This window comes from Azospirillum baldaniorum, assembly GCF_003119195.2.
GTDB lineage: Bacteria > Pseudomonadota > Alphaproteobacteria > Azospirillales > Azospirillaceae > Azospirillum > Azospirillum baldaniorum.
Map to the genome: position 1 here is coordinate 1308327 of NZ_CP022253.1, position 55971 is coordinate 1364297.

Annotated in this window: 53 protein-coding genes and 2 tRNA genes (2 of these 55 running past the window's edge); 33 read left to right on the plus strand and 22 right to left on the minus strand. The window is 68.6% G+C overall.

From position 1 onward, the window contains the following. A protein-coding gene (locus tag Sp245p_RS06135) for an NlpC/P60 family protein (RefSeq protein WP_109138407.1) crosses the window boundary here: on the minus strand, positions 1-103 show its 5' end (the start). 593 nt of this gene lie to the left of the window's left edge; the window shows 103 of its 696 coding nt (coding positions 1-103); it begins with the start codon at positions 101-103; the stop codon falls past the left edge of the window. 641 nt (positions 104-744) lie between these two features. Here Sp245p_RS06135 and Sp245p_RS06140 point away from each other — a divergent pair. From Sp245p_RS06140 to Sp245p_RS06150, 3 genes are all read left to right on the plus strand, one after another. Then, complete coding sequence (locus Sp245p_RS06140) at positions 745-1647, plus strand: pyridoxal-phosphate dependent enzyme (protein WP_244947632.1); 903 nt, start codon at positions 745-747, stop codon at positions 1645-1647. Positions 1648-1747: 100 nt separating this feature from the next. Continuing rightward, positions 1748-2098: a hypothetical protein gene (locus tag Sp245p_RS06145; RefSeq protein WP_082188168.1), complete on the plus strand. Its 351-nt coding sequence runs from the start codon at positions 1748-1750 to the stop codon at positions 2096-2098. A 99-nt stretch (positions 2099-2197) separates the two neighbouring features. Then, on the plus strand, positions 2198-2695 hold the full coding sequence (locus Sp245p_RS06150; protein WP_014240955.1) for a DUF6803 family protein: 498 nt from the start codon (positions 2198-2200) through the stop codon (positions 2693-2695). Positions 2696-2738: 43 nt separating this feature from the next. Here the strand turns inward: Sp245p_RS06150 and ccoG are convergent, their stop codons facing one another. Next, on the minus strand, positions 2739-4205 hold the full coding sequence (gene ccoG / locus Sp245p_RS06155) for a cytochrome c oxidase accessory protein CcoG (RefSeq protein WP_014240954.1): 1467 nt from the start codon (positions 4203-4205) through the stop codon (positions 2739-2741). 108 nt (positions 4206-4313) lie between these two features. Further along, entirely contained in the window at positions 4314-4865 is a 552-nt protein-coding gene (locus Sp245p_RS06160) for an HD domain-containing protein (protein ID WP_014240953.1), read from the minus strand. 67 nt (positions 4866-4932) lie between these two features. Between Sp245p_RS06160 and Sp245p_RS06165 the strand changes: the two genes are divergently transcribed. The 4 genes from Sp245p_RS06165 to hmuQ all read left to right on the plus strand — a co-directional run bounded on the left by Sp245p_RS06165 (position 4933) and on the right by hmuQ (position 9576). Next, entirely contained in the window at positions 4933-6126 is a 1194-nt protein-coding gene (locus tag Sp245p_RS06165) for a vWA domain-containing protein (RefSeq protein ID WP_014240952.1), read from the plus strand. Positions 6127-6605: 479 nt separating this feature from the next. Continuing rightward, positions 6606-8297, plus strand: a complete 1692-nt coding sequence (locus Sp245p_RS06170; RefSeq protein ID WP_109138409.1) for a methyl-accepting chemotaxis protein — start codon at positions 6606-6608, stop codon at positions 8295-8297. 129 nt (positions 8298-8426) lie between these two features. Beyond that, positions 8427-9131, plus strand: a complete 705-nt coding sequence (locus tag Sp245p_RS06175) for a regulator of G-protein signaling domain-containing protein (RefSeq protein ID WP_014240948.1) — start codon at positions 8427-8429, stop codon at positions 9129-9131. A 124-nt stretch (positions 9132-9255) separates the two neighbouring features. Further along, positions 9256-9576 carry a heme-degrading protein HmuQ gene (hmuQ, locus tag Sp245p_RS06180; RefSeq protein WP_014240947.1) on the plus strand — a complete coding sequence of 107 codons (321 nt, stop codon included), beginning with the start codon at positions 9256-9258 and terminating at the stop codon, positions 9574-9576. Between the two features lie 14 nt (positions 9577-9590). Here hmuQ and Sp245p_RS06185 read toward each other — a convergent pair whose 3' ends face one another. Continuing rightward, positions 9591-10070: a phosphate-starvation-inducible PsiE family protein gene (locus Sp245p_RS06185; RefSeq protein WP_014240946.1), complete on the minus strand. Its 480-nt coding sequence runs from the start codon at positions 10068-10070 to the stop codon at positions 9591-9593. Positions 10071-10320: 250 nt separating this feature from the next. Between Sp245p_RS06185 and Sp245p_RS06190 the strand changes: the two genes are divergently transcribed. The 4 genes from Sp245p_RS06190 (at position 10321) to Sp245p_RS06205 (ending at position 13773) form a co-directional block, all read left to right on the plus strand. Beyond that, positions 10321-11766 carry an NADP-dependent isocitrate dehydrogenase gene (locus tag Sp245p_RS06190; RefSeq protein WP_014240945.1) on the plus strand — a complete coding sequence of 482 codons (1446 nt, stop codon included), beginning with the start codon at positions 10321-10323 and terminating at the stop codon, positions 11764-11766. 78 nt (positions 11767-11844) lie between these two features. Continuing rightward, positions 11845-12423: an RNA polymerase sigma factor gene (locus Sp245p_RS06195; protein ID WP_082188167.1), complete on the plus strand. Its 579-nt coding sequence runs from the start codon at positions 11845-11847 to the stop codon at positions 12421-12423. Next, positions 12423-13214 (plus strand): anti-sigma factor family protein, encoded by a 792-nt coding sequence (locus Sp245p_RS06200; RefSeq protein ID WP_014240943.1) that lies wholly within the window; start codon positions 12423-12425, stop codon positions 13212-13214. The genes Sp245p_RS06195 and Sp245p_RS06200 overlap by 1 nt, the downstream gene beginning before the upstream one ends. Before the next feature lie 175 nt (positions 13215-13389). Then, entirely contained in the window at positions 13390-13773 is a 384-nt protein-coding gene (locus Sp245p_RS06205) for a GcrA family cell cycle regulator (protein ID WP_014240942.1), read from the plus strand. 103 nt (positions 13774-13876) lie between these two features. On the opposite strand, the gene Sp245p_RS06210 is transcribed toward Sp245p_RS06205, so the two are convergent. From Sp245p_RS06210 to Sp245p_RS06225, 4 genes are all read right to left on the minus strand, one after another. Then, positions 13877-14485, minus strand: coding sequence for an exopolysaccharide biosynthesis protein (locus Sp245p_RS06210; protein WP_014240941.1), 609 nt, complete (start codon positions 14483-14485; stop codon positions 13877-13879). A 91-nt stretch (positions 14486-14576) separates the two neighbouring features. Then, positions 14577-14957, minus strand: coding sequence for an oxidoreductase (locus Sp245p_RS06215; RefSeq protein WP_014240940.1), 381 nt, complete (start codon positions 14955-14957; stop codon positions 14577-14579). A gap of 157 nt (positions 14958-15114) precedes the next feature. Continuing rightward, positions 15115-16338, minus strand: coding sequence for an NADP-dependent isocitrate dehydrogenase (locus Sp245p_RS06220; protein ID WP_014240939.1), 1224 nt, complete (start codon positions 16336-16338; stop codon positions 15115-15117). A 240-nt stretch (positions 16339-16578) separates the two neighbouring features. Beyond that, complete coding sequence (locus tag Sp245p_RS06225; protein WP_041811148.1) at positions 16579-17163, minus strand: LOG family protein; 585 nt, start codon at positions 17161-17163, stop codon at positions 16579-16581. A 142-nt stretch (positions 17164-17305) separates the two neighbouring features. Between Sp245p_RS06225 and Sp245p_RS06230 the strand changes: the two genes are divergently transcribed. Together Sp245p_RS06230 and Sp245p_RS06235 are read left to right on the plus strand one after the other, a co-directional pair. After that, the gene (locus Sp245p_RS06230; RefSeq protein WP_014240937.1) at positions 17306-17530 is read left to right on the plus strand and encodes a hypothetical protein; all 225 of its coding nucleotides are present in this window, start codon (positions 17306-17308) and stop codon (positions 17528-17530) included. A gap of 167 nt (positions 17531-17697) precedes the next feature. Continuing rightward, complete coding sequence (locus Sp245p_RS06235; RefSeq protein ID WP_014240936.1) at positions 17698-18777, plus strand: LysM peptidoglycan-binding domain-containing protein; 1080 nt, start codon at positions 17698-17700, stop codon at positions 18775-18777. A 17-nt stretch (positions 18778-18794) separates the two neighbouring features. On the opposite strand, the gene Sp245p_RS06240 is transcribed toward Sp245p_RS06235, so the two are convergent. Then, positions 18795-19259 carry a hypothetical protein gene (locus Sp245p_RS06240; RefSeq protein WP_014240935.1) on the minus strand — a complete coding sequence of 155 codons (465 nt, stop codon included), beginning with the start codon at positions 19257-19259 and terminating at the stop codon, positions 18795-18797. A gap of 127 nt (positions 19260-19386) precedes the next feature. Between Sp245p_RS06240 and Sp245p_RS06245 the strand changes: the two genes are divergently transcribed. After that, a complete protein-coding gene (locus Sp245p_RS06245) occupies positions 19387-20085 on the plus strand; it encodes a phosphatidylserine decarboxylase (RefSeq protein WP_014240934.1) in 699 nt (232 codons plus the stop codon). After that, positions 20082-20990, plus strand: a complete 909-nt coding sequence (pssA, locus tag Sp245p_RS06250; protein WP_014240933.1) for a CDP-diacylglycerol--serine O-phosphatidyltransferase — start codon at positions 20082-20084, stop codon at positions 20988-20990. The genes Sp245p_RS06245 and pssA overlap by 4 nt, the downstream gene beginning before the upstream one ends. A gap of 22 nt (positions 20991-21012) precedes the next feature. Here the strand turns inward: pssA and Sp245p_RS06255 are convergent, their stop codons facing one another. Then, a complete protein-coding gene (locus Sp245p_RS06255) occupies positions 21013-21351 on the minus strand; it encodes a hypothetical protein (protein ID WP_014240932.1) in 339 nt (112 codons plus the stop codon). A 360-nt stretch (positions 21352-21711) separates the two neighbouring features. On the opposite strand from Sp245p_RS06255, the gene Sp245p_RS06260 reads away from it, so the two are divergent. Then, on the plus strand, positions 21712-22302 hold the full coding sequence (locus tag Sp245p_RS06260) for a GNAT family N-acetyltransferase (protein ID WP_014240930.1): 591 nt from the start codon (positions 21712-21714) through the stop codon (positions 22300-22302). Positions 22303-22314: 12 nt separating this feature from the next. On the opposite strand, the gene prmB is transcribed toward Sp245p_RS06260, so the two are convergent. Together prmB and arsC are read right to left on the minus strand one after the other, a co-directional pair. Beyond that, the gene (gene prmB / locus Sp245p_RS06265; RefSeq protein WP_014240929.1) at positions 22315-23256 is read right to left on the minus strand and encodes a 50S ribosomal protein L3 N(5)-glutamine methyltransferase; all 942 of its coding nucleotides are present in this window, start codon (positions 23254-23256) and stop codon (positions 22315-22317) included. Beyond that, entirely contained in the window at positions 23257-23598 is a 342-nt protein-coding gene (gene arsC / locus Sp245p_RS06270; protein WP_014240928.1) for an arsenate reductase (glutaredoxin), read from the minus strand. Between the two features lie 208 nt (positions 23599-23806). On the opposite strand from arsC, the gene serA reads away from it, so the two are divergent. Then, a complete protein-coding gene (gene serA / locus Sp245p_RS06275) occupies positions 23807-25054 on the plus strand; it encodes a phosphoglycerate dehydrogenase (RefSeq protein WP_014240926.1) in 1248 nt (415 codons plus the stop codon). A gap of 173 nt (positions 25055-25227) precedes the next feature. Then, entirely contained in the window at positions 25228-25872 is a 645-nt protein-coding gene (locus Sp245p_RS06280; RefSeq protein WP_052584279.1) for a hypothetical protein, read from the plus strand. Positions 25873-26087: 215 nt separating this feature from the next. Here Sp245p_RS06280 and Sp245p_RS06285 read toward each other — a convergent pair whose 3' ends face one another. The 3 genes from Sp245p_RS06285 to carA all read right to left on the minus strand — a co-directional run bounded on the left by Sp245p_RS06285 (position 26088) and on the right by carA (position 30927). Continuing rightward, a complete protein-coding gene (locus tag Sp245p_RS06285; protein WP_052584278.1) occupies positions 26088-26393 on the minus strand; it encodes a restriction endonuclease in 306 nt (101 codons plus the stop codon). A 25-nt stretch (positions 26394-26418) separates the two neighbouring features. Then, the gene (locus tag Sp245p_RS06290; RefSeq protein WP_246119776.1) at positions 26419-29487 is read right to left on the minus strand and encodes a response regulator; all 3069 of its coding nucleotides are present in this window, start codon (positions 29485-29487) and stop codon (positions 26419-26421) included. A 264-nt stretch (positions 29488-29751) separates the two neighbouring features. Continuing rightward, a complete protein-coding gene (carA, locus tag Sp245p_RS06295) occupies positions 29752-30927 on the minus strand; it encodes a glutamine-hydrolyzing carbamoyl-phosphate synthase small subunit (protein WP_014240921.1) in 1176 nt (391 codons plus the stop codon). Positions 30928-31393: 466 nt separating this feature from the next. Between carA and Sp245p_RS06300 the strand changes: the two genes are divergently transcribed. The 4 genes from Sp245p_RS06300 to Sp245p_RS06315 all read left to right on the plus strand — a co-directional run bounded on the left by Sp245p_RS06300 (position 31394) and on the right by Sp245p_RS06315 (position 36196). After that, positions 31394-31855: a GatB/YqeY domain-containing protein gene (locus Sp245p_RS06300; protein ID WP_014240919.1), complete on the plus strand. Its 462-nt coding sequence runs from the start codon at positions 31394-31396 to the stop codon at positions 31853-31855. Between the two features lie 38 nt (positions 31856-31893). Continuing rightward, entirely contained in the window at positions 31894-33828 is a 1935-nt protein-coding gene (gene dnaG, locus Sp245p_RS06305) for a DNA primase (RefSeq protein ID WP_014240918.1), read from the plus strand. A gap of 185 nt (positions 33829-34013) precedes the next feature. Then, positions 34014-35975 (plus strand): RNA polymerase sigma factor RpoD, encoded by a 1962-nt coding sequence (rpoD, locus tag Sp245p_RS06310; protein WP_014240917.1) that lies wholly within the window; start codon positions 34014-34016, stop codon positions 35973-35975. 145 nt (positions 35976-36120) lie between these two features. Continuing rightward, a tRNA-Ile gene (locus Sp245p_RS06315) sits at positions 36121-36196 on the plus strand. Between the two features lie 5 nt (positions 36197-36201). Here Sp245p_RS06315 and arsN2 read toward each other — a convergent pair. Together arsN2 and Sp245p_RS06325 are read right to left on the minus strand one after the other, a co-directional pair. Further along, a complete protein-coding gene (gene arsN2 / locus Sp245p_RS06320; RefSeq protein ID WP_014240916.1) occupies positions 36202-36681 on the minus strand; it encodes an arsenic resistance N-acetyltransferase ArsN2 in 480 nt (159 codons plus the stop codon). A 134-nt stretch (positions 36682-36815) separates the two neighbouring features. Next, positions 36816-36892 (minus strand) — tRNA-Arg (locus tag Sp245p_RS06325). A gap of 211 nt (positions 36893-37103) precedes the next feature. Here Sp245p_RS06325 and Sp245p_RS34825 point away from each other — a divergent pair. From Sp245p_RS34825 to Sp245p_RS06345, 5 genes are all read left to right on the plus strand, one after another. Beyond that, complete coding sequence (locus Sp245p_RS34825; protein WP_014240915.1) at positions 37104-37610, plus strand: hypothetical protein; 507 nt, start codon at positions 37104-37106, stop codon at positions 37608-37610. Positions 37611-37633: 23 nt separating this feature from the next. Further along, positions 37634-38287, plus strand: coding sequence for a phosphatase PAP2 family protein (locus Sp245p_RS06330; RefSeq protein WP_014240914.1), 654 nt, complete (start codon positions 37634-37636; stop codon positions 38285-38287). 187 nt (positions 38288-38474) lie between these two features. Continuing rightward, a complete protein-coding gene (locus Sp245p_RS06335; protein ID WP_109138410.1) occupies positions 38475-41870 on the plus strand; it encodes a DEAD/DEAH box helicase in 3396 nt (1131 codons plus the stop codon). A 108-nt stretch (positions 41871-41978) separates the two neighbouring features. Next, a complete protein-coding gene (locus Sp245p_RS06340; protein ID WP_014240913.1) occupies positions 41979-42518 on the plus strand; it encodes a hypothetical protein in 540 nt (179 codons plus the stop codon). After that, on the plus strand, positions 42515-43282 hold the full coding sequence (locus Sp245p_RS06345; RefSeq protein WP_246119772.1) for an endonuclease III domain-containing protein: 768 nt from the start codon (positions 42515-42517) through the stop codon (positions 43280-43282). Before Sp245p_RS06340 ends, Sp245p_RS06345 begins: the two co-directional genes overlap by 4 nt. Before the next feature lie 112 nt (positions 43283-43394). Here Sp245p_RS06345 and Sp245p_RS06350 read toward each other — a convergent pair whose 3' ends face one another. Continuing rightward, entirely contained in the window at positions 43395-43658 is a 264-nt protein-coding gene (locus tag Sp245p_RS06350; RefSeq protein WP_014240910.1) for a hypothetical protein, read from the minus strand. A gap of 191 nt (positions 43659-43849) precedes the next feature. On the opposite strand from Sp245p_RS06350, the gene Sp245p_RS06355 reads away from it, so the two are divergent. Next, a complete protein-coding gene (locus tag Sp245p_RS06355; RefSeq protein WP_014240909.1) occupies positions 43850-46501 on the plus strand; it encodes a glycosyltransferase in 2652 nt (883 codons plus the stop codon). A 71-nt stretch (positions 46502-46572) separates the two neighbouring features. Here Sp245p_RS06355 and Sp245p_RS06360 read toward each other — a convergent pair whose 3' ends face one another. From Sp245p_RS06360 to Sp245p_RS06375, 4 genes are all read right to left on the minus strand, one after another. Continuing rightward, entirely contained in the window at positions 46573-47436 is an 864-nt protein-coding gene (locus Sp245p_RS06360) for a hypothetical protein (RefSeq protein WP_014240908.1), read from the minus strand. 87 nt (positions 47437-47523) lie between these two features. Then, positions 47524-47874, minus strand: coding sequence for a hypothetical protein (locus tag Sp245p_RS06365; protein ID WP_014240907.1), 351 nt, complete (start codon positions 47872-47874; stop codon positions 47524-47526). An 87-nt stretch (positions 47875-47961) separates the two neighbouring features. Continuing rightward, positions 47962-48411, minus strand: a complete 450-nt coding sequence (locus Sp245p_RS06370) for a hypothetical protein (RefSeq protein WP_014240906.1) — start codon at positions 48409-48411, stop codon at positions 47962-47964. A gap of 247 nt (positions 48412-48658) precedes the next feature. Then, entirely contained in the window at positions 48659-50890 is a 2232-nt protein-coding gene (locus Sp245p_RS06375; protein WP_041811868.1) for a type IA DNA topoisomerase, read from the minus strand. A 45-nt stretch (positions 50891-50935) separates the two neighbouring features. Between Sp245p_RS06375 and Sp245p_RS06380 the strand changes: the two genes are divergently transcribed. The 5 genes from Sp245p_RS06380 to Sp245p_RS06400 form a co-directional block, all read left to right on the plus strand. Beyond that, on the plus strand, positions 50936-51721 hold the full coding sequence (locus Sp245p_RS06380) for a trypsin-like serine peptidase (RefSeq protein ID WP_246119773.1): 786 nt from the start codon (positions 50936-50938) through the stop codon (positions 51719-51721). Between the two features lie 112 nt (positions 51722-51833). Beyond that, positions 51834-52181, plus strand: coding sequence for a RidA family protein (locus Sp245p_RS06385; RefSeq protein WP_014240903.1), 348 nt, complete (start codon positions 51834-51836; stop codon positions 52179-52181). A gap of 229 nt (positions 52182-52410) precedes the next feature. After that, the gene (gene fusA, locus Sp245p_RS06390; RefSeq protein ID WP_109138411.1) at positions 52411-54552 is read left to right on the plus strand and encodes an elongation factor G; all 2142 of its coding nucleotides are present in this window, start codon (positions 52411-52413) and stop codon (positions 54550-54552) included. 196 nt (positions 54553-54748) lie between these two features. Continuing rightward, a complete protein-coding gene (locus tag Sp245p_RS06395) occupies positions 54749-55297 on the plus strand; it encodes a tetratricopeptide repeat protein (RefSeq protein ID WP_244439307.1) in 549 nt (182 codons plus the stop codon). Between the two features lie 122 nt (positions 55298-55419). Next, positions 55420-55971 carry the start of a DegQ family serine endoprotease gene (locus Sp245p_RS06400; RefSeq protein WP_109138412.1) on the plus strand. Its footprint extends 1005 nt past the window's final position, so the window shows 552 of its 1557 coding nt (coding positions 1-552); the start codon lies at positions 55420-55422; its stop codon lies beyond the right edge, outside the window.

Genomic DNA, 55971 nt, shown 5'->3' on the forward strand with positions numbered 1-55971 from the left:
ACGCGATGACCGCCGCGATGGTCTTGCGGCCCCAAACTCCATCCAGGGACCCGGGATCGAATCCCTGGGCCTGAAGCGCCGTCTGAACCGCGAGAACGTTCATCCCTTCCCTCCATGATTACTTTTGTGTGCAGATATCCTGGCGACCCCGTCGCGGGTGATGATGTTTAGCGGGGGAAATCAATTATCAGTCAGGCAAACTTACTTTGCCAAACGTGAAATTGACCCAAATGGTTGTAGTCATCGTCCTTCTTGACGAGGGAATCGCAGCCACTGAGCTTTCGGTTGTGGGCCGATCGCTGCCATCAGGCGGGAAGGTGGGGCGGAAGGGCTTGACTGCGGTCGCCCTTCTGGGGCAGCCTCGACGCATGCAATCGACCCCGCACCTGAACCGAATGCGAATTACCGCCCCGGCGCTCTGACAGAGGGCGCCGGACCGCGAGCGTTCGTTTTCGCAATCTGGTGTGGAGTGTGGCGTGTCCGTGCGCCCTGGGTCTTCCGGAACCCGCAATCCGGTTCATCACCGTTCCCTGATCCGTTGCTTCACGCGTGCGTTGCGCCAGCCGGCGGAGCGAATGCGGGGCTCCGCGCGAATTATCGTCCCGGTCCGCTGACGCGGGCCGGGTTTCGCGCCTTCCTTTTCCGCCCCCCGTTCGTTCCCTCCGCCCGAGGACTCCCGCGATGCCGTCCGCGCACGCCACCCGTCTGCCTGCCGTTTCCTGTCGCCGCGACACCGAAGACCGTTTGCCGTCCTGGCTCCCCCTCTCCGCCATCGAGGACGCCGCCGAGCGTTTGAGCGGGCGGATCGTCCGCACGCCGCTGCTGCCGGCTCCGGTGCTGGGGCGTGACGTCTGGCTGAAGGCGGAGACCTTCCAGGCGACCGGCGCCTTCAAGGAGCGCGGCGCCCTGAACCGCCTGCTGCGTCTGACGGCGCTGGAGCGCGCGGCGGGCGTCGTCGCCATGTCGGCGGGCAACCACGCCGCCGGACTGGCGCTGCACGCCCAGCGGCTCGGGGTGGCGGCGACCATCGTCATGCCGGTCACCGCTCCGCGCTGCAAGGTGGAGCGGACGGAGGCGCTGGGTGCCGAGGTCGTGCTGTCCGGGGCCAACGTGGGGGAGGCGAAGTCCCGCGCGCTGCAACTGGCGGCGGAGCGGCGGCTGACCTTCGTGCACCCCTACGACGATCCGGACGTGATCGCCGGGCAGGGCACGGTGGGGCTGGAGGTGCTGGCTGACCGCCCGGACCTCGACCGGCTGGTGGTGCCGGTGGGCGGCGGCGGTTTGCTGGCCGGGATGGCGGCGGCGGTGAAGGCGCGCAAGCCCTCCGTCACCGTGGTCGGGGTGCGGCTGGCGCGCCGGCGGGGGCCGACCTTGGCCGACGGGATCGCGGTGGACGCGCTGGGCAAGCTGCCGCAGGCCCTGCTGGCCGGCTTCGTGGACGCCCTGGTCGAGGTGGAGGAGGCGGAGGTCGCGGCGGCGATGCGGACCCTGCACGGCTCCTTCGGCATGGTGGCGGAAGGCGCCGGGGCCGCCGCGGTGGCGGCGCTGTTGGCCGGGAAGGTTCCGGCGGAGGGGCGGACCGTCGCCGTGCTGTCCGGCCGCAACGTGGATTCCGACACGCTGGTGCGGACGCTCGCCGCGGCTTGATCGACATCAAAGACCGCGGGGCCGGGACAGGCCCAGGATCATCCTGCGGGCACACCGTCCGGAAGACGGTGGCCTCGCAGGCAAAAGGCCGGTTGTCCCCGTGGCTCGTCTGGTGTCCCTCCTCGCGCTTGTGGTTCTGGCCGTCGGGCTTCTCGGCGGTGCCGCACCCATGCGCATGGCGGACCTCCCGGCGCCGCACTGCGAGTCCACCGCGGTGCAGGACGCCGCGGACTGCGACATCCACCACTCGACGGACAGTCCGCTTCCGGGAAAGACCCATGCACACGGCACCGCCGGGTGCCTGTGCCTGAGCGGGGCCTGCGACCTGACCGGCCTGCCGGCCCGGATCGGTGTGCCCTTCGGCCATCGCCTCGCGACCCTGCTTCCTGGTACGGACACCGAACCCGCCGCCACCGTCCACGCGCCGCCGCTGCCACCGCCGCGCGCCTGACTCCCGCCGTTCCGTCGCCTTTTCCCCGACCTGCGGACGTACCCGGTCTTACGCCGATCGAGGCACCGGCGCGCCCGCCGAACACGCGCGAGTCACCCCATGACCATGACCCACTACATGGAACTGCTGGCCGTCAACCAGCCCTGGAACCTGCTGATCTTCATGGCGATTCCCGTCATCCTGGCCGAGACGGTGGCGATCAGCGAACTGTACCTGCTCTACACCCGTGACTATGACGGCCCGGTGCGGCGGCTGAACCGCTGGGCCGGCATCACTGTCGGCGTCTATTTCACGGGCGTCTTCATCCATCTGATTCAGAACGCCGTCGTTCCGCTGACCGTATCCGGCGGCTGGCGCGGGCCGGCGGACGTGCTGGCGGTGGGCTTCTACCTCGCCGGCATCGTCCCGCTCGGCGGCATCGCGCTCCTGGACCTTGGGCTGATCGGCCGGGGCCGCGGCGAGCAGGGCCGCATGGCGATCCACGCGGCCCTGGTCGGGCTATTCCTGATCGTCGCCCACATCGCCATGATCTTCGGAATGCTGGACCCGACGCTGCTCACCGGTGCCGCCGCGGCTGGCGGGCACACGATGCACTGAGCGGATGCGGACCGTCCCTCTCCCACCCCGGGAGAGGGACTTTTCAGGGCGCCATGAACACGCTGCGGTGCCGGCCGATCTCGCCGCTGGTCAGGTCGCGCGCCAGCACCGTCACGTCGGTGGACCCCGGCGTCGCGGCGCCCCGCGGCACGCGGACGAAGATGCGGTAGGTCGCCACCGAATCCGCTTCCGCAGCGAGCGTCAGCGAACTTCCCGACTGGGCGTCCACGCTGGCGACCGACAAGTCGGCGTTCGCCAAACCCTCCACCGACAGGCGGTAGGTCCGTGCTTCGTGGGTCTTGTTCAGAATCTTGATGGTGTAGGCGTTCTGCACGTCGCCGTTCGACTGCTGCACGTAGAGCGGCGCCCGGTCGCGCAGCACGCTGACGTCCAGCGTCGGGCGCAGCGCCAGGGAGATCGCCATGGCGCCGGCCACCACCAGAATGATGAGCGCGTAGATCACCGTGCGCGGGCGCAGCAGCCGCACCGGGGCGGCCTGACCGTCGGCCCTGGCGACTTGGTTGGAGCGGGTGTCGAACAGGATCAGGTCGCCGGGGCGCCCGACCTGGGCCATCACGTCGTTGCAGGCATCCACGCACAGGCCACAGCCGATGCAGGAGATCTGCTGGCCCTTGCGGATGTCGGTGCCGGTCGGGCAGACATGGACGCACAGCTTGCAGTCGATGCAGTCGCCCAGCCCCTCCGCCGTCCGCTCCTCCCAGCTCTGCGTCTTGCGCAGCGGCGCGCGCCCTTCGCCGCGCCAGTCCTGGTAGGTGACGACGTAGGTGTCCTCATCGACCATCGCCGCCTGGAAGCTGCGCCACGGGCAGACGTAGATGCAGATCTGCTCGCGCGCCCAGCCGGCGAAGAAATAGGTGGTGGCGGTAAACAGCCCGGCGAAGGCCAGGACCTTCCACGACACCTCGCCCGTCGCGATCTCGCGCAGCAGGGTCGGGGCGTCGTTGAAGTAGAAGATCCAGGCGCCGCCGGTGACCAGGGAAATCATTAGCCAGATGGCGTGCTTCGACGCCTTCAGCCCCAGCTTGCGCGCCGACAGCGGTGCCTTGTCGAGCCGGATGCGCTCGGTGCGCGGGCCTTCCAGCTTGCGCTCCACCCACATGAACAGGTCGGTCCAGACCGTCTGCGGGCAGGCGTAGCCGCACCAGATGCGGCCGAGCAGGGTGGTGGCGAAGAAGATGCCGAAGGCGCCGATGATGAGCAGGCCAGTCAGGTAATAGACCTCCTGCGGCCAGATCTCGATCCAGAAGAAGTAGGCGCGCCGGCCCACCATATCGACCAGCACCGCCTGATCGGGAATTCCCGGCCCGCGATCCCAGCGCAGCCAGGGCGTGACGTAATAGACGCCGAGCAGGACCGCCAGCGCCAGCCATTTCAGCCGGCGGAAGCGGCCGTGGACATCGGCGGCGTAGACCTTGGGGCGATGCACGAACCAGCGCTCGCGCGGCTGGTCGGCGTCGTGGGCGGCGGGGGCCGGAGAGGAGAGGGACATGGCGTGCGACCTTGCTTTGACGCGGCGGTCAACCTAGCCCCTCTTTTATAAGCCTTCCGTGATGTAGTCACACTGCGGTAAATCAGCCACCGCGGCGGCGAAAAGGGTCTAGACCGCCTCGCCGCGCAACTCGGCCAAGCCGTCCTCATAGGCGCGGTCGAACAGGGATTCCAGCCGTGCGTCGGTGCCGCGCAGGCCGGCGACGACCGCGTGCGCCCATTCGAAATACTCGATCTTGCGCTCCAGCGGCCAGTCGGCGGGCGGGCTGTGCGCCATGGAGCGCAGGTTGGACACCTTGTCGGCCAGCTTCACCAGCTTGGCGCGCGAGGAGGCGGTGGGGGCGGCGTCGATCTGCCGTTGCTTGCGCTCCGCCTTGCGCAGGCGCTTGTCGTCGGTGGTCTCGGCCACGACGCCGGCGACCTCCGCCCCGAAATGCTGCTCGATCTCCTCGTAGGAGGCGTCGGTGTCCTCCAGCGTGTCGTGGAGCAGTGCGGCGATGACCACCACCGGGTCATTGCCCGCCGTCGCCTCGGCACAGAGGAACGCCACCTCCGACAGGTGGTTGAGGTAGGGCTCGGCGCGCACGCCCTTGCGGCGCTGGTCGATGTGCTTGTGCGCGGCGAACTCCAGCGCGCGGGCGAAGTCGAGAAGGGCTGTCATGGCGTTCCTGGCGGGTCGGCGCTACGATGAGGGCGGATGGGGACGAAACCCCACGGGGGGAAGCGGCATGTTCACGGGATTCTTCTTCGAACTGCGCAAGGCGGGCGTGCCGGTCTCGCTGAATGAGTACCTGACGCTCATGGAGGCCATGAAGCGCGGCGTCGCCGACTTCCGCGTCGAAGACTTCTATTACCTCAGCCGGGCCTGTCTGGTGAAGGACGAGCGCAATCTCGACCGCTTCGATCGCGTGTTCGGGCAGGTCTTCAAGGGGCTGGAAGGGGCGGAGGGCGCCGGGGGCGACGAAATTCCTGTGGTCGATCTGCCGGAGGAATGGCTGCGCAAGCTCGCCGAACGCTTCCTGACCGACGAGGAGAAGGCGCAGATACAAGCCCTGGGCGGCTGGCAGAAACTCATGGAGACGCTGGCGGAGCGGCTGGCCGAACAGAAGGGGCGGCATCAGGGCGGCTCCAAATGGATCGGCACCGCCGGAACCTCGCCCTTCGGCGCCTACGGCTACAACCCGGAGGGCGTGCGCATCGGCCAGAAGGAATCCCGGCACCGCCGCGCCGTGAAGGTGTGGGACAAGCGGGAGTTCAAGAATCTGGACGATCAGGTCGAGATCGGCACCCGCAACATCAAGGTGGCGCTGCGCCGCCTGCGCAAGTTCGCCCGCACCGGGGCGGCCAGCGAGTTGGACCTGCCCGGCACCATCCGCGCCACCGCCAGCAACGCCGGCTGGCTGGACCTGAAGATGGTGCCGGAGCGGCACAACACGGTGAAGGTGCTGCTCTTCCTCGACATCGGCGGTTCGATGGACGACCACATCCGGCTGGTCGAGGAGCTGTTCTCCGCCGCGCGGGGCGAGTTCAAGCATCTGGAGCACTTCTACTTCCACAACTGCGTCTATGAGAGCGTGTGGCGCGACAACAAGCGCCGCCATGACGAGCGCACCCCGACCTGGGACGTGCTGCACACCTATCCCGCCGACTACAAGCTGGTCTTCGTCGGCGACGCGGCGATGAGCCCCTATGAGATCGCCTATGCCGGCGGCAGCGTCGAGCATTGGAACGAGGAGCCGGGGCAGGTCTGGCTGCAGCGGATGCTGTCCGTCTACAGCCGCGCCGTCTGGCTCAACCCCACGCCGGAATCGCGCTGGGGCTACACCGAGAGCACCCGCATGCTGCAGCGGCTTCTGGACGGGCGCATGTACCCTCTGACCTTGCAGGGACTGGACGCCGCGATGCGCGAGCTGGTGCGGTAACGGCGCTGTCCGGCACCGTCTTCGACAGTCGATTGGGTCGCGTGGAAACGGACGGTGCGAAGCAGCGTCCGCCGACGCGATGCGTCACGCCAGTGATCGCTCTGTCGGGCAAAACGCCGAAGGGGGCAGCAGGCGGCTCCAGATTAATTTGCAATTTTTGGCTGAGACTGTGTTGCGCGGATGCGCGTCTTCTTGCTGGACTGTCTCAGTAATTGAACGAATTTCTTTGCATTCCAGAAAACAAGATGCCCGAGTCGCAAAGTTAAGTATCTGAATAATCCTCCAATCGGTATCTCTATACGATACAAATGCGGTCAGGCTTTCGTTTGTTTTAAACATTGATCGTCATTTTTGCGGCTTTCCGGCAACATTGAGCAGCAAACGGATATTGCGAATCATTCTACCTTGAATGCATACGATTGCATTCATGAACATGAATTTTCTTGTTCACAGCATGCAGTCGGTGAGGGTCAGGGAAAATGGAGGGTCTTCTTGCGCGCATCAGCATCAGCGGCAAAATCTACAGCGTTGTCGCGATTCTGGGTGTGGTGGCTGCCATCATTGGTGGCGTCGGCTCGTTTGGAATGCAGACCTACGACGACAAGTTCGACCAGATTCAGAACTGGTCCCGGCGCGCCCTGATCAACGAACAGATCAACAGCCTAATTTACAAGGTCGTCATGGACAGCCGCGGCATCTACGCCGCGGATGGGACGGCGGACGCCACGCCCTACGCCAAGAACATCGTCGGCGCCACCGGCGAACTGGAAAAGCTCGTGGCCAAGCTCGAAACCCTGCTGCCTCCGGATAGCAAGGCCGCCTTCGGCGAGACGCAGCAAACGGCGCGCGCCTTTGTCCTGCACCGCAACGAGGTTGCCCGCCTTGGAATGGAGGTTGGCCCGGACAAGGCGCGTGAGCACGGCGACACCCCCGAGGCTCGCGCCCTGCGCAGCAAGCTGGGCCAGTTCCTGGAGAAGGCCTCCGAACGCAACATGCAGGGCATCGACAAGGCCAACGAGGAACTGACCGCCGTGAACAGCCTGATGACGACGCTCATGATGGTCGTCGGCATCGGCGGTGGCCTCGGTGCGCTGGCGTTGAGCGTCCTGGTCGCGCGCATCGGCATCTCCCGCCCGATCGCCGGGATCACCGACGTCATGGCCCGTCTGGCGACCGGCGACACCTCGGTGACGGTGCCGGGCCTCAGCCGTGGCGACGAGATCGGCGGCATGGCCAAGGCGGTGGCGGTCTTCAAGGACAACGCCGTGGACCGCGAGCGCATGAGGGTCGCCGAGGAGGCGGAGCGCCGGGCCAAGGAACGGCGCACCCACGCCGTCGAGGAACTGGTGCAGTCCTTTGACCGGAACGTCTCCGGCATCCTGCGCACCGTCGCCTCCGCCGCGACGGAACTGGAGGCCACGGCACAGAGCATGCTGACGACCGCCGACCAGACCAAGGGGCAGGCGGCCAGCACGGCGGCCGCGGCCGAACAGGCCTCGGTCAACGTGCAGACCGTCGCCGCGGCGACCAACGAGCTGAGCGCGTCGATCAACGAGATCAGCGGTCAGGTGACCCGCTCCACCAACATCGCCAGCCACGCGGTGGGCGAGGCGCAGCAGACCAACGAGCGCGTCCAGGGCCTCGTCGCGCAGGCGCAGCGGATCGGCGACGTGGTGAAGCTGATCACCGACATCGCCAGCCAGACCAACCTGCTGGCGCTGAACGCGACGATCGAGGCGGCGCGCGCCGGGGAGGCCGGCAAGGGCTTCGCCGTCGTGGCGTCGGAGGTGAAGAACCTCGCCAACCAGACCGCCAAGGCGACGGAGGAGATCGCCTCCCAGATCGCCTCCATGCAGGAGGCCACCGGCGGGGCGGCGGCGGCCATCAACGGGATCGGCGACACCATCGGCACGATCAGCGAGATCGCCACGATCATCGCCTCGGCGGTGGAGGAGCAGGGATCGGCGACCGGCGAGATCGCCCGCAACGTGCAGCAGGCCGCTCAGGGCACCCATCTGGTGACCACCAACATCACCGAGGTCAGCGACGGCGCCACCCAGACCGGCTCCGCCGCCACCCAGGTGCTGGGCGCCGCCGGGGAGCTGTCCCGCCAGTCGGAGGTCCTGCGGACGGAGGTTGAGCGCTTCCTGGCCGGCATCCGCGCCGCGTAAGGATGGTTCGGGGGTGTGCGAGGAAGCGCACCCCCGCCCATTCTCATCCTGAACGGACCGAACGGCGTTTGCCGGACCGAAATCCCGTTTTTATCGTCACGGCCATTCGCGTTCGAATGGAGGGGTACCGTGGCGAAATCCTATCTGGCGTCCTGGAAGAAGGCGAAGGACCGCTTCGAGAAGACGACGGGCAAGAAGAAGCCCGATCCCAAGAGCCGTTTTGGCAAGCTGTTCAGCAAGATCAGCTCGACCGGCCTGGAAGGCGCGCTGAAGAGCTACGACGCCGCCACGACCGTGCAGGATGCGCAAAAGCACGCCCGTGCCTTCCAATCCGCGGCAGGCGGCTACATCCCCACGCTCGACGCGGCGGGCAAGGCGGCCAAACAGGACGGCGACGCGGTCTACGCCGAAGCCTGCGCCGACATGGTGGCGTCGTTGAACAAGATCGCCGGCAGCGTCGTGACGGATTTGGAACGGTTCGACGGCCTGCCGAAGACCATCGAAGGCTATTTCAAGTCGCCATACTGGTTCAAGCTTCTGCACAAGGTCGCCAAGCAGGAAATGTCGCTCGAAAATGTCGAGCTGTACGACAAGATCCTGAAAGGCAAGCTGTCGAAGGCGGAGCCTGCGGAAGAGGCATACAAGGAATACGTGGCCGTCCGCTCACCCAAGGAAGTGAACATCGGGTCGGGAACCCGGAGCGCCTGCAAGAAGTGCGCGGATCAGGGCGCTTGGACCGCTATGCCTTGGGACAAGGTGGCGAAGGACCTGGGCGTCAATCTGGCCGACACCATCGGACGCCTGCACAGCGCGCTGGCCAAGGGCGAGATCTGACGGCGGGAGGCTGGTTGACGCGGTCAGGTTGATGCGGTCAAGTTGACTGGGTGGGCCTCCGCCGTCACTTTGAGGATCAGCCCTTCAGGGGCGGCCCTTCAAAATGGTCTCGGGAGGCTCCGCCATGTACATCGCCATGAACCGTTTCCGCGTGCGTCCGGACTCGGAGCAGGACTTCGAGGAGGTCTGGCTGAACCGCGAGGTCCATCTGAACACGGTTCCGGGCTTTGTGGAGTTCCACATGCTGCGCGGCCCGCGTTACGAGGACCACCGCCTCTATTCCTCCCACACCGTCTGGGAGTCGGAGGCGCATTTCCAGGCCTGGACCCGCTCGGAGGAGTTCCGCGCCGCCCATCGCGGGGCGGGAGACCGCAAGCCGCTCTATCTCGGCCCGCCGCAGTTCGAGGGCTTCGAGGTCATCCAGACCGTGGGGCGCGAGGGCTGAGCTGCCAGAGGCGCTCAGCCTTTCAGAGCATCTTCGTCGCCGATCAGGCGGTGGGCGATGGCGACGGTGATGAGGCCGGCGAGGAGAAGGCCGTACTGCCACAGGCTGGACCAGTCGCCGGTCTGCACGTCGCCCGCCACCGCCTGGACCGGGCGCACGATCAGTTGCCGCAGCAGCGTGATCATCGCCACCTCCAGGAAGACCCGCAGGTGGAAGCGGTTGGTCCGGACGTAGTCGACCTCCGCGGAGATCAGCGCGGACAGCGTCCAGACGATGAACAGCACGCCGAGCGCGTGCAGGAAGCCGTGCGCCAGCTGGTCCTTCTGGAAGGCCGCCCAGGCCTCCACGAAGAACTCCCAGACCACCATGGCGCTCGCCGCGACCAGGGCGATCGCCAGGACGACGTGCAGCAGCCCGTTGAAGGACTTCAGGGCGCGGATCAGGCCCTGTTCGAGAAGCGAGTTGGACGGGGCGCGGGGGAGCGATTGCAGCATCGTGGCGTGTCGCAAGGTCGAAGGGTGCGGGAAGATAGAAGCCCAACCCGGCGGACGCCCCCGCCGTTTTGCCATTGCCGCCATGGGGAAAACGCAAGCATTGCAGATCAGCGTCAAGTCGCCGCATCAATGGTCCCGGCTTTGCAGGTGGAAAAAAGCACCGGCCATTGAACTCCGGGCCTGATTTCGTCTAGGGTCGCCGCGGTCCCTCCGGCGTCGTTCCTTCGAGGGTTCCCCCAGGAGTGAATGGATGCGCGAAACCACCCCCATCACGGTCGCCCGCGGCGACGGCATCGGTCCGGAGATCACCGACGCGGTGCTTCACGTGATGGAGGCCGCCGGCGCCCGCCTGAAGGTGGAGGAGGTGCCGGCGGGCGAGCAGGTCTACCGCCGCGGCCATCTGGGCGGGCTGGACGCCGCCGGCTGGGGGTCGATCCGCCGCACCCGCGTCTTCCTGAAGGGGCCGATCACCACGCCCCAGGGCTATGGCAACAAGTCGCTGAACGTCACCGCGCGGACCACGCTGGGGCTGTTCGCCAACGTGCGGCCCTGCGTGTCGCACCATCCCTACGTCCGCACGCGGCACCCGCGCATGGACGTGGTCATCATCCGCGAGAACGAGGAGGACCTCTACGCCGGGATCGAGCACCGCCAGACCGACGACGTGATCCAGTCGGTCAAGCTGATCTCCCGGCCGGGGTCGGAGCGCATCGTGCGCTACGCCTTCGACTACGCCCGCGCCAACCATCGGCGCAAGGTGACGGCCTTCGTCAAGGACAACGTCATGAAGATGACGGACGGGCTGTTCCTGAAGATCTTCAACGAGATCGCCGCCGAATATCCGGAGATCAAGGCCGACCATCTGATCGTCGACATCGGCGCCGCCCGTCTGGCCGACCAGCCGGAACGCTTCGACGTGATCGTGACGCTGAACCTGTACGGCGACATCGTGTCGGACATCGCCGCCCAGATCACCGGCTCGGTCGGGCTGGCCGGCTCCGCCAACATCGGCGACGCCTGCGCCATGTTCGAGGCGATCCACGGCTCGGCGCCGATGATCGCGGGGCAGGGGATCGCCAACCCGTCGGGCCTGCTGATGGCCGCGGTGATGATGCTGGTCCACATCGGGCAGGGCGACGTGGCGGCGCGCATCCACAACGCCTGGCTCAAGACCATCGAGGACGGCGTCCACACCGTGGACATCTTCAACCGCGGAGTCAGCCGCCAGCGCGTCGGCACCCACGCCTTCGCCGATGCGGTGGTGGAGCGGCTGGGCCAGATGCCGGTGACCCTGCCCACCGTCGGCTACGCCGTCACCGCGCGGCCCGCCTATGAGTCCGGGGTGCGGCTGTCGCCCCGCCGCAAGGCGGTGAAGGAACTGGTCGGGGTGGACGTGTTCCTGCATTGGCCGGGCGGCAACCCGGACGAGCTGGCCGGGCTGGTCCTGCCGGTGGCCACTCCGGCGCTGCGGCTGTCGAGCATCTCCAACCGCTCGCAGAAGGTCTGGCCGGAGGGCAACATCGGCGTCTTCTGCACCGACCACTGGCGCTGCCGATTCCTGGCGCCGGAGGGCGTGGCAGTCGGCCACCCCGACATCGTCGAGCTTCTGTCGGGCCTTGCCCGCGCCGGGCTGGACTTCACCCAGACCGAGAATCTGTGCAACTTCGACGGCAAATCCGGCTTCTCGGCCACGTAAGCCGCGACGCGGGGGAATAATCCTCTCCGGCCGGGCGTCCAGACGGGCAGGACATCCTTCCAAGGGGAGCGCCGCCGCATGCCTCTGCCAAAGCCGCCTCCCGACCCTCCTCCAGCGAACGGCCCAGCCAGTGGCCCCTCTGCCAATAGCCCGGTGGACGAGCGGGCCATCGCCGCGCAGGTGCCGCGGCTGCGCCGCTACGCCGCAGCGCTGGCCGGCAACCTGTCCGACGCCGACGACCTCGTGCAGGACTGCATCGAGAAGGCGCTGGCCAACCGGCACACGTTGCGGGACGTCACCCGGCTCGGCGGCTGGCTGCTGTCGATCCTGCACAACCTGCACGTTTCCGGCCTGCGCTGGCGCCGCCGCCGCGGGCCGGAGGTGCCGGTGGAGGATCTCGCCAACGATCTGGCGCTCAGCGCCGCCCCCGCCGACCGGGCGGAGGTGCGGGATTTCGTGCGCGCCTTCAACCAGCTGTCGGAGGAGCACCGGGCCGTGCTTCTGCTGACCGGGCTGGAGGGGCTGTCCTACCGCGAGGCGGCGGAAGTGCTGGGGGTTCCGGTGGGAACCGTCATGTCGCGGCTGGCCCGCGCCCGGGAACGGCTGCGCGTCCTGCTGGACGGCGGGACGGAGCAGGCGGTGAGGAGGATCAAGTGATGGACACCGAACCGGACGCTCCGGTGACCGAGGCCGAGTTGCACGCCTGGATGGACGGCGAATTGCCGGAGGAACGGCGCGGCGAGGTCGAGCGCCATCTGGCGGGCAACCCCGATCTGGCCCGCCGCTTCGACCGCTACCGCGCCCAGCGGACCATGCTCCAGGGAACCTTTGGCCCGCTGATCGACCGGCCGTTGCCGGAGGCCCTGGTGCCGCCCTACGGCCGGGCGCCGGGCCGGCCGGCGGTGCGTCCGCGCCGATGGCTTCCGGCGCTGGCCGCGGCGGCGACCCTGCTGGTCTTCGTCGTCGGCGGGGCGGGGGGCTGGTGGCTGCGCGGCTGGTCGGGCGGGGTGGGTGGCGGTGGCGCGGCCTTCGTCGCCGATGCGGTGGCCGCGCATCGGGTCTTCGCGGTGGAGGTCCGCCATCCCGTCGAGGTCGGCGCCGACCAGGAAGCGCATCTCGTGGGTTGGCTGTCGAAGCGCCTGGGCAAGCCGCTGCAGGCGCCGCGGCTGGCCGACAAGGGCTATGATCTGGTGGGCGGGCGGTTGCTGTCCGACGCCCGGGGGCCGGCGGCCCAGCTCATGTACCAGGATGCGGCCGGTCGCCGCATCACCCTGTACATCCGTCCGGCCTCCGACGCGCCGGACACCTCCTTCCGGTTTGCCCAGGACGGCAACGTCCAGGCTTTCTACTGGCGGGACAACGGTTTGGCGTGGGCGGTAACGGGTGACCTCGACCGAGTGACCCTTTCGGCCATAGCCGAGGAGGTGTACGGCGCGTTGAACTCATAACACCCACAGACTTATGCACAGGAATGTTGTTCGAGCCCCCTATCCCTCTATCCGGCCATCTGGTAGGTTGGCCGGCGTTGGGCACAAAATATTGCGCCTTATGGAAAACGGCCGTCTGGTCGGAAGGTATATTGGTTAACCAAGTCACCGGTTACCGGACCACGGGAGACAGGGGATGAGTTGGACGGACGAACGGGTTCAGCAGCTTAAGGACCTCTGGGCCCAGGGGCTGAGCGCGAGTGAAATCGCGGACATCCTGGGCGACATCACCCGCAACGCGGTGATCGGAAAGGCGCACCGCCTCGGCTTGTCGGGACGCCCGTCGCCGATCAAGAAGAAGCCGACCCGCGGCGCGACGATCCTCGCTTTGACCGAGCGCATGTGCAAATGGCCGGTCGGCGACCCGAAGCACCAGGACTTCCATTTCTGCGGCAAGCCCTCACTGCCCGGCCTGCCGTATTGCGCCGAGCACGCGGCGGTGGCCTACCAGCCGGCGTCCTCCGGCAAAAAGCGCGACGAGGACCGCAACACCGGTGAGCGCAACGTCGGCGCCGCCTAGACTCCGCCGGACTTCTCCGCCGGATTTCCGGATTTCGGGCGCTCTTCACGCGGGCGCCCGCCCGACACGGCGACCGGATCGGCAGCCGTAAGAGGAGCGCCGGTCAGATCGGCGCCGCGGTGATCGCCCACCAGCTTCCGGCGATCAGCATCGCCGAGACACCCGCCGCCGCCACGCCCAGACCCAGACCGGCGGCGACCGCCAGACCGTCCTTCACGATCAGCCCCAGCGCGATCACCAGCACCGCCAGACCGGGCAGGGTGTTGCCGAACGGGATGGGCAGGGCGATCAGAACACCCATCGCCAGCAGGAAAACACCCAGCGGCCGCAGCGCGCTCTGACGGGTCAGCGACGGCCAGCGCGTGCGCAGCCGGGCTTCCAGCCGCTCGACCAGCGGTGTTCCCTTCTCCACGATCTTTTCAAGCGTGGTCCGCGCCACACGGCGGCGCCCGATCCAGCCCGGCACCTCCAGCCGGTCGCGTCCGACGATCATCTGGATCGCCACCAGCGCCAGCACCGTGCCGAAGATCAGGCCCGCCGGCAGCCCCGGCGTCGGCACCACGGCCGGGATCGCCAGCGCCAACAGCAGAAAACCCGGCGCGCGGTCGCCGAGATGGCCCAGCACCTCTCCCAGCGTCGGCTTGTCGCCGGTCATGCGCCCGTGCAGCTTTTTGAGCAGCGCGGACGCCCGTGCCGGGTCCTTCGTGTCCATGACCTGTCCCAAACCCCCTGTTCCATCGTCGCCGGGTGGATGTGGTGGCGCGGCGGCTCACCGGAAAGGGGGTGCGGGACAAAGGCGGGGGTCAGTACTCCTCGACCTCGTGCTTCAACTGCACCAGACGGCCGCTCAGCAGCGACAGCATCAGTTGCACCACCATCTCGTGGACGATCAGCGTGTGGGTGTTGCCGCTGTCCTGCATGTGCTGGCGCAGCGCCTCGCGCACCTTCGGCACGCCGGTCACGTCGATCAGCACGTCCACCGCCTCGCCGAGCCGGGCGAGGTCCATGAAATCGGTCGTGGTGGCGACGCCGCGCGCGCGGGCAAGCCGCATGCCGGGCGCCTCGGCGTCCAGGTCGGCGACGCCGAGGATCTCGACGAAGGGAGCGTCCAGAAGCTGCGTCAGCAGGGGCGTTCCGGTTTCGCCGGCGCCGATCACGGCGATGCGGAAGATGTCCTTGGCCATGGGAAAAGTCTCGAATTCCGGTTCGTCAGGTCCGCGCCGGCATCGCGCCGCGCGGGCAAGAAAAAAGCGGGGAGCCGAAACTCCCCGCCGCAACCTTACATCGACCCGGCGTCCCGTTTGACCGGGACGCGTCGTCGCACCTGACGCGGAATGCGCGTTACGCCCAGGCGGCCATCTTCTTCTGCAGGTTCTCGTCCAGCTTGTCGAGGAACTGCTTGGTGGTTAGCCAGGGCTGATCCGGACCGATGAGGATCGCCAGATCCTTGGTCATGAAGCCCGACTCGACGGTCTCGACGCAGACGCGCTCCAGCGTCTCGGCGAACTTCACGACGTCCGGCGTGTTGTCGAACTTGCCGCGGTAGGCCAGACCCTGCGTCCAGGCGTAGATCGAGGCGATCGGGTTGGTGGAGGTCTCCTTGCCCTTCTGGTGCTCGCGGTAGTGGCGGGTCACCGTGCCGTGGGCGGCCTCCGCCTCAACGGTCTTGCCGTCCGGCGTGATCAGCACCGAGGTCATCAGGCCCAGCGAGCCAAAGCCCTGCGCCACGATGTCCGACTGAACGTCGCCGTCGTAGTTCTTGCAGGCCCACACGAAGCCGCCTTCCCACTTCAGGGCCGAGGCGACCATGTCGTCGATCAGGCGGTGCTCGTAGACGAGGCCCTTGGCCTTGAACTGGGCGGCGTAATGCTCGTCGAACACCTTCTGGAAGATGTCCTTGAAGCGCCCGTCATAGGCCTTGAGGATCGTGTTCTTGGTGGACAGATAGACCGGGTAGCCGCGCTCCAGGCCGTACATGAAGCTGGAGTGGGCGAAGCCCTCGATCGATTCGTCCAGGTTGTACATGCCCATGGCGACGCCGGAGGCGGGGAAGTCGTACACCTCCTGCTCGATCGGCTCGCCGCCGCCTTCCGGCACCCACTTGATCGTCAGCTTGCCCTTGCCGGGAACGACGAAGTCGGTGGCCTTGTACTGGTCGCCGAAGGCGTGACGGCCGATGATGATCGGCTTGGTCCAGCCCGGAACGTAACGCGGAACGTTGGAGCAGACGATCGGCTCGCGGAAGACGGTGCCGCCCAGGATGTTGCGGATCGTGCCGTTCGGCGACTTCCACATCTTCTTGAGATTGAACTCCGTCACCCGCGCCTCGTCCGGGGTGATGGTCGCGCACTTGACGCCGACGCCGTACTGCTTGATCGCGTTGGCCGATTCGACGGTCACGCGGTCGTCGGTCTTGTCGCGGTTCTCGACGCTGAGATCGTAGTATTTCAGGTCGACGTCGAGGTACGGCAGGATCAGCTTGTCCTTGATGAACTGCCAGATGATTCGCGTCATCTCGTCGCCGTCGAGTTCGACGACCGGATTGGCTACCTTGATCTTCGTCATGGGTGCGAGTTCTCCCCGAACGGGTAGGGGTTGTCTTATGCTTGGACGCCGGGCGCGCTGTGCGAGGGCACGGGCCGGGGCGTCCATCCGAAGACGGGCCCCGGTTCCCCGGACGGAAACGGATGGCGGTTATATAGCACCGGGGCACTGCCGAAAGAAAGGACCGCGGGGCATCAAAACAGACGATATCGCGCTGAAAACGGCGCAATTTGCGCGATCTGGTCCTACCACTTGGCCTTTTCAGAGCTTTTGTGTGGGAATCTTCAACGCGGGCTCCGGTTCATAGGCCAACGCGGCAAACACGTCGTCCACGTCATCGACGACGGTGTACAGCGCGCGGTGCGCCGGCTGGGTGAAACCCTGCGCCACCGTATGGTCGATCAGGCCGAGCAAGGGGCGCCAATAGCCGTCCACATCCGCGATCACCACCGGCTTGTCGTGCAGGCCCAGCTGCTTCCAGGTCAGGATCTCGAACGCCTCGTCGAGCGTGCCGAGACCGCCCGGCAGCACCACGAAGGCGTCGGCGCGGTCGACCATCATGCGCTTGCGGGTGTGCATGCTGTCGACGACGTGCAGTTCGGTCAGGCCGGTGTGCTCGATCTCGGCGGCCTGGATGTGCTCCGGGATGATGCCGACGACCTGCCCCCCGGCGGCCAGCGCCGCGTCGGCGGCGATGCCCATCAGCCCGACGCGCCCACCGCCGTAGATGAGCTGGATGCCCCGCCGGGCGAGCCCGTCGCCCAACATATGGGCGGCCTCTTTGTGGACAGCGGCGACGCGGCTGGATGAGCCGCAATAGACGCAGACGGAATTCGGGGCTCTCATCGCTCACCCTTTCTCGCCGGTTGGGTACACGTTCCGGTGACTGTTCCGGTGCGCCCGGCGGGGTCACCTAAAGCAAGGGAATAGCAAAGCCGGGGCGACGTCTACCCGGACATCGGACTTCAGCCCATCGGGAGGGATCATTATGGATTCGCGCGTCGTCAACGCCCTGGCCGCCATCTCGGTGGCCACGTTCCTGTTCCTCGGCTTCGGCGGCGGGATCGGCTTTCTGACCGGCGGGGGCAAGGCGAACGCGGGCGGCGCCACGACGGTTCAGGCCACGGAAACCAGCGTCTCCGCGGCCAATATTTCTCCAGGGGGCCTTTCCTCCGGCCGCCATTCCGAGACGGTCGCCAAGTTGGAGAAGTGAGCCGGGAGGCGTGAGCATGGTCCGCACCACCCGGCGGCGCGAAGGCGGTGTGCGGGTCCCGATGCGGCTATGCGCCTGCTCCATCGGCGGTGTTCAGTTCCACCGCCGCAATCTGCTATCCTGCCGCAGGCCGGCGTGTCCGCCGGCAATGATGCGGCGGTGCTCCGGTGAAGCAAGCTCTCCTGTTCGGCGGTGCGGCGACGGTCGCCGCGGCCGCCGTTGTCGCGTATCTGGCCTTCGATCCGTCGCCCGCGCCGGGCTCCCGCGCCGGAACGGCCGGGTCCGGAACGACCGTCGCGCTGGGCAGCGTGTCCCCGGCCAAGCCGCCGGCCAACGCGCCCGCCCCGGCGAAAGCCGCGGAGGAGCCCGCCGGTCCGCGCTTCGACATCGTGCGCGTCGCCCCGGACGGCGCCACCGTGATGGCCGGCCGCGCCACGCCGGGCTCGTCGGTGACCGTCCATGACGGGGAGCGCGCGCTCGGTTCCGTCAACGCCGACGCGCGCGGCGAGTGGGTTCTGCTTCCCGACCAGCCCTTGGCCCCCGGCGCCCGCGAACTGAGCCTGTCGGAGAGGGCGACCCCCGCCGCCGAACCGACCCCGTCGGAGCGCGTCGTGGTGGTCGTGGTGCCCGACCCGCCGCCGGCCACCGGCGGGGCGTCCTCGGAAACCCCCACAGGTCCGCTGGCCGTCGCCATGCCGCGCGATGGGCTGGGCGACGGGCGGGGCGGCAGCACGATCCTGCAGGCGCCGAAGGGGCCGGCCGCTCCGGCGACCCGCGGCGTGGCGGCCCCGCCGCCGCCGGGGGGCGTGTCGCTGGAAAGCATGGATTACGACGCCTCGGGGCGGGTCGCCATGGGCGGCCGGGCGCAGCCGGGAAGCGCCGTGCAGCTCTATCTCGACAATCTTCTGGTCGGCAGCGCCCACACCGACCCGAACGGCCAGTGGCGGCTGCGTCCGGAACGGGCCGTGCCGCCGGGCGTCTACACGCTGCGCGCCGATCAGGTCACCGACTCGGGCAAGGTCACCGCCCGCGTCGAACTTCCGGTTCAGGTGTCGGAGGTTCCGGCCAACCTGCCGGACGGCCGGTCGATGGTCGTCCAGCCCGGCAACAGCCTGTGGCGGATCGCCCGCTCCACCTACGGGCACGGCGTGCAGTACACGCTGATCTACGAGGCCAACCGCGGCCAGATCCGCGATCCGGACCTGATCTATCCCGGCCAGATCTTCGCGCTGCCGGTCTCGAACTGAGCTTTTTCGAACTGACTTTACAGGTAAGGGGCGAGCAGGCGCAGGAAGGGGCGCGCCTGCTGGAGCGCGACCACCGTCTGGTGGATCAGATCCTCCGGCGTCGCCTGCCCCTCGAACTCGGCTTCGGAGAACAGCAGGATCTTCTGGCCCTCCTGGACGAGGAAGCGGGTTCCCCGGCGGTCCTGGATGCCGCGCAGGATCGCCAGGAGCTGGCGCCGCCGCTCCGGCGACTGGGCGGTGTAGGGGATGTGGCCGATCTCCGCCCACACCTGCGAGCGCGACTTTTCCCCGTCGAAGCCGACGGCGATGCTGAAGGGCAGCCCGTCGGCCATGAAGTGCAGCCGCGCCGGGCGCGGCGGCTGGGCGATGCCCAGCACGCCCTCGGGAGTCATCACGAAGGTGTCGGGGCTGAAGGGCAGGGCGGTCTGCGAGACCTGCGCGAGCGACGGCATGGCCTGAAGGCGGGCGGCGGGAACGGACACGGGGGCTCGCTCATTCCTGTGGTGTCGGTGGCGTCACTCTCCACCTTCCCTGCTAAAATTCTGTAAAGGGCGGGGGATGCTGTCTAGAATGCGCCGCTCCAACGATCCGAGGCTGAAGTAACCGGCGATGTCCGCCCTCAATACCGTAGTCGTTCCGATCCACCGCGCCGGCTGGCCCTTCATCGCCGCCTTCGCCGTGGTCTCCCTGATTCTCGGGCTTGCCGTGGCGAAGCCGCTGGGCTGGCTGGGTCTCGTGCTCACCCTGTGGTGCGTGTATTTCTTCCGCGATCCCGATCGCGTGACGCCGACGCGCCCCGGCCTGCTGGTCAGCCCCGCCGACGGGCGCGTGACCATGATCGTTCCCGCGGTTCCGCCGCCGGAGCTGGGCATGGGCGACAAGCCGCTAACCCGCGTCAGCATCTTCCTCAACGTCTTCAACGTGCACGTCAACCGCGTGCCGGCGGACGGCACGGTGGTCGCGGCGGAGTATCACAAGGGCACCTTCGTGAACGCCGCGCTGGACAAGGCCAGCGAGGAGAACGAGCGCGCCGCCTTCCGCCACCGTCTTCCCGACGGGCGTGAGATTGCCTATGTGCAGATCGCCGGCCTCGTCGCCCGCCGCATCCTCTACTGGGTGAAGGCCGGCCAGGAGGTCAAGGCGGGCGAGCGGTTCGGCCTGATCCGATTCGGCAGCCGCACCGACGTCTATCTGCCGGACGGCGTGGTTCCGCTGGTCTGCGTCGGGCAGACGGCGATCGGCGGCGAGACCGTGCTGGCCGACCTGACCGCCACCGAACCGCAACGGCAGGGGGATGTCCGCCGATGAAGCGACCGGTCTTCAAGCCGGCAGTGTTCCGCAAGCGCCGGGCGCGCCGCCCGCATCCGCGGCTGAAGGGGTTGTCGATCAACCATCTTCTGCCCAACGTGCTGACGGTGCTGGCGCTGTGCTCCGGCCTGACGGCCATCCGCTTCGCCATGCACGAGCGGTGGGAGCAGGCGGTCGTCTGCATCGTCATCGCGGCGATCTTCGACGCGCTGGACGGGCGGATCGCCCGCCTGCTGAACGGGCAGAGCAAGTTCGGCGCGGAGCTGGACAGCCTGTCCGACGTCATCAGCTTCGGCGTGGCCCCCGCCTTCATGATGTATCTGTGGGCGCTGAACGGCGCCGGCAGCCTGGGCTGGATCGCCGCCATGGCTTACGCGGTCTGCGCGGCGCTGCGGCTGGCCCGCTTCAACTCCCGCCTGGACGTCGACCTGCCGCCCTGGGCCTTCAACTACTTCACCGGCGTTCCCGCCCCGGCGGGCGCCGGTCTGGCCATCCTGCCCATGGTCATCGGCTTCGAGGCCGGGCCGGACATCGCCGGCCACCCGGCCGTCGTCGTGCCCTGGACGCTGGCGATGGGCGGGCTGATGGTCAGCACGCTGCCGACCTTCTCCTTCAAGGGCATGCGGGTGCCGACCCAGTATGTGGTGCCGGGTCTGGTCGGCGTCGGCCTGCTCGCCGCCTCGCTGGTCAGCCAGCCCTGGTGGACGCTGGCCTTCCTCGGGCTGGCCTATCTGGCGAGCCTGCCCTTCTCGGTGGCGCAGTTCCGCAAGCTGCAGCAGGCCGCCCAGCTGATGAAGGAGACGGAGGAGCCCCCGGCGGAGGAGGCTGTCGTCGCCGCTTCGGACGCGCCGCCCCCGTCGCCTGAAATGGTGTCTGAAAAGACCAGGACGCCCTCGTCCGACTGACGCCGGACGCCCGCCGTCTCCGTCACTCGGCGGCGGCGGGCAGATCCAACGGCACGGTCCGTTCGGTCACGGCGACCGTGAGGACCATCGGGATCTGGCGCAGGCAATTGCCGACATGGTTCGACTCCGCGGCCACCATGCCGGTCATTTCGACCTCAACGGTCAGCGTCTCGCCCAGCAGGCGGCTGTTCAGCGACAGGGGGACGAGGCCGCGCTTGGCGAACAGCTCCAGCACGCGGGGCAGGGTGCCGGGATCGGCGTCGGCCTGCACGGCGAAGCGGACAAGACGGTTCGGATCGGTCGGGCGGGATTCGGCGGCGGGTGCCGCCAGCGTGACGGTGGGCAACGTGACGGTGGACATGGGTCGCTCTTACCTTGGTCTTGAGTCGATGAGTGCAGGGTCAGACCTGCAGACGTGCGAAAACCCCGGCTCTCACGCGAGAACCGGGCTGCTAATTCGCAGACCCAGGGTAAGGCGACGGTCCATCATGGGCGTCAGGATAGGGCGACGGGCGGCCATGGTCAATGGAGTCGGGGAGTGAAGCTCATTAACCCTCTCCCCTCTGGGGAGAGGGTGGCCCGAAGGGCCGGTGAGGGGGGTGCGCGTTTCCGGCACGTCCGGCAAAAGCGCAACCCCCTCACCCTAGCCCTCTCCCCAGAGGGGAGAGGGGATATAGGCGGCGGCAACCAATAAATTCCATCCGACAGGACACGCGAAGCCATGAACGACAACGGCATCCACATCCGCCCCGCCGAGCCGGACGACGCGCCGGAACTGGCGCGGCTCATCGACATGGCCGGCGGCGGCATCTACGAGTTCCTGCTCGACGGGCTGGTGCCGGGCCAGACGGCGGCGGAGATGCTGGTGCCGGGGCTGGCGGGCACGTCGGGGTCCTTCTCCCACCGCCATTCGGGTGTGGCGGAGGTGGCGGGGAGGATCGTCGGGGTCGCCCACGCCTATCCCGTGGATTGGATCAAGACCCAGGACTACACCGGACTGCCCGTCGACCGGCTGGCTCATATGGAGGATTTCAGCCGGGTGCACGACTGGGGCAGCTACTTCCTGTCGGCGCTGGCCGTCGATCCGGCGTGGCGCCGCCGCGGCATCGCCGCCCGGCTTCTCGCCTGGGTCTATGAACGGGCGCGCCGCGGCCGGTTCGACCGGGTGACGCTGCACGTCTGGGCCGACAACGCCGACGCCCGCCAACTCTACGCCAAAGAGGGTTTCGCCGAGATCGGCCGCGCCGACATCCCCTGGCACGAGCGGCTGCCGCACCAGGGGGGAAGCGTGCTGCTCCGGCGCACGGTCTGATCAACGGTCCGGTTACTTGCCCGGCTTCAGCTGGTCGCGGGTCAGCCAGAAGACCTCGCCGAAGCTGTTGGCGGTCTCGACCCAGAAGAAGTCGAGGTCCGGGTACTCGGCCTCCAGGATCTCGCGGCCCGTGCCGAACTCGCAGAGCAGGCCGCCCTCCGCCGTCAGGTGCTTGGGCGCCTCCTTGAGGATGCGGCGCACGATGTCCAGCCCGTCCTCGCCCGACGCCAGGGCCATTTCCGGCTCGTGCCGGAATTCCGGCGGCAGGGCGGCCATCGCCTCGGCGTCCACATAGGGCGGGTTGGTGATGATGACGTCGTACTTGCGGTTCTTCAGCGGCGCGAACAGGTCGCCGTGGTGCAGGGCGATGCGGTCCTCGAACCCGCTGTCGGCGACGTTGCGCTTGGCCACCTCAAGAGCGTCGGCGGACAGGTCCACCGCGTCCACCTGGGCCTCCGGGAAGATCTGCGCGGCCAGGATGGCGAGGCAGCCGGAACCGGTGCAGAGGTCGAGAACCCGCTCGACCTCCGTCGGGTCCTCCACCAGCGTGAAGTCGTCGCCGCCGATCAGGTCGGAGAACAGGATCTCCCCGATGTAGGAGCGCGGGACGATCACCCGCTCGTCCACATAGAAGGGGATGCCCTGGATGTAGGCCTTGTTCAGCAGGTAGGAGGCCGGCTTGCGCGTTTCCACGCGGGCGTGCAGCAGATCGGCGACCTTGCGGCGCTCCGCCAGGGTCAGCCGGGCGTCCACATAGGGGTCGAGCTGGTCGATGGGCAGGCTCAGCCCTTCCAGCACCATGAACACCGCCTCGTCATGGGCGTTGGTGGTGCCGTGGCCGTAGTCGAGGTCGGCCTCGTTGAAGCGGCTGACGCCGTAGCGGATCAGGTCGCGGACGGTGCGCAGCTCGGTCGCCGCGTCGGCGGGGGTGAGGTCCAGGGAGGGCTTGGTCACTTACAGGATCTCCAGAACGCTTTCCGGCGGACGGCCCACGCGGGCCTTGTCGCCCGTGACGACGATGGGCCGCTCGATGGCGGCGGGGTTGGCGGACAATGCGTCGATCAGGGCGTCGCCGTCGAGATCCTTGGCGATCCCGGCCTCCGCCGCCTCCTTGGCGCGCAGGATGTCGCGGGGGCCCTTGCCCAGCTTGGCCAGGATGGCCTTCAGCTCCGCCGGGCCGGGCGGGGTCTTCAGATACTCGACGACGGTGGGCTCGACGCCCCTGGACCTCAGAAGCTCCAGCGTCTGGCGCGACTTGGTGCAGCGCGGGTTGTGGTAGATGGTGACGTCGCTCATCCCGGTGTTTCCCTCGCTCTTCCCAGCCATGGCTTTGTCGGTGGCACGAATACACCCGCTCCGCGTGCGGCGCCAACCCGCCATGCGGAATGGCGGCGGCGGCGCAACATCCCTCGCGTGACAAGGCCGGCGCTTGGCATTACCTTGCGCGCTCGCATTATTGGCGGCCCGCCGCGTGCGGGGCCATTCATTTCGACGGATTCCGGCCGTGACGAAGCTCTCGCTCTCCAAGGACAAGATCAACATCCTGCTGCTCGAAGGCGTTCACGACAACGCCATCAACGAGTTGGCGCATGGCGGCTACGCCACCGTGGAGCGTCTGCCGCACGCGCTGGACGAATCGGAGCTGCTGGAGCGCATCGGGTCCGTCCACATGCTGGGCATCCGCTCGCGCACCCATCTGACCGCCAAGGTGCTGGAGGCCGCGAGCCGCCTGTTCAGCGTCGGCTGCTTCTGCATCGGCACGAATCAGGTCGATCTGAAGGCCGCGCGCCGACTCGGCATCCCGGTCTTCAACGCGCCTTATTCGAACACCCGGTCGGTGGCGGAGCTGGTGATCGGCGAGATCATCATGCTGATGCGCGGCATCTTCTCGAAGTCGAACCTCGTGCATGGTGGCGGCTGGATGAAGTCGGCCAAGGACAGCTACGAGATCCGCGGCAAGACGCTGGGCATCGTCGGCTACGGCCACATCGGCACCCAGGTGTCGATCATGGCCGAATCGATGGGCATGAAGGTCCGCTACTACGACGTCGTGAACAAGCTGGCGCTCGGCAACGCGCAGCCCTGCCACTCGCTGGAGGAGCTGCTGGCGGTGTCCGACGTGGTGACCCTGCACGTTCCCGACACGCCGCAGACCCGCGACATGATCGGCGAGGCGCAGATCCGCGCCATGAAGAAGGGCGCCCACCTGATCAACGCCGCCCGCGGCAAGGTCGTGGTGATCGAGGCGCTGGCCGCCGCCCTGAGGGACAAGCATCTGCTGGGTGCGGCCATCGACGTGTTCCCCAAGGAACCGGGCGGCGACAAGGAGGTGTTCGAGAGCGCGCTGCGCGGGCTCGACAACGCCATCCTGACCCCGCACATCGGCGGCTCGACGATGGAGGCGCAGGCCAACATCGGCACCGAGGTGTCGCAGAAGCTGATCGAGTATTCGGACAACGGCTCGACCATGGGCGCCGTGAACTTCCCGCAGGTCGGCCTGCCGGTCGTCCACGCCGGCAGCACCCGCTTCCTGCACGTCCATGAGAACCGTCCGGGCGTGCTGCGCAAGATCAACGAGGTCTTCTCGGGCCGCAACCTGAACATCGCCGCTCAGTATCTCCAGACCGATCCGGAGCTGGGCTACGTCGTGGTGGATGTCGACGGCGACGTGGACGAGAACGAGGTGGCGAGCGACCTGCGCGCCATCGAGGGCACGCTGAAGGCCCGCTTCCTCTACCCGGGCAAGCGCTGAGGTCCGGCGTCGCGGCCCTTGCCGTCGGCGGGGGCCGCACCGACATAGGCGGAATGAACCTCCGCCCGTTTCGACCGCGTCTGCGCGCCGGCCTTCTGACGCTCCTGTGCCTGGGTGGGGGAGGGCTCGGCGTTTCCGAGCCCGCGGCAGCGCAAACCGCGACGGCCCAAACCGTGATTGCCCAAGGCGGGGTCGCCGCCTGTCCGGACTTCGCGCCGGCCCGCGTGGTCCTCGATCTGCAGATCGCCCCGCTGCGCACCGATTACAGCCAGTCGATCCGCCAGCTGGCCCAGAAGCCGGGGCGGCGGCCCGTCGCGGGGCGGACCGCCAATTCCCACACGCTGGGGCTGGCGGCCATTCAGTACAATCAGCAATGGCAGGCCGGCGTCATGACGGCGTCGCTGGGGCAGGGCCGCTACTGCGGCGCGGCCCAGACCTTGACCGTCACCTTCGGCTACGACGAGCGGACCGTCTATGTCGCCCGCGAGCTGCCGCAGGGCAGCTGCATCCATGGCGAGGTGCTGGCCCACGAGATGCGCCACGTCACGGTGGACGAGCAGCTTCTGCGCGAATATGTGCCGGTCCTGAAGCGCCGGCTGGAGGATGTGGTCGGCCGCGCCCGCCCGGCCCAGGGCCGCTCCGAGCGGCAAGTCATGGCGGCGATCGAGCAGCCGATCAAGGCGGCGATGCGCCAGCTGATGGAGGAGTTCGGGCGCGAGCGGAACGCGCGCCAAGCCCGCATCGACACCCCGGCCGAGTACGAGCGCATCAGCCAATCCTGCAACGGCGAGATCAACCGCTACCTCGGGCGCGTGTAAAGACTCCCCTCTCCCGTCCCGGGAGAGGGAGGGCCCACCGCGAAGCGGTGGGAGGGTGAGGGTACTGCCAAGAATCCGCGCTCTGATCCTTGGACGACCCTCACCCGGCTCTCAGCGGATGCCATCGGCATCCGCCTGACGCCGTCAGCGCTGGCCTTCGGCCAGTGCGAGAGGCCCTTCGGGCCACCCTCTCCCGAGGCGGGAGAGGGATTTCGTCACCGCCGCCGGCCGCGTCCCGAGGCGTGGCGGTCGATGAACTCCGGCGGCTTGCGGGACACCCAGCGCAGGAAAGCGGCGATGTCCGGGTGGGCGCGCAGGCTGGCGATGGTGTGGTAATGGTCGCGCAGTTCCGCCTCGCTCAGCACCGCGTGGATTTTGGCGTGGCAGACGCGGTGCATGGTCACCGTGTCCCGTCCGCCGTAGGTGCGCGGGATCAGGTGGTGCTCGTTCAGGCTGGGGCCGGGCACCATCGGGCGTCCGCAGAGCGGGCAAGGCGGATGGGACGGGTCGGGCGGCGGCATGAAGCGTCCGAGTGGGCGGCGGCCGTCAGCCGGGAGGCGCCGCAGGCAGGGCGGCGCGGATGCGCGCGACCAGCTCGTCGGCCTGATAGGGCTTTTGCAGGATGGGCAGCCCGTCCAGCGCCGAGGCCCGCTGGATCTCCGCATAGCCGGTGACCATCAGGACCGGCAGGCCGGGGCGCCGGGCGCGCAACTCCCGCACCAGTTCCAACCCCGTCATGCCGGGCATCGCGTAATCGGTCAGCACGAGGTCCACCTCCGGTTCGCGGGCGAAGGCGTCCAGCGCGTCGGGGCCGCTGGACGCCTCCATGATGCGGAAACCGGCGTGTTCCAGAACCGTCGCGGTCGCCATGCGAACCAGCGCCTCGTCCTCCACCAGCAGGATGGTGGCGGGGCGGGGCGGGGACTGGACGGCGGCGGGAAGCGCGGCGTCCGGGGCGGCGTCCTCCTCGGCGTCGGCCCGCGGCAGATAGAGCGTCACCGTCGTGCCGGCGCCCAGACGGGTGGTCAGGACCACCGTCCCGCCGGACTGCGCGGCCAGACCGTGCACCATCGACAGGCCCAAGCCGGTGCCGTGCCCGACGCCCTTCGTCGTGAAGAAGGGCTCGAAGGCGCGGGCCGCCGTCTCCTCGCTCATCCCGCTGCCGGTGTCGGCGACGGCGATGGACACGCAGTCCCCGGCGGCGAGGTCGAGCGGCCGTCCCTCCATGTCGTCCGGGCAATTGCCGGTGCGGATGGTCAGGGTGCCGCCCGCCGTCATGGCGTCCCGCGCGTTGATGGCGAGGTTGAGGATGGCCATTTCGAGCTGGTTCGGGTCGACCCGCGCCGGCCACAGGCTGGGGTCCGTCTCCGTCACGATGCGCGTGGTGCCGCCCAGCGTGCGTTCCAGAAGCCCCCCCATGCCGGTGACCAGGGCGCCGACGTCGACCGTCTTCGGCTCCAGCCGCTGCCGGCGGGAGAAGGCCAGGAGATGCTGGGTCAGGGTGGCGCCGCGCTCCACCGCCTTCTCCGCCATGTCGAGGGCCTGAGGATGGCTGGCTCCGCCGCTTTCCCCCGCGGCGCGCAGCAGATAGAGCGAGGTGCCGATGGCCTGGAGCAGGTTGTTGAAGTCGTGGGCGATGCCGCCGGTGAGCTGGCCGATGGCCTCCATCTTGCGGGCTTGGTGCAGCGTCTCCTCGATCTCGCGCAGGGCTTGGCCGGTGCGCTCCCGCTCCTCGACGTCGCGGGCGACGTGATAGGCGCCGATGCGCCGCCCGCTGGAATCCAGGATGGTGCCGAAGGCCAGCTCGTAGCGCTTGCGCTGCAACGTGGGGTCGCCCAGCTCCTCCACGATGGTGAAGCGCTCTCCGCCCAGCGCGCGGCTCCACAGGGATTCCGTGGTGACCTGCGCGGTGGGCAGATGCTCCATCATCTCCAGCAGGCGCTGGCCGATGGCCGGGCGGTGGCCGTACAGCGCCTCGACCTCCCGCTGGTAGGCGCCGTTGAACAGGATGTAGCGAAGCTCCTGATCCACCGCGACGATCAGGTCGGTGGAGCTTTCGATGATCGCGGCGAACAGGCGGCGGTCGGAGGCGTGGCGGTCCACCAGCTCGCCCAGCTGCATCTCATGGGCGCGCCGCCGCTCCGTCACGTCCTCCAGAATGCCGACGGCGCGGGTGGTGCCGTCCGGGTCGGTCAGGCAGGACCCGCGCATGGCCAGCCAGCGCACCTGCCCGTCGGGCGACCCGACGGGGAATTCCGCCTCCAACTCGCCCTTCGACGGGTCGTCGCGGAAGAGGGCGGCGCGGATGGCGTTGCGGTGATCCGCCGCGACGTTGCGAATCCAGGATTCGACCGAGGCGCCGTCGAGCACCGGCACGCCCAGGAGAGCCGCGGTGTGGTCCGAGCCGTGGAACCGGCGGCTGCGCATGTCGAAGCGCCAGACGCCCAGCCCGACCACCTCCATGACCAGCCGCTGCTGCGCCTCGCTGTCGCGCAGGCGGCGGGCCGCCCGGTTCAGCGCGCCGGCCACCGCGTTGACCTCGCGGATCGGCGCGGGGGCGGTCATCATCAGCGCGGCGTGCGGGCCGTCCCGCCCCAGCGCCAGGGCGGAGCCGGCCAGCGCGGCGACCGGATCGGCGATGCGCCGCCCGACCACCAGCGCCATCGCCAGGCTGACGAGCAGCAGGATGCCGCCGCCGCATAACACCAGCGTGACCGAGCGGCGCATGGGCTCGGCGATCAGCGCCTGCGGGACCCCGACGGCGACGGTCCAGCCCGACAGCTCCGACCGGGCGAAGGCGTTGAACAGCGGCGTGCCGTCCCGCGCCACGATGTCGAAGGAGCCGAAACTGGTCGAGGCGGTCCGGCGGAACACGTCCGCCGAAATCGGCGTGCCGGTGAAGGTGTCGTGCGAGGCGGTGCGGGTGATGACGACGCCCTGCCGGTCCCACAGGGCGGCGATCCAGCCCTCCGGGAGGCCCTGCTGGCGCAGCACCTCGATGAACGTCTCGGTCGGGATGCTCATGGTCAGCACGCGCTCCGAAGGTCCGTTCCGCGTGATCGGCAGCGCGACGGCGACCAGGGGGCGCTGGGCGACGGCGCCCGTGAAGATTTCGGAGATCTGGGTCTGGCCGCTGTCCGCCGTCCGCCGGATCAGGCCGGTCACCGCGGCACGGGGAAGCGGTTCGCCGAACGGGCGGCGCGTGTTGATCAGTTGTTGGCCCTGGGCGTTGCTCAGCACGATGTGGACGCCCTCGCGCCGGCTGCCCTTGTGCTGAAGCACCTCGGTCGCCTGCCGGTGGAAGGCGGCGAGATCGCCCTTTTCCAGGTGGGGGGAGGTGGTCAGAACCTGGAGCGCCGTCTCCATCGCCATGAGTTCGCGGTCCACGGCGACGGCCAGCGTCCGCGCCAGATCCCGGCCGGATCGCTCAATCGCGGCGCTCTGCGTCTCGGCCATGCGGAAGACCGTCCAGCCGGCGAAGCCCAGCATCGGCAGCAGCGCCGCCATGACCAGCAGCACCAGCCCGGTGCGGAGCGACAGGCCGCTGGCTTGGGGCTGATCATCGCCCGCCACGCCGTCGTTCACGGCGGGTGCGTTGTCATCCTGAGCGTGCACAGGCAAGGGATGTCATGCTCCGGTATGCATAGCAATGGACGCGCCCGTAACCATCGCAGAGTCCGGCAGCAAAGGACACACCTTTGACGGAGCAGGGTTTTTATCGAAGGGGGTGGAAATCCGGCTAATTCATTCGATCGATTGGGGCTGGCGCCGGCGAAGAGGGCAGGGAGGGCGAAGGTCCCGCGCGGATGGCGTGCATGAAAAGAAAAAGGAGCCGCAAGCGGCTCCCTTTCCGTCATCGGTCGGTGCGTCCGTCGGGCGTCAGGCCGGCTGCTTGCCGTCCATCAGCGCCACGAAGCGGTCGAACAGATAGTGGCTGTCCTGCGGGCCGGGCGAGGCTTCCGGGTGGTACTGCACCGAGAAGACCGGCTTGTTCTTCAGCCGGATGCCCTCGTTGGTGCCATCGAACAGGCTGACGTGGGTCACCTCGGCGTCGGCGGGCAGGGTCTCCTCCATCACCACGAAGCCGTGGTTCTGGCTGGTGATCTCCACCCGGCCGGAGGCCAGATCCTTCACCGGATGGTTGGCGCCGCGATGACCCAGCGGCATCTTCTTCGTCTTGGCGCCCAGCGCCAGCGACAGCATCTGGTGGCCCAGGCAGATGCCGAACATCGGCAGGCCGGTGTCCAGCAGGCCCTTGATCGTCGGCACGGCGTATTCGCCGGTGGCCGCGGGGTCGCCGGGGCCGTTCGACAGGAAGACGCCGTCCGGCTTGTGGCGCATCACGTCCTCGACGGTGGCGGTGCCCGGAACCACGGTCACCTTGCAGCCGGCCGCGGCGAGGCAGCGCAGGATGTTGCGCTTGGCGCCGAAATCGATCGCCACGACGTGGAAGCGCGGGCTCTCCTGCGTGGCGTAGCCGGCGCCGAGCGTCCAGGCGCCCTCATCCCAGCCGTAGGTCTGGCGGCAGGAGACATCCTTGGCGAGGTCCATGCCCTCCAGCCCCGGCCAGCCCTTGGCCTTGGCAACCAGCGCGTCGAGGTCGAACTTGCCGTCCGGCGCGTGGGCGACGACGCCGTTCGGCGCGCCCAGGTCGCGGATGCGGCGGGTCAGGCGGCGGGTGTCCACCCCGGCCAGACCGACCAGCCCGTAGCTCTTCAGCCAGTCGTCGAGATGGCGGGTGGCGCGCCAGTTCGACGGGTCGGTGACATCGGCGCGCAGGATCAGGCCGCGCGCGGCGGGGGTCACCGTCTCGATGTCCTCCGGGTTGGCGCCGGTGTTGCCGATGTGGGGGAAGGTGAAGGTGATGATCTGCCCGGCGTAGCTGGGGTCGGTCAGGATTTCCTGATAGCCGGTCATCGAGGTGTTGAAGCACACCTCGCCCACCGAATCCCCCACCGCACCGATGCCTCGGCCCTTGAAGACGGTGCCGTCGGCCAGAACCAGGACACCGGTGTAAGCGCCGGCATCGCCCGCCGGGAGAGTCGATTGAGCCATCCTTCAGACCTTATCAAGAGCCGCCGCGGGCCACATATTCCTGCTTCGCGGAACGTCGGCGCCGCGTCCCGCCCCGCTGGGCGCACGCGTCGTCGTCGGTCCGTGCCCCGCCATCCCGGTTCCTTGCGGTTCGGGTGTCTGAGCCTGGATCGATTAGTCGGGACGGGTGAGCCGGTCAACCGTATATGACGATTGGTACCCCGATTTCCAGCGGCGCGTTTGCATAATCGCCGTGCTTCACCGGTGGGGCTTGGCCGTTGGAGTGGTTGTGGAATGCGCTGGCGGGGGGTGGGAAGGGGCTCTTCGGAATTGACGTGGCAATCCGGCGCAAATTTAGGAATATTGCCGGTTCACGCCGCGTCTCCCGTGCGCCATCCCACGGATGGGGACGGTGCGGATGCTGCCGGGCGGCCGTTGATCGTTTCGACCTGACGAACACACCTGACGAACACGAAGGACACACGCAATGCTGCGCACGCGCCTGAACGAGGCTTTGAAGCAGGCGATGCTCGCCAAGAACCAGCGCGCCGTCTCGACCGTGCGCCTGATCCTGGCCGCGCTGAAGGACCGGGACATCGCGGCACGCTCGCGCGGTGTCACCGACGGCATCGACGAGGCCGAGATCCTCTCCATGCTGCAGACGATGATCAAGCAGCGCGGCGAGTCGATCAAGCTGTACGAGCAGGGCGGCCGCCTGGAGCTGGCCGAGCAGGAGCGCGAGGAGATCACCATCATCGAGGGCTTCCTGCCCAAGCAGATGTCGGAGGAGGAGGTGGCCGCCGCCGTGAAGACGGTGGTGGACGAGATCGGCGCCACCTGCATCAAGGACATGGGCAAGGTGATGGCGGAGCTGAAGACCCGCTACGCCGGCCAGATGGACTTCGCCAAGGTCAGCGGCACCGTGAAGCAGCAGCTTTCGGCCTGCTGATCTTGCGGTTTCCGATCTAGCACGGGGGCCGCCCGCCCATGGCCTTTCCGCCCCAATTCCTGGAGGAGCTGCGCACCCGTCTCGCTTTGTCGGACGTGGTGGGCAAGCGCCTGCGCCTGATCCGCGCCGGCCGCGAGTACAAGGCGCCGTGCCCCTTCCACAACGAGAAGTCGCCCTCCTTCTACGTCAACGACCAGAAGGGCTTCTTCCATTGCTTCGGCTGCGGGGCGCACGGCGACATCATCGGCTTCGTCATGCGCCACGACAACCTCGCCTTCCCGGAGGCGGTGGAAGCGCTGGCCGGCGAGGCGGGGCTGCCGGTCCCCCGGGCCACCGAGGAGGACAAGCAGCGCTACGAGCGGCGCAAGACGCTGCACGATCTGGTGGAGCAGGCCGCCCGCTGGTTCGAGCAGCAGCTCTACGCCCCCGCGGGCCGGGCCGGACTGGAGTATTTCCAGCGCCGCGGGCTGGACACCGACGGCATGGCGCGGTTCCGCCTGGGCTTCGCCCCCGGCGATTCCGGCGCGCTGCGCAGCCAGCTTCTGAAGCAGGGCTTCTCGGAAGAGGACATGGTGACCGCCGGCCTGCTGAAGCGGCCGGAGGACGGGCGCACGCCCTACAGCTTCTTCCGCAACCGGGTGATCTTCCCGGTGACCGACCGGCGCGGCCGGGTGGTCGCCTTCGGCGGGCGCATCCTGGAAGGCGACGGCCCGAAATACGTCAACACCGCCGACACGCCGCTGTTCCACAAAGGAACTTTGCTGTATGGCCTGTCGCGGGCGCGGCAGGCGGCGGCGGACGGCAAGCCGGTGATCGTCGCCGAAGGCTACATGGACGTCATCGCGCTGGTCCGCGCCGGCTTCGAGGGTGCGGTGGCGCCGCTCGGCACCGCCCTGACCGAGACGCAGGTCCAGGAGCTGTGGAAGCTGATCCCCGACGCGGAAAAGGTGCCGTTCCTCTGCTTTGACGGCGACAACGCGGGGCGGCGGGCGGCGTGGCGCGCGGTGGAGCGCATCCTGCCGCACCTCGCCCCCGGCCATTCCGCCCGCGTCGCCTTCCTGCCGGAGGGGGAGGACCCCGACAGCCTGATCCGTCTGCACGGCCCCCGCGCCATGCAGGAGGTGCTGGGCGAGGCCATTCCGCTGTCCGAGGCGGTCTGGCGCATGGAGACCGAGGGCAAGCCCACCGACACTCCCGAATCGAAGGCGGCGGTGAAGGCGGCGCTGGACGCCCGGGTCGGCCAGATCGCCGACCGCGACGTGCAGTCCTTCTACCGCACCGAGATGCGCCGCCGCGTCGACGAGGCCTTCGCCCCGCCGCCGCGCCAGCGCAACGAGCGCGGCCCCTGGGTTCCGGGCGGCTCCTGGCAAGGCGGGGGGCAGGGGGGCGGGCGCTTCGGCCAGCAGACGCGCCGGCACACGCCGGGCCTGCCGGGTCTGCGCACCGCGCCGCCGCCCGGCCACCGCCGCCGCAACCCCGGCAATCTGGCCGCTGCGCGGGAGCGCGTTCTGCTCGCCGTGATCATCAATCATCCCGAGTTGTTTGATGAGTTGGGCGAATCGCTGGGCATGCTGCCGTTTCCCGACCGGGAATTGGAGGAATTGCGCCAAGCGGTCATCGGATTGCTTGCTGAACGGCGAGAAAACGACTCGGGACTTGACGCCGCATCGCTTTGTCGCCACTTGTCTTCCGCCGGCTATGATACCATTGTCCGCTCTCTGCTCAGCGAGTCGACCTATGTCCATGCCGGCTTTGCACGCCCGGACGCATCCTCCTTGGACGCGAAACGGGGGTGGTGGCCGACATGGCATCACCTGCATCACAGGCAGGTGATGGCCGATTTGAGAGAAGCGGAGGCGGCTTTGGCCCGTGACAACAGCGAGGCGAACTTCGCGCGGGTCGTGGCCCTTCAACAGGAGGTCATCAGGTCCGGAATGGGTATGACGGATGACGAGGATCTCGACGATGCCTAGCGGCCAGCGCCGCCGGGCGTGGTGCGGAAGGGAAGGGCCGGAGGGAATGAGACCCGGAGGGGTCTGTCCGGACAAGGTCCGGAACGGTTCACAACCGGTTTAAGCAGGTGCGGATCGACAGCGGGGGGCCGCTGCGATGCGTGCTATGGGTTTTTATAATGGGGTAATGCGGGGGCATCGATCGCATGGCCACGAAAGCTGCGAACAGCGTTGAAGTTTCCGAAGCCCGGGACGAGGCCGGCGACGGCCCGCTCATGGACGGCATGGGTCTTGCCGTCAAGAAGATGATCGCCCGCGGCAAGGAGCGTGGCTACGTCACCTATGACGAGCTGAACGCTGCCCTGCCGCAGGATACGTCGTCTTCCGAGCAGATCGAAGACACGATGGCCATGCTCTCCGAGATGGGCATCAACATCGTCGAATCGGAAGAGCAGGACTCGGAAGGCAACGCCAACGCCGACGGCGAGGGCGAAGGCCGGTCCGCCGGCAATCTGGACGATGACGACATCGGCCGCACCGACGACCCCGTGCGCATGTATCTGCGCGAGATGGGCTCGGTCGAGCTGCTGTCCCGCGAGGGCGAAATCGCCATCGCCAAGCGCATCGAGGCCGGGCGCGAGATGATGATCGGGGCGATCTGCGAATCGCCGCTGACCATCCGCGCCATCCTCGAGTGGCACGACGCCCTCATGGAAGGGAAGATGCTGCTGCGCGACATCATCGACCTGGACGCCACCTATGGCGGCGGTCCGGACGGTGAGGAGATCCCCGAAGGTCTGGCCGAGCCGGTGGAAGCCGCCACGGAGGAGACCGAGGAGGAGCGTCCGCCGCGTCCCGAGGGCGAAAGCGAGGAGGAAGGCGACGAGGACGGCGACAACAGCCTGTCCCTGTCGGCCATGGAAGCCGCGCTGAAGCCGCAGGTCATCGAGACCTTCGAGAAGATCAAGACCACCTACGACAAGCTGCACAAGCTGCACGAAGGCCGCATCGCGGCCATCCAGCGCGGCGAGGACGTGGCCAAGCAGTCGGACAAGAAGTACGACAAGCTCAAGACCGAGATGGTCGAGCTGATGAACACGGTGCGCCTGAACAACCAGCGCATCGAGCAGCTTGTCGAGCAGCTCTACGCCCTGAACCGCAAGCTGACCGGCTTCGAAGGCAAGCTGCTGCGCATGGCGACCGACTGCCGCGTGAAGCGCGAGGACTTCCTCAACCACTATTTCGGGCACGAACTCGACCCGAACTGGCTGGAGCGCATCCGCGGCCTGAACCCCAAGACCTGGGGCAAGTTCTACGACAAGTACGAGGCCGACATCCGCAAGACGCGCGACGGCGTGTCGAGCATCTCGGATGAGGCCAAGCTGCCGATCAGCGAATTCCGCCGCATCGTCTCCACCGTCCAGAAGGGCGAGAAGGAAGCGAGCCGCGCGAAGAAGGAGATGGTCGAGGCCAACCTGCGCCTCGTGATCTCCATCGCGAAGAAGTACACGAACCGCGGCCTGCAGTTCCTGGACCTGATCCAGGAGGGCAACATCGGCCTGATGAAGGCGGTGGACAAGTTCGAGTACCGGCGCGGCTACAAGTTCTCGACCTACGCGACGTGGTGGATCCGTCAGGCGATCACCCGCTCGATCGCCGACCAGGCGCGGACCATCCGCATCCCGGTCCACATGATCGAGACGATCAACAAGCTGGTCCGCACCAGCCGTCAGATGCTGCACGAGATCGGCCGCGAGCCGACCCCGGAGGAGCTGGCGGAACGCCTGATGATGCCGCTGGAGAAGGTCCGCAAGGTCCTGAAGATCGCCAAGGAGCCGATCTCCCTCGAAACGCCGATCGGCGACGAGGAGGATTCGCATCTCGGCGACTTCATCGAGGACAAGAACGCGGTCCTGCCGCTCGACGCCGCCATCCAGGCGAACCTGCGCGAGACGACGACCCGCGTCCTGGCCTCGCTGACGCCGCGCGAGGAGCGTGTGCTGCGCATGCGCTTCGGCATCGGCATGAACACCGACCACACGCTGGAAGAGGTCGGCCAGCAGTTCAACGTGACGCGCGAGCGCATTCGCCAGATCGAGGCGAAGGCCCTGCGCAAGCTGAAGCACCCGTCGCGGTCGCGCAAGCTGCGCAGCTTCCTGGACACCTGAGGTTCCGGGGCAGGCTCGATACGGACTGCGATCGTATGAAAAGCGGGGGACCTTCGGGTCCCCTGTTTTCATTTTGGGCTTTGGCCTCTGTCGAACGGGGTTGCATAAGCTTCCGGTTCTGGGCACATTCGGCATCCCTCGGTGGGGGCCTGTAGTTCAGCGGTTAGAACGCGCCGCTCATAACGGTGTTGTCGTCGGTTCGAATCCGGCCGGGCCCACCATTTCCCTACAGCTTTCTGCGACCGTCCATTCCCGCTGTGGTCGAGGCGAGGTCGCGGCGCAGGCAGACGGCGCTGCCGGGGCACAGCCCGGCGAATTGCGCGCTGGCGCGGATGGCCGGAGGCGCGTCGCCGCGCTCCGCGCGCGTGAAGCCGATGCGTTCGAAGAAGCCGGCGGCACCGATGGTCAACAGCCACAACCGCTCCAGGCCAAGCGCCACGGCCTCTTTGGAGATCGCGTCCACGACCGTACAGCCTTCGCCCTTGCGGCGGCGCTCCGGCGGCAGGACGACCGAGCGGAGCAGCCCGTCGGGCCCATAAATCTCCAAGCCGCCGTACCCCAGGAGCCCATCGGGGGCGTCCACGCGCCAGAAGCGCCGCCCGGCCTCGGCGATGTCCTGGTTCGGCAAGCCTTCCATGGCGAGAAGAGCCGCGAGGGCCGGCAGGTCCCGCTTCGCCAGCGGCGTGGCTGTCCGTGATCCCATCATGATGGCTTCCTCCCGCTCGGCACGCCCGCGGCGGTGGGCGCAGCGAACGCCGAAAATGACAATAACGCCGCCGGATCACCTGATCCAACCGCGTTCAGCGAAGCGTCATGGGGATTTGTATGGGAAGAGGAGAGTGGCGCGCCCGAAGAGATTCGAACTCCTGACCCCCAGATTCGTAGTCTGGTGCTCTATCCAGCTGAGCTACGGGCGCTTCTCTCTGCCGCGGCGTCGGCGAGGCCGTCGTCTGCGGTGGCGCGGTTTTTAATCGGGCCGTGACCGGAAGGCAACCAAAATCGTCCGGCCCGTGAAATTTTTCCGGCAAGCGGATGTCAGCCCTTTGACGGACTACAGAATGGCGGCGGTTGGGCTTACCTTGGCGTGGTGACGACCAGCCAGAAGGGCATTCGAGAACAGCTATGGGCATGACGTTTCTGAGCCGCGCCGCTATGGGGCCGGTGGGTTCGCTGATGGCGCTTTCCGTGATGGCGGCGACCGGCACGGCGGCAGTTGGGACGGCGCAGGCGGCGGACGACCGGTCCAACGCCGCGGTGCTGGTGTCCGCGGCCATCGGCAACGAGGTCGTCCAGATGGTCGAACTCGGCCCGAAGGTCATCCAGGTGACCGTCAACGACCGCGTCGTCTACGAGGACCGCGAGGGGCGCACCCTGTCCTTCGTGAACGCCTACAACATGGAAGGGCGCTGGCTGGTGCTGCTTCAGGAGAGCGTGGACGGCAAATGCGCCGCGCGCTTCCGCGTGCTCGACCTCGGCGGGACCAAGGCCTCCGTCTCGCTGCCGTTCGGGACCTGCAGCGACGCGCCGAAGGTGGAGCAGGCGGACCGGACATTGACCGTTTCGCTGCCGGCGTCCGACGGAAAGAGCACGGCGGCCTGGAACTACCGGGACGGCATGCTCGTTCGCATGCGCTGAATGGAAAGGGAGCGGCGAGGACCGTGGGACATCTGAACCTCTGGCACGTCAACAAGGCGATCTCGCTTCTCGGCAGCACGTCCTTCGTGCTGCCGGTGGCGGGCATCCTGATCGTGATGCTGTGGCGCCGCCATTCGGCGGTCTCGGCGGCGCGCTGGCTGGCCGTGCTGGCCATGCTGATGGGCTCGGTGGCGCTTCTGAAGATCCTGGGCCACGCCTGCGGCATTCGCCTGTTCGACGACCGGCTGACCAGCCCCAGCGGCCACGCCGCGCTCGCCGCCGCCGTCTACGGGGCGGTCGGGGTGATGGCGGCGCGCTCGCTGGACGGCTGGCGGCGTGGTGTGGTGGTCCTCGGCGCCCTTGGCCTGGTGGTGGGGGTGGCGGCCTCGCGCATCCTGCTGCGTTACCATTCGGTGACGGAGGTGGTGGTCGGACTCATCCTTGGCGGGCTGGCGGTGGCGGCCTTCGCGCAGAGCTTCAACCGGATGACCCCGTCGCGCCTGAACCTCAGCCCGCTGGTCCTCGCCCTGGTCGTTCTGTTCGGCGTCGCCACCTACGCGCTCGGCGACCGCACCAACGCCGAGCCGATGCTGAAGCATTTCGCCTATCTGCTCCGTGAGGAATCTCCGGTCTGCGGTCCGATGCCGCCGCTGAACAGTTTCCTGGAACGGCTGTAGCCGCTGTTTTCCTTGCCGGATGCAGCGACCGTCCAGGGTTGGTCTTCCCTGGACTTGGCAACCGGAATGTTTGCCTTGCGGTGTCGGTTGAGGGTTGAGAGCGGGCTTGCGACGGGGCATGGTGTGGGCTTATACCGACGCCCCCGTTCCTGACCCGTTCTGCCTTTTTCGGTATCCCTTCCGGCCCATGTCGCTGTTCGGTTCCCTTCCACGCGCCGCCGCCACCGCCAGCGCGACGGTCTCCTTTTCGCAGGAGGATCTGGCGCGCGTCTTCGATGCGAAGACGCTGCAGCGCGGGCGCACGCTCATCCTGACCGGGGCGGTGACGCTTCTGGAGGCGGAGGCGCGGATCGCCGCCACGGTGACCGACCTCGGCCGGACGCTGTCGGTGACGGTCGTCCCGGTGCGCGGGCGCAGCCGGGTGGTCTTCGACAAGAGCTGCACCTGCGGGCGGAACACTTGCGCCCACATGGCCGCGGCGGCGCTGATGACGCTGGACGCCCGTCCGGAAGGGCGGCAGATGTCCCTGTTCGACGCGCCCCCGGCGGCCCATCCGGCGGAGGAGCCGCCAGCGCTCCAGGCGGTTCCTGATGCGGCCCCCGCGCCGCCGCCGGTCCCGGAACCGGTGCCCCCACCGCCGCCCGATCCGGTGCTCAGCGTCCGCTGGACCCTGGAGCCGGGCAAGGACGAGGCGGCCATGTTCGTCTCCGCCGTGATCGCGGTGGAAGGGGCGGGGGAGGGCGACGACGTGTCCACCCCGGCCAGCCCGCGCGACGTGCTGGCCCGCGCACCGCGCAGCCTGGACGGCGACGTGGACCGCGCCATCGCCCGGCTGCTCGGCGGCGGCGGGGTGGTGCGCACGCCGGTCGCCAAGAGCCGCGGCGACGTGGTGGACCGCATCCTGCGTCGGCTGCTCGGCTGCGGGCGGCTGCGCTGGCGCGGCGGCACGATGCTGGCGGAGGGGGCGGGGATGACCATCCGCGCCTTCCGCGACCCGGCGACGCGCAAGCTGCGCCCGACCGGCCTGCCGCCCGGCGCCGCGCTGATCAAGGGACTGGGCTACTGGTGCGTCGATCCGAAGGCCGGCACCGTCTGTCCCGTGGAACTGCAGGTCGTCGAGGTGCCGAAACCCAAGGCCGCGGTCGCTCCGCCCGCCGTGAAGGCGGCTCCGCCGAAGACGGCGGCCCTGAAGGCGGCGCCCCTAAAGGCCCTAGGCCGGCCGGCGCCGTCCCGGCCCGCGCCTGAGCGCCCGGACTTCCCGGCGGCCTCCGCCTTCGCCGCGGGCATGCCCGGTGGCGTGCGCATGGGCTCCGATCCCGCCGCGACCATCGTCGAGCGCGACCCGCGCGTCGTCGCCCGGCTGGGCCGGGTGGTGTCGCCGGACGGCGGTCTGGTGGACGTGCTGCGGCTGGCCTTCGACTATGGCGAGGACGACTCCCCCTCGGAGATCGAGCCCGACGACCAGCGCCAGTTCGCCCGCGTCGAGGAACCCGCCGGGGCGGTCTTCGTCCGCCGCGACAAGGCGCTGGAGCAAGGGGCGCTGGAAAGGCTGGCCGCCTTCGGCTTCGCCCAGGCGCGCATCGAGCCGCCCAAGGGCCAATTGAACGCCCGCGGCACCCGCGTCCACTGGCTGACCGGCAAGGACGCCGAGGAGCGCTGGTCGGCCTTTCTGAAGACCGAGGTGCCGGCCCTGCGCAAGGACGGCTGGACCGTCGAGATTGGCGCCGACTTCGGCACCCGCGTCGTTGAGGCCAACGAGGAGGTGGCGGTCGCCGTGCGCGATTCCGGCGACGGCTGGTTCGACCTCGACGTCGGCGTGGAGATCGACGGGGAACGCCGCGCCCTGCTGCCCATCCTGGCGACGCTGATCGAACGCGGCGGCATGGAGGCGACGCGCGTCATCGACGGGCGCGCCCATCTGGTGCTGGACGACGGCAACGTGCTGGCCCTGCCGGCGGAGCGGGTCGAACGGCTGATGAGCGTCCTGGAATCCATGCTCGACAGCGGGCGGCGGCTCGACGACACGCTGAAGGTGCCCCTGACCGAGGCCGACGGCCTGCTGGACATCGACGACCTGATCGCTCGCCGGACGGAGGACACCGGTCAGATCGACCGCTACCTGCGCACCATCCAGGAGCAGGAGATGCCGGCGGAGATGGACCCGCCGCCGGGCTTCCAGGGCACGCTGCGCGATTACCAGCGCGTCGGCCTCGCCTGGATGCAGGGGCTGCGGGCCAACCGGGTGGCCGGCATCCTGGCCGACGACATGGGCTTGGGCAAGACCGCCCAGACGCTGGCCCACATCGCCATGGAGGAGAAGGAGGGCCGGCTGACCGACCCCTGCCTCGTCGTCGTGCCGACCAGCCTCGTCCCCAACTGGGTGGCCGAGGCGCAGCGCTTCACGCCGCATCTGCGGGTGGTCGTGCTGCACGGTCTGGACCGGCACGAGAAGCTGGGCGACCTCGACCGCGCCCACATCGTGGTGACCACCTACGGCGTGGTCGGCCGCGACGTCGAGGTGCTGAAGCGCCGGGACTGGCATCTGCTGATCCTCGACGAGGCGCAGGCCATCAAGAATCCGGACAGCAAGGCGACCCGCGCCGTCTGCGCGCTGAACGCCCGCAACCGGCTCTGCCTGTCCGGCACACCGGTGGAGAACAATCTCGGCGAGCTGTGGAGCCAGTTCGCCTTCCTGATGCCCGGCCTGCTCGGCGACCGCAAGGAGTTCGGGCGCCGTTACCGCACCCCCATCGAGAAGCGCGCCGACGGCACCCGCGCCAAGCAGCTGATGCGCCGCATCCGCCCCTTCCTGCTGCGCCGCACCAAGGAGGCGGTGGCCAAGGAGCTGCCGCCGAAGACCGAGGTGGTGGTGCGCATCGACCTGGAGCCGGCGCAGCGCGACCTCTACGAGACCATCCGCCTGTCGGTGAACGAGACGGTGCGGGCGGCGCTGGCGGTCAGCGGCGTGTCGCGCAACGCCATCACCATCATCGACGCGCTTCTGAAGCTGCGGCAGGTCTGCTGCGACCCGCGTCTGGTCAAGATCCCCGCCGCCGGCAAGGTGAAGGAGACCGCGAAGCTCGACGCCCTGACCGACATGGTGCTGGAGATGGTGCCGGAAGGCCGGCGCATCCTGATCTTCTCGCAGTTCACCTCCATGCTCGACCTCATCAAGCTGCGGCTGGAGGAGGCGAAGATCGGCTATGTCGAGTTGACCGGGCGCACGCTGGACCGCGCCGAGCCGGTCAATCGCTTCCAGAACCGCGAGGTGCCGGTCTTCCTCATCAGCCTGAAGGCGGGCGGACGCGGCCTGAACCTGACGGCGGCGGACACGGTGATCCACTACGATCCGTGGTGGAACCCGGCGGCGGAGGATCAGGCGACCGACCGCGCCTACCGAATCGGGCAGGACAAGCCGGTCTTCGTCTACAAGCTGATCGCCGCCGACACGGTGGAGGAGCGCATCCTCGACTTGCAACGGCGCAAAGGAAACCTGTCCGACGCAACCATCGAGGGCAGCGGTCTCATCAGTGCCCTTGAAGGCGGAGACATCGACTATCTGCTGGGTAGGGCGGCGGACTGACCGCACCCTCGGGATTACCGCCCTTCCCGGTCTGGCCTTTGCGGCGCCATGGCATAGATCCTTGACGACGAAAGCATTGCGTTCGTTTCCCTTGCAACGGGGAGGGCCATGGCATCGACGAAGCGGGACACCGCACCCGATCCGGAACGGCTCATCGGCGCGTGGCGCGACGCCGCCGCGGACGCCCGCCGTTGGCGTGACGATCCGGACCGCGTGGCCGCCCTGAAGGCGGCGCGCACCCGGCTGCATCAGCCGCCACCGCCACCACCGCGCCCGCCCCAGCGGGTACTGGCCGACGAGCTGCACGCCGCCCGCGCCGCCTGGGAGGAGGGGCAGGGGTTGGACGGCACCGCCCGCGCCCTGGCCTACGCCAACCTGAAGCGTTGGGAGCCCGGTCTGTTCGGCTACAGCGAGACGCAGCGGTCCACCGCCGGCAAGATCGCCGCGTCGGAAGCCGCGGAGTCGCGGCGCGACGAGCAGGAGCGGGCGGAGGCCCAGGCCTTGATCCGGGCCTTCCGGCGGGTGCAGGACCGTGCCCGCAGCACCGCCCGCGCCGTGCAGGCCGACCCCCGCGCCCGCGCCATGGCGGCGGACGAGGGGCTGATGCTTCCGGAGGGCGGCCGGTCGGGCGGTGTGACGGCCCCGTGAAGCGCCGTCTCAAGGCCAACGACGATCAGGCGTCTTTCGCCTTGTTGCCTGCGGCTTTGCCCGACGAGAAGCTGCTGGAGATCCACCGCCGGCTCTGCCTGATCTTCGGCTGCCCGATCGCCTATTTCCGCGCGCTCGACCCGCTGAGCGAACTGGTGTCCTCGCTGCTGTCGCACCGCACGCGCAACGCGGCCTCCGGCGCGGCCTTCCGCGCTTTGCGGGCACGCTGGGGGGAGGATTGGGCCGCTGTGCGCGACGCGGACCCGGCGGAGGTCGAGACGGTCATCGCCGGGGTGACGTGGCCGGAGCAGAAGGCGCCGCGCATCCAGGCGATCCTGCGGCGGATCACCGAGTTGCGCGGCGAGCTTTCCCTTGATTTCCTGGCGGAGATGACGGTGCCGGAGGCGCGGGCCTGGCTGCAGGCGCTTCCCGGCGTCGGCCCGAAGACCAGCGCCGCGGTGATGAGCTTCAGCAGCCTGCGCCGCCCCGCCTTGCCGGTGGACAGCCACCATCATCGCGTCGCCGTGCGCACCGGGCTGATTCCACCCAGCGTGGCGGTCGGCCCGTCGCACACCATTCTGGAGGCGCGGCTTCCCCCGGACTGGACGGCCCAGGAGATCTACGATCATCACGAGGTGATGATGCTGCACGGGCAGCGGGTCTGCTTCTACCGCAACCCGGCCTGCGAGCGGTGCGTTCTGCTGGAGCTGTGTCCGGAGGGGCAGAAGCGGATGGCGGGTGGGGCGTCGGCGGAAGGAGCGTAGTCGCCCCTTGCCCCCACCCCGGCCCTCCCCCGCTGGGCGGGGGAGGGAGTAAAAGTTCCCTCCCCTGCGACAGCGGGGGAGGGTTAGGGTGGGGGCAAAGTTTCCAGTAGGTTCAATTCACCAGCGGCGGGCGGCGCATGCCCGGCAGGGGGGAGGGGTTGCTGCGCTGTGGCCGTTCGCCACCGGAGGCGGCCTGCTCGGCGGCGTCGAGCATGGCTTCGGCCTGCTTCTGCACGGCGGCGGCGCGGGCCTGGTCCATGGGGTCGGTGCTTTCCTTCCGGACATAGCCGGCGGCCTGTTCGGCGAGGTCGAGGGTTTCGACCACCTCGTCCATCGTTTCCTCCAGCGCGGTCACATCGACCTTTTTGCCGGTCATTTCGTCGTCTCCGGTCGTTGCGGTTGGTGATGCCAACAGGAGCGGGACGGCGGCCGTTCCCAATTTGGTAATCCGGGCGGCCACCCAAAAAAATTCGACGCGGGCGCGGGAATAGTTTTTTGCAGCGCACGTTCGTCTGTGTGTCCGGTGGCGCCCGCCACCCATCCTACCCAGGCTTGCGAAATCCCCACATGAGCAACCCGAAGCGTTCGATCCGGTCTGCGGCCTTGGCCGCGGCGATGCTCGCCGTGACTGCCGGCCACGCGTCCTTCTGGTCCTGGCGCAACGCGCCCACTCCTGTGGACGCCGTGCCGGGTCGCATCGAATCCGTCTCCTACTCCCCGTCGGGCCGCAGCTACGACCCGAACCACCAGCCGGTGGTCGATGCGGTGGAACTGGACCGCGACATGACCGCCATCGCCGGCTTCGCCGACGGTGTGCGCACCTATTCCACGCTGGGCTCCCAGGGCGACGTCCCGGCCATCGCCGCCAAGCATGGCCTGGACGTCACGCTGGGCGTCTGGCTGAGCGACGACAAGGCCCGCAACGAGCGCGAGGTCGCCCGCGCCATCGTGCTGTCCCGCACCGTGCGCGGCATCGAGCGCGTGGTGGTCGGCAACGAGACGCTGCTGCGCGCCGAACTGACCGACGCGGAGCTGGCCTCCTACATCCGCCGCGTCCGCGCCGGCGTGCCGAAGCACATCAAGGTCGGCACCGCCGACGTGTGGTCGGAGATCGTCAAGGCCAAGGAGACCATCGCGGCGTCCGACTACATGGGCGTCCACGTCCTGCCCTACTGGGAAGGCGTCCCCGTGGAGAACGCGCTGACCTGGATCCGCGACCGGCTGGACACCGTGCGCAAGGCGCATCCGGGCAAGCCGCTGTTCGTCGGAGAGGTGGGCTGGCCGTCGGGCGGCGAGAACTTCCACGACGCCTACCCGACGCCGCAGGCCCAGGCCTTCGTCGTCCGCAACTTCGCCGCCGAGGCGGGGATGCTCGGCATCGACTACAACGTGGTCGAGGCGTTCGACGGCGTGTGGAAGTCCAGCATCGAAGGCTCGCCGGGCCCGACCTGGGGCGTGCTCGACGCCGACCGCGCGCCGAAATGGCCGCTGGCCGGCGACGTCCCGGCCCCCTGGGGCGACCGTGCGGGCGCCGCCGTGGCGCTGGCCCTCGGCCTCGCTTTGTCGGCCTTCGCCGCCTTCCGCCGCCGCACCAACATGACCTACGCGCTGGCCGCGTCGGTGGGCGCCAACATCGTCGGCTTCGGCGTCGGCTCGGCCGTCGCCGGTGCCTACGCCGAATACTTCACCTTCGGTGCGGCGACCACCTGGGGCTCCGCCTTCCTGCTGGGCGCCCTGATGATGTCGGTGGCCTTCGCCGACCTGACCGAGGTGGCCCGCCGCCTGTTCACCGGCCGCGCCCCGGCCCTGCTGCCGCGGGTTCCCGCGGCGCCGGAGCACAAGCCGATGGTGTCGGTGCACATCGCCGCCTGCCGCGAGCAGCCGGACGTGCTGGCCGCCACGCTGACCTCACTGGCCCGTGTCGACTACCCGGACTACGAGGTCGTCGTCCTCATCAACAACACCGAGGATGAGGCGCTGGTCCGCCCGGTCGAGGAGCTGTGCGCCGAGCTGGGTCCGAAGTTCAAGTTCCACTGGTACAAGACGATCAGCGGCTTCAAGGCCGGCGCGCTGAACGCCGCGCTGCGCCACACCGACCCGCGCGCCGAGATCGTCGCCGTGCTCGACGCCGACTACACGGTGGAGCCGGACTGGCTGAACAAGCTGGCCCCGACCTTCGCCGACCCGCGCGTCGGCATCGTTCAGGCGCCGCAGGAGCACCGCGACGGCCATGAGACGCCGCTGAAGGCCGCCATGACCGCCGAGTACCGCCCCTTCTTCGACGTCGGCATGCAGGAGGGTCTGACCTCCCAGGCCTTCGTCTGCCACGGCACGATGATCATGCTGCGCCGCTCCGCCATGGAGCAGGTCGGCGGCTGGTCGGAGGAGGGCATCTGCGAGGACACCGAGCTGGGCATCCGCATCCTGTCGGCCGGCTACCGCGCCGCCTACACCGACGAGCGGCTGGGCCAGGGCCTCGCCCCCGACAACTTCATGCAGTTCCGCAAGCAGCGCGACCGCTGGGTCTTCGGCTCCACCCAGATCCTGCGCGCCCACTGGCGGAAGTTCCTGCCCGGCGCCACGGAGCTGACGGTCGGCCAGAAGATCGGCTACCTGACCAACTGGGCGCGCTGGTGGTCCGACGCGGTGGGTGTGCTGGCCGCCGGCGCGGCGGTCACCTGGACCTTCGCGTCGCTGGTTCTGCCGCTGCACCTGCCGCCGGTGCAGGCCACCGCCGCGGTGTTGGGCGCCCTGGTCCTGCGCGCCGGGTCGAGCCTGCTGGCCTCGCGCTACGCCTCCGGCAACTCGTGGAAGGAGAGCTTCGGGGCCTGTGCCGTGGGCATGGCGCTGTCCACCACGGTGGCGCTGGCCGCTCTGCGCGGCGTGGTCCGCAAGCGCGATGCCTTCCGCGTCACCGCCAAGGGCGGCAAGCGGACCCAGGGCGCCTTCTGCGCCAAGCCGGAAGCCTGGCTGTCGGGTGCGCTGCTGGTCTCCGCGGTGACGGCGTGGTTCGCCAACCCGCTGGGCACCCTGTCGCTGGAGCTGTGGGCGATCCTGCTGACCGCGATGGCCGTGCCCAACCTGATGGCCGTGGGCCTCGCGATCGGCGACATGCTGCCCGCCGGCACCCCGCGCCCGGCGCCGCTGCCGGCCCCGCAGGGCGTGGTCCAGCCCGCCGCCACCCCGGCCAAGGCCGCCAACGAGCCGGTCGCCGCGTAACTTCGTAACTGTGAACGGAGAAAGCCCCCTTGCCGTCGGCAAGGGGGCTTTTTCATGCCTGGGGAGGGGGCTCAGCGCTTGCCCTTCTTCCCCTGGATGCTGGTGATCTGCTGTGAGGCAAAGTTGCCCTGGCCCATGGCGGCGTTGAAGGCGGTGCCGACGTTGTTGAACTGGATGCCGCCGCTGGCCAGGGCCGCGGGCAGATGCGGCAGCGGGCCGAAGTTGCTCATCACCGGGTCAAAGAAGTTCTCGGGCGGCGGGCCGCCGTTTCCGGTGGTCACGCCCGGCTGGGGCTTCGGGGCCGGAGCCTTGACCGGCGCCGGGGGTGAGGCCTGCACCGGAGCGGCGGCCTGGACCGGGGAGACCGTTTGCCCCGAGGAGGTGGGCACGGCGGCCTGCTCTGAAACATTGCCCCCAGCGACACCGACACCAGCGACACCGCCCCCAGCGGACCCGTCACCACCCTGGATGACGTACTGCTCGGTCACGTTGCTGTCGCCGAAGGACAGGGCCAGCGAGCTGTCGAAGTTGTTCACGATGAAGGGCGCGTCGATGAAGGTGAAGTTCGGCACGATGGGCTCCGGCGGCGGCTGGCGGCTGGCGGCCAGCGCCTGACCCTTGTTGAAGCCGCCCAGGAAGCCGGCGTCGCCGCGGATCTTCGCGATGGCCTGCTGGTGGGTGGCCTGACGGCTGACGTTGGGGTTGGTCACCGTCGCCCCCGGAGGCGCGCCGCGCCGGGTGGCGTTGACGAAGACGGGCTGGCGCGGCAGCAGCGGCGGCATCCCCATGCCCATGCCCATCGACATGCCGACCGCCGCGCCCAGCTGCGGGTTGACGGAGAAGCCGCCGGCATCCTGGGCGGCGGCGGTTCCGCCCAGCAGCGCCAGGGCGGCGAGGCCGGACAGCAGCGGCGCGAAGCGGCGGATGCGGATCATGGCAGGGCTCCTCTGTTCGGCGGTGTGCGCTGATCCTAGGGCGGCCGACCGGGGAGCCGCTGTGAGGCGGACCACAGCTGGGGCGCTTTACGCCTCTTCCTCAAAAGGGAAGTTCTTGCCGAAGGGGTGATCGGGCATCGGGGCGGCCTGCGGGGGCATCGGCGGCATCGGCATCGGCTTGAGGTCCGGCTGCGACGGGCCGCGGCGGCAGGCGGTGTGGCCGTTGACGGTCTCGCAGGTCAGCGCGCCCGGCCCGGTCACGCAGGTCGTCCGGTCGTTGACCGTCTGGCACGACAGCGAGCCCGAGCCGCGGCTGCACACCGTCTTCCCGTTGACCGTCTGGCAGGCGAGGTTCTCGGCGGCGGCGGTGTGCGGGGTTCCGGCCAGGGCCAGGATGGCGGCGAGCGCACCGAAGACCGGCAGGGCGAAGCGGAGCATGGCGGCAGTCCTCCAGTGAGGAATCCGGAAAGGGGCGCCGCCTTGCGGATCGGCGGCGCCGGATGGGTGGATTGCTGAGCCTTCAGACTATTGGGCCTTGAGACCAAACAGATTCTGCCCGGCGGCGTTGCCGATGCCGGCGGCGACGTTGGTCGTCACCCCGACGTTGGTGTCGAGCAGGCCGCCCTTGCCGAAGCCGAAGGTGACGCCGGTGACGTTCTGCTTCGCCTTGTTGCCGATGCCGGCGGCGACGTTGGTGGCGACGCCGACGTTGGTGTTCACCAGCGACCCGCCGGTGCCCTGCTGCATGGTGAAGACGTTCTGCTTGGCCTTGTTGCCGATCCCCGCCGCGAGGTTCGTCGCAACGCCGACGTTGGTGCTGGAGAGGGAAGGTGCCGCGGCGAAGGGGCTGCCGAAGCCCGGCTGCATCATCATCGGGTTGACCGGCATGCCGCCGGTCTTGAGGTCGTTGGCGAAGGCGTGGGGGGCGGCGAGCAGCGTGGTGGCGGCGACGGCGATCAGGGTCAGGCGGCGCATGGGCTGGGTCTCCTCCGGGGTGTGGGGCCATGTGTGGCTCGATGTCCGTGGAGGAGAGGGTAGGCGGATGCCGTCCCCGCCGCTGTGGCCTGGGCCACAGTCGGAGGGTGATTCGGGCGGTTTGTGGGAAGTCTTGCCCCCTCCCTAACCCTCCCCCGCTTCGCAGGGGAGGGGATTGCCGCCGCTTCGCAAAAATCTCCCGCCCCTGCGATAGCGGGGGAGGGCCGGGGAGGGGGCAAGCCGACGCTCAGCGCGCGTGCTGGTCCAGGAACTGGCGGCAGGAATCGAAGTCCTGGAGCACCGTGTCCGACAGCTCGACGCCCTTGCGGTCGGCAAGGCTGCGGGCGAAGGCGACCATCTTGTCGGTCGGGGCCTTGCGCCGCGCGCCGATCGACGGTGCGGCAGGGGATGGCGGGACAGCGTCGGCCACAGGACCGATCGAACCCGGAACCTCCGGCGCGGCCTTCGCCTTGCGGCTGCGCCGGGGCGTCTTCGGCGCTTCGCCGTCCACACCGACGGCAGCGGCCGCCGCCTTGCGCGTGCGTGGCCGCGGTGGCGCTCCGGCAGCGCGCGGGCTCGTGGAGCGACGGCGCCCCGCGCCCCGCCCGGCGCGGATCGGGCCGCCGCGCACGCCGAGGTCCACCGCCGACCCTTGGTTGCCGACCAGAACGCCGATCAGCCGCTCGGCCTCGTCGGCAATGCCGTCGATGACGCTGCGGAAATCGGCGCGTCCGACCACCACCTCGTCCAGCCGCATTTCCCACAGGGCGGTGGTGCCGGGATCGACCAGCGTGGGGGCGGCGCCGCGCAGAGTCTCGAACAGCTGCAGCCCGGCGGGGGTGGGGACCAGCCACTTGCCGTCGGCGCCCAGCAGATTCTGCCGCCGCAGGCCCTTGATGATCTCGGCGCGGGTGGCCGGGGTGCCGATGCCCTTGGCCTCCTTCAGCCGGTCGCGCAGCGCCAGGTCCTCGACGAAGCGCCAAGCGTTCTGCATGGCGTCGACCAGAGTGCCTTCGTTGTAGCGCGGCGGTGCCTGGGTCCGCTTGGCCTCCACCCGCGGTTCGGACAGGCGGGCCGGCTCACCGTCGGTCAGCGGGGGCAGGGTCTGCTCTTCCTCCTTCTCGTCGGGCTTGCCGTCCGTCTCGGCGGAGCCGAAGGCCGCCTTCCAGCCGAGCTTCAGGGGGATGCGGCCGACCGCCCGGAAGACCACCGGCTTGCCCTCGACGGGCACGTTCATCAGGACGGTGGTCTGCCGGTACTCGTAGTCGGGCATGACGGCGGCGAGGTAGGAGCGGCAGATCAGCGCGTAGAGCCGCTTCTCGTCGTCGGTCAGGCGGTTCAACCGGCTTTCCAGATCGTCGAGCACGTTGACGTTGGGCACGATGGCGTGGTGCGACACGCCTTCCAGCGCCTTGTCGCAGAAATGGCCGGACTTGCCGCGGCGGATCACCGGGCGGGAAATGTCCAGATGGGCGAAGCCGCGCAGCCGGGTCAGCGCTCCGGCGATCGCCGGAACGTCGGCGATCTGGTTCTCCGACAGATACCGCGCCTCTGCGCGCGGGTAGGTGATGAGCTTCTTGCCCTCGCCGTCGTAAAGCTCCTGCGCGACCTCCAGCGTGCGGTCGGCGGTCCAGCCCCAGCGCTGGCCGCAGGTCTTCTGCAGAGCGGGCAGATCGTAGAGCTTCGGCGGAGCCTGCCGCCGGTCCTCCACCGTCACCGACAGGGGGCCGCCATGGCCGTCGGCGGCGCGGGCGATGGCCTCGGCGCGGGCGCGGTCCTTGATACGGTCCTTCGGCGGCGGGGCGTGGCGCATCAGGAAGGAGCCGCCCGCGGCGGTGGCCGTCGCCACGACCTCGAAATAATCCTCGGGCTTGAAGTTGCGGATTTCCAGCTCGCGCAGGCAGACGATGGACAGGGTCGGCGTCTTCACCCGCCCGATGCCGATCACCCCGCGTGTCCCCGGCGCCAGCAGCGTCTTGGTCGCCGTGCGGGTCAGGGAGAGGTTGAAGATCTGGTCCGCCTGCTGGCGCGCCACCGCCGCCTCGTAGAGCGGGCGAAGCTCGTTGTTCGGCTTCAGCTTGGCAAAGGCGTCGCGGATCGTCTTGGGGTCCTGGGCGGTGAACAGGGCGCGCTGCACCCGCCCGCGGAAGCCCAGATGCTCCAGGATCTCCTGGCCGATCAACTGGCCCTCGCGGTCGCAGTCGGTGGCGAGGATGACCTGGTCGCAGCCCTTCAGCGCCGCTTTGATCGCCGCCAGCTTCGCCGTTTTGTTACCGCCGCTGTCCGGCTTGGTCGGGTAGAGTCCGTCCGGCTTCAGCAGGGTGGGCGACCAGCGCTTCCAGTCAGGATTGACCTCGTCCGGCTCGGCCAGCCGCAGCAGATGCCCCTCGGCCGGCAGGATGCGCCCGTAGCGATCCCCCAGCGCGGCGCGCAGGTCCTTTGCCTGACTGGATTTTTCCGTGATGATGAGCGTGGCCATGACCGCCATGGTAAGACGAACATGAAAACGTATCAAGAACACTTGATGGCCATTCTGCACGGATTCCTGGTTGCCGTGCCGCTTTTCGTGGCCGCATTGCCGGCGGCGGCGCAGAATCCGCTGCTGCCGGGGATCGGGGCGCAGGACCGGCGGGTGGTGGTCGACGCCACGCACGCGCCGTGGAACAGCCTGGTCAAGGTGCAGAGCAATCTCGGCGCCCGCTGCACCGGCGTGCTGGTGGCGCCGCGCCGGGTGGTCACCGCCGCCCATTGCCTGCTGAACCGGGCGCAGCGCTTCCTGCCGGCCTCCTCCCTGCACGTCCTGTTCGGCTATGAGCGCGGGGAGTACCGGCAGCACCGCGCCGTCGCCACTCTGGAGACCGGCGGCCCGTACGACAAGGAGCGGCGTCTCGACGGACTCGTCGGTGACTGGGCGGTGCTGACGCTGGACGGCGACGCGCCGGAGGGGATGCCGCCGCTGCCGCTTGCCCGAGTCCCGCCGGACGCCGGCACGCCGCTGATGCTGGGCGGCTACAGCCAGGACCGGGCGCATCTCGTCACTGCCGACACCGCCTGCGCGGCGCGCGGCATCAACGACACCGACCGCGGGCCGCTGCTGGTCCACGATTGCGACGGGACGCGCGGGGTGAGCGGGGCGGCGCTGCTGGTCCGGACGTCCAGCGGGGACGGGCGTGCGGACGGGGCGGGGGAGGGCTGGGCGGTGGCCGGCATCGCGGTGGCCGCGGTCAGCGGGCCCAATCCCCGCAACATCGCCGTGCCGAGCGCCGCTTTCGTGGCCGCGGTGGAGGGAAATACGCCTTCTTTGCGGTGATGCACGGGCGCGGGGCAGCTTTGAGCGGTGGCGCCTCATTTTTTGCTAGGCCGTTGGACGTGAATCGCATAGACGTACGCGCGTTCAAGACCCCGTAACCGGAGCCGTACCGATGTCGATCCAGCGCTTCCATTCCGGACCGCGCATGAGCCAGATGGTCATCCACAAGGACACGGTCTATCTGGCCGGCCAGGTGGCCAACGATCCGACTCCGGACGTGGAGACGCAGACCCGCCAGATCCTGGGCCAGATCGACGCCCTGCTGGCCGAGGGCGGCTCCGACAAGAGCAAGCTGCTGTCCGCCACCATCTATCTGACGGACATGTCCACCTTCGGCGCGATGAACAAGGCGTGGGAAGCCTGGGTCGATACGGCCAACCCGCCCGCCCGCGCCACCGTGGAAGCGAAGCTCGCCGCGCCGGAGTATCTCGTTGAAATTCAGGTGACGGCGGCCAAATAAGCTGCGTGACGGGGCGACCCGGCTCCCTCGGTTGGGGTTTGCCGGCGTGGCCCACCAGACTGTAAGGGCCGCGTGCTTCGAAAAAATCCGGAAGGCTTGACCTTCCGGATTTACAGAACGTTAATCACGCCTTAACAGATCATCCGTAAAACCCCGACCAACCTCTGCCGCCGGAGCGGACGACCGTCGTTGCGCTTCGATAGCTGCGTTACAGTAATGGATTCGCAACATGCCGCGCCAAACGCCTCTTTCTGACATCCGGAACATCGGCATCATCGCCCACGTCGATGCCGGCAAGACGACGACCACCGAGCGCATCCTGTACTACACCGGTCGTAAGCACACGATCATCGACGTGCACGAGACGAAGGACCTGAAGTCCTCGACGACGACCGACTACATGGAGCAGGAGCAGAAGCGCGGCATCACGATTCAGTCGGCTGCCGTCTCGACCTTCTGGCGCGGTAAGAAGATCAACGTCATCGACACCCCGGGCCACGTGGACTTCACCATTGAGGTGAACCGCTCGCTCCGCGTGCTCGACGGCGCGGTCGTCGTGTTCGACGGCGTGGCCGGCGTGGAGCCGCAGTCCGAGACCAACTGGCGCCTCGCGGACAACTACAACGTCCCGCGCATCTGCTACGTCAACAAGATGGATCGTTCGGGTGCGAACTTCCAGCGTTGCGTCGGCATGATCAAGAGCCGCCTGAACGCCCGTCCGGTCTGCATCCAGGTTCCGCTGGGCTCGGAAGACAACTTCCGCGGCATGGTCGACCTGATCGAGATGAAGGCGTACGTCTGGTTCTCGGACGACAAGGACGCCAAGTGGGAAATCTGGGACATCACCGACGATCTGGCGAGCAAGCTCAACCTGACCGTCAAGGAAGACCTGGACAACATCGCCAGCATCCCGGCCCTGCGCGCCGAGCTGGTCGACACCGCGCTCGAGATGGACGACGCGGCGATGGAAGCCTACCTGGAGTCGGGTGAGGAGCCGTCGGCCGACGTGCTGCGCACCTGCCTGCGCAAGGGCACCATCACCAGCACCTTCACCCCGGTTCTCTGCGGCTCGTCCTACAAGAACAAGGGCGTCTGCCAGGTCCTGGACGCGGTCGTCGACCTGCTGCCGGCCCCGACCGACGTCGAGGCCATCAAGACGGTGGACGAGGACGGCAACCCGAACGGCGAGCGTCTCAGCTCCGACGACGCGCCCTTCGCGGCGCTGGCCTTCAAGGTGCTGAACGACACCTACGGCTCGCTGACCTTCGTGCGCGTCTACTCGGGCGTGCTGACCAAGGGCATGTCGGTCCTGAACACCACCCGCGGCAAGCGCGAGAAGATCGGCCGCATGGTCGAGATGTTCGCCGCCCAGGCCAACCCGATCGAGGAAGCCCGCGCCGGCGACATCATCGCGCTCGTCTCCCTGCAGGAGACGGACACCGGTGACACGCTCTGCGACGCCGCTCACCCGGTGATCCTGGAGCGCATGCGCTTCCCCGACCCCGTCATCAGCGTCTCGGTCGAGCCGAAGACCAAGGGCGAGCAGGAGAAGTTCTCCATCGCGCTCGGCAAGATGGTCCGCGCGGACCCGTCGCTGCGTCTGGAGACCGACCGTGAAACCGGTCAGACCATCCTGCGCGGCATGGGCGAGCTGCACCTGGAAGTGACGCTGGACCGTCTGCGCACGGAGTTCGGCGTGGAAGGCAACATGGGCAAGCCCCAGGTCGCCTACCGCGAGACGATCACCAAGCCGGTCGAGTACACCTACACCCACAAGAAGCAGACCGGCGGTTCGGGCCAGTTCGCCGAAGTCAAGATCGTCTTCGAGCCGCTGGAGCGTGGCGAGGGCTTCGTGTTCAAGGACGAGACGGTCGGTGGCACGGTGCCGCGCGAATACGTCCCGTCGGTCGCCAAGGGCCTGGAAATGCAGAAGGAAGAGGGCGTGCTCGCCTCCTATCCGACTGTGGACTTCCGCGCCCGCCTGGTGGACGGCAAGTATCACGACGTCGACTCGAACGCCCTGACGTTCGAAATCGCCGCCAAGGCCTGCTTCCGTGAAGCCCTCAAGCAGGCCGGCCCGATCCTGCTCGAGCCGGTCATGAAGGTCGAGGTCGTCACCCCGGACGATTACCTGGGCGACGTCATCGGCGACGTGAACCGCCGCCGCGGCACGGTGCTGGGCCAGCTCGAGCGTGGCACCAACATCGCCGTCGAGGCCCACGTGCCGCTGAACGAGATGTTCGGCTACATCGGCCAGCTCCGCGGCATGACCTCGGGCCGCGCGTCCTACTCGATGGAGTTCAGCCACTACGAGCCGGTGCCGCGCAACGTCACCGACGAGATCGTGGCGGGCCGCAGCAAGGCCGCCTGATAACGGGCTGCTGCTTTCAGGGGAAGGGGCCGGCGAAGCGATTCGCCGGCCCTTTTTCTTTGTCCGGCGGGAACTTTGCGGGGACCACCCCGGCGGGATGAGGGATTCTTCTTGCGGCGATACCACTTTCGGGTCAGTGTTGCCAGCAGGTGACGCATCCCAATTTTTGGGAATGACCCAGCGAATTTTCTTGCCCGTGGCCTTGCTGGCCCTTCTGCTCCTCGGCGCTTCCGGCCCCGGTTCGCGGGCCTGGGCAGGGCAGGAGGATGCGCGACTCGGCGGCTTGTTCCAGGACCTGCAGACCGCCGGCGATGCGGTCGCGGCGGAGGCGGTCGAGGACCGCATCTGGGACGTCTGGCTGGAGCATCCCAACGACGACCTGATCGTGCTGATGCATCATGGCGTGCAGAGCCTGAACGCCGACCGCTACGGCGAGGCGCTGGCCGCCTTCGATCAGGTGGTCGCCGCCGACCCGACCTACGCCGAGGGTTGGAACAAGCGGGCCAACGCCGAATACATGCTGGGCGATTACGACGCCGCGGTGCGCGACATCCGCCGGGTGCTGGCGCTGGAGCCGCGGCATTTCGGGGCGCTGGCCGGGCTGGGCCTCGTCTACCTCGCCATCGACCAGCCGGCGGGCGCGCTGCGCGCCTTCGACGCCGCCCTGGCCATCAATCCCCACCTCGACCGCGTCCGCCAGCAGGCCGCCAACATCCGCCTGCGCACGGCCGGATCGGCGCTGTGATCGAGACGTGACTTAATATTCCCTCCCTGAAAAACTTTTAATCCGCCTGCAAGCCCCCCGTGACTCGGCGCCCGCTACTTTCAGGGCAACGAACAACGCATGCCAGTCACGGAGAGCAACCGATGTCCACCCCCGCCAACGCCGGACGCGCCCCGCGGTCGAGCCGGGTGCGGCGTACCATCGCCGCCGTCCTCCTCGGCACCACGGTGCTGACCGGTCCGTTCCTGATCGCCAACCAGTCCACCGCCGTGGCCGCTGAAAGCGCCCTGACGCAGAACATGCCGGGCAGCTTCGCCGATCTGGCCGCCAAGGTGTCGCCCGCCGTGGTGAACGTCTCCACCACCCAGCAGGCCAAGGCCGAGCGCGGCAACCCGCGCATGCCCGGCTTCCCGCCGGGGTCGCCCTTCGAGGAATTCTTCCGCCAGTTCCAGGACCAGTTCGGCCAAAATGGCGGTCCGGGCGGCGACGACCAGTCCGAGGGTCCCTCCGAGGGCCAGCCGCGCGGCAAGGTCGGCTCGCTCGGCTCCGGCTTCATCATCGACGCGGCCGGCTATGTGGTGACCAACAACCACGTCATCGACGGCGCCGACGAGATCAAGGTCACGCTCCAGGACGGAACGGAGCTTCCCGCCACGCTGGTCGGGCGCGACGCCAAGACCGACATCGCCCTGCTG

What these genes read in the sequence shown, in the direction of transcription:
- Sp245p_RS06150 (WP_014240955.1), top strand. Translation starts at nt 2,198, where the DNA reads ATGACCATGACCCACTACATGGAACTGCTGGCCGTCAACCAGCCCTGG.
- ccoG (WP_014240954.1), bottom strand. Translation starts at nt 4,205, where the DNA reads ATGTCCCTCTCCTCTCCGGCCCCCGCCGCCCACGACGCCGACCAGCCG.
- Sp245p_RS06160 (WP_014240953.1), bottom strand. Translation starts at nt 4,865, where the DNA reads ATGACAGCCCTTCTCGACTTCGCCCGCGCGCTGGAGTTCGCCGCGCAC.
- Sp245p_RS06165 (WP_014240952.1), top strand. Translation starts at nt 4,933, where the DNA reads ATGTTCACGGGATTCTTCTTCGAACTGCGCAAGGCGGGCGTGCCGGTC.
- Sp245p_RS06170 (WP_109138409.1), top strand. Translation starts at nt 6,606, where the DNA reads ATGGAGGGTCTTCTTGCGCGCATCAGCATCAGCGGCAAAATCTACAGC.
- hmuQ (WP_014240947.1), top strand. Translation starts at nt 9,256, where the DNA reads ATGTACATCGCCATGAACCGTTTCCGCGTGCGTCCGGACTCGGAGCAG.
- Sp245p_RS06185 (WP_014240946.1), bottom strand. Translation starts at nt 10,070, where the DNA reads ATGCTGCAATCGCTCCCCCGCGCCCCGTCCAACTCGCTTCTCGAACAG.
- Sp245p_RS06190 (WP_014240945.1), top strand. Translation starts at nt 10,321, where the DNA reads ATGCGCGAAACCACCCCCATCACGGTCGCCCGCGGCGACGGCATCGGT.
- Sp245p_RS06195 (WP_082188167.1), top strand. Translation starts at nt 11,845, where the DNA reads ATGCCTCTGCCAAAGCCGCCTCCCGACCCTCCTCCAGCGAACGGCCCA.
- Sp245p_RS06200 (WP_014240943.1), top strand. Translation starts at nt 12,423, where the DNA reads ATGGACACCGAACCGGACGCTCCGGTGACCGAGGCCGAGTTGCACGCC.
- Sp245p_RS06205 (WP_014240942.1), top strand. Translation starts at nt 13,390, where the DNA reads ATGAGTTGGACGGACGAACGGGTTCAGCAGCTTAAGGACCTCTGGGCC.
- Sp245p_RS06210 (WP_014240941.1), bottom strand. Translation starts at nt 14,485, where the DNA reads ATGGACACGAAGGACCCGGCACGGGCGTCCGCGCTGCTCAAAAAGCTG.
- Sp245p_RS06215 (WP_014240940.1), bottom strand. Translation starts at nt 14,957, where the DNA reads ATGGCCAAGGACATCTTCCGCATCGCCGTGATCGGCGCCGGCGAAACC.
- Sp245p_RS06220 (WP_014240939.1), bottom strand. Translation starts at nt 16,338, where the DNA reads ATGACGAAGATCAAGGTAGCCAATCCGGTCGTCGAACTCGACGGCGAC.
- Sp245p_RS06225 (WP_041811148.1), bottom strand. Translation starts at nt 17,163, where the DNA reads ATGAGAGCCCCGAATTCCGTCTGCGTCTATTGCGGCTCATCCAGCCGC.
- Sp245p_RS06230 (WP_014240937.1), top strand. Translation starts at nt 17,306, where the DNA reads ATGGATTCGCGCGTCGTCAACGCCCTGGCCGCCATCTCGGTGGCCACG.
- Sp245p_RS06245 (WP_014240934.1), top strand. Translation starts at nt 19,387, where the DNA reads ATGTCCGCCCTCAATACCGTAGTCGTTCCGATCCACCGCGCCGGCTGG.
- pssA (WP_014240933.1), top strand. Translation starts at nt 20,082, where the DNA reads ATGAAGCGACCGGTCTTCAAGCCGGCAGTGTTCCGCAAGCGCCGGGCG.
- Sp245p_RS06255 (WP_014240932.1), bottom strand. Translation starts at nt 21,351, where the DNA reads ATGTCCACCGTCACGTTGCCCACCGTCACGCTGGCGGCACCCGCCGCC.
- Sp245p_RS06260 (WP_014240930.1), top strand. Translation starts at nt 21,712, where the DNA reads ATGAACGACAACGGCATCCACATCCGCCCCGCCGAGCCGGACGACGCG.
- arsC (WP_014240928.1), bottom strand. Translation starts at nt 23,598, where the DNA reads ATGAGCGACGTCACCATCTACCACAACCCGCGCTGCACCAAGTCGCGC.
- Sp245p_RS06285 (WP_052584278.1), bottom strand. Translation starts at nt 26,393, where the DNA reads ATGCCGCCGCCCGACCCGTCCCATCCGCCTTGCCCGCTCTGCGGACGC.
- carA (WP_014240921.1), bottom strand. Translation starts at nt 30,927, where the DNA reads ATGGCTCAATCGACTCTCCCGGCGGGCGATGCCGGCGCTTACACCGGT.
- Sp245p_RS06300 (WP_014240919.1), top strand. Translation starts at nt 31,394, where the DNA reads ATGCTGCGCACGCGCCTGAACGAGGCTTTGAAGCAGGCGATGCTCGCC.
- dnaG (WP_014240918.1), top strand. Translation starts at nt 31,894, where the DNA reads ATGGCCTTTCCGCCCCAATTCCTGGAGGAGCTGCGCACCCGTCTCGCT.
- rpoD (WP_014240917.1), top strand. Translation starts at nt 34,014, where the DNA reads ATGGCCACGAAAGCTGCGAACAGCGTTGAAGTTTCCGAAGCCCGGGAC.
- arsN2 (WP_014240916.1), bottom strand. Translation starts at nt 36,681, where the DNA reads ATGATGGGATCACGGACAGCCACGCCGCTGGCGAAGCGGGACCTGCCG.
- Sp245p_RS34825 (WP_014240915.1), top strand. Translation starts at nt 37,104, where the DNA reads ATGACGTTTCTGAGCCGCGCCGCTATGGGGCCGGTGGGTTCGCTGATG.
- Sp245p_RS06335 (WP_109138410.1), top strand. Translation starts at nt 38,475, where the DNA reads ATGTCGCTGTTCGGTTCCCTTCCACGCGCCGCCGCCACCGCCAGCGCG.
- Sp245p_RS06340 (WP_014240913.1), top strand. Translation starts at nt 41,979, where the DNA reads ATGGCATCGACGAAGCGGGACACCGCACCCGATCCGGAACGGCTCATC.
- Sp245p_RS06350 (WP_014240910.1), bottom strand. Translation starts at nt 43,658, where the DNA reads ATGACCGGCAAAAAGGTCGATGTGACCGCGCTGGAGGAAACGATGGAC.
- Sp245p_RS06355 (WP_014240909.1), top strand. Translation starts at nt 43,850, where the DNA reads ATGAGCAACCCGAAGCGTTCGATCCGGTCTGCGGCCTTGGCCGCGGCG.
- Sp245p_RS06360 (WP_014240908.1), bottom strand. Translation starts at nt 47,436, where the DNA reads ATGATCCGCATCCGCCGCTTCGCGCCGCTGCTGTCCGGCCTCGCCGCC.
- Sp245p_RS06365 (WP_014240907.1), bottom strand. Translation starts at nt 47,874, where the DNA reads ATGCTCCGCTTCGCCCTGCCGGTCTTCGGTGCGCTCGCCGCCATCCTG.
- Sp245p_RS06370 (WP_014240906.1), bottom strand. Translation starts at nt 48,411, where the DNA reads ATGCGCCGCCTGACCCTGATCGCCGTCGCCGCCACCACGCTGCTCGCC.
- Sp245p_RS06375 (WP_041811868.1), bottom strand. Translation starts at nt 50,890, where the DNA reads ATGGCCACGCTCATCATCACGGAAAAATCCAGTCAGGCAAAGGACCTG.
- Sp245p_RS06380 (WP_246119773.1), top strand. Translation starts at nt 50,936, where the DNA reads ATGGCCATTCTGCACGGATTCCTGGTTGCCGTGCCGCTTTTCGTGGCC.
- Sp245p_RS06385 (WP_014240903.1), top strand. Translation starts at nt 51,834, where the DNA reads ATGTCGATCCAGCGCTTCCATTCCGGACCGCGCATGAGCCAGATGGTC.
- fusA (WP_109138411.1), top strand. Translation starts at nt 52,411, where the DNA reads ATGCCGCGCCAAACGCCTCTTTCTGACATCCGGAACATCGGCATCATC.